Annotated in this window: 46 protein-coding genes and 1 tRNA gene (1 of these 47 running past the window's edge); 19 read left to right on the forward strand and 28 right to left on the reverse strand. The window is 64.0% G+C overall.

Annotation, left to right across the window (positions count from 1 at the left end; all coding sequences use genetic code 11):
* The 6 genes from G7078_RS02750 to G7078_RS02775 all read right to left on the reverse strand — a co-directional run.
* Positions 1-468, reverse strand: the beginning of a protein-coding gene (locus tag G7078_RS02750; RefSeq protein ID WP_166092747.1) for an FAD-dependent oxidoreductase. 669 nt of this gene lie to the left of the window's left edge; only the first 468 of its 1,137 coding nucleotides appear in the window; it begins with the start codon at positions 466-468; the stop codon falls past the left edge of the window.
* The gene (gene hslV, locus G7078_RS02755) at positions 426-971 is read right to left on the reverse strand and encodes an ATP-dependent protease subunit HslV (protein ID WP_166092749.1); all 546 of its coding nucleotides are present in this window, start codon (positions 969-971) and stop codon (positions 426-428) included. The genes G7078_RS02750 and hslV overlap by 43 nt, the downstream gene beginning before the upstream one ends.
* Entirely contained in the window at positions 968-1,912 is a 945-nt protein-coding gene (locus tag G7078_RS02760) for an alpha/beta hydrolase (protein WP_166092752.1), read from the reverse strand. The genes hslV and G7078_RS02760 overlap by 4 nt, the downstream gene beginning before the upstream one ends.
* 40 nt (positions 1,913-1,952) lie before the next feature.
* A complete protein-coding gene (locus G7078_RS02765) occupies positions 1,953-2,366 on the reverse strand; it encodes a holin family protein (RefSeq protein ID WP_166092755.1) in 414 nt (137 codons plus the stop codon).
* A gap of 54 nt (positions 2,367-2,420) precedes the next feature.
* Positions 2,421-2,981 carry a glycoside hydrolase family 108 protein gene (locus G7078_RS02770; protein ID WP_166092757.1) on the reverse strand — a complete coding sequence of 187 codons (561 nt, stop codon included), beginning with the start codon at positions 2,979-2,981 and terminating at the stop codon, positions 2,421-2,423.
* A 76-nt stretch (positions 2,982-3,057) separates the two neighbouring features.
* The gene (locus G7078_RS02775) at positions 3,058-4,344 is read right to left on the reverse strand and encodes a L,D-transpeptidase family protein (RefSeq protein WP_166092759.1); all 1,287 of its coding nucleotides are present in this window, start codon (positions 4,342-4,344) and stop codon (positions 3,058-3,060) included.
* A gap of 294 nt (positions 4,345-4,638) precedes the next feature.
* Between G7078_RS02775 and G7078_RS02780 the strand changes: the two genes are divergently transcribed.
* Positions 4,639-6,480 carry an autotransporter domain-containing protein gene (locus tag G7078_RS02780; protein ID WP_166092761.1) on the forward strand — a complete coding sequence of 614 codons (1,842 nt, stop codon included), beginning with the start codon at positions 4,639-4,641 and terminating at the stop codon, positions 6,478-6,480.
* A 69-nt stretch (positions 6,481-6,549) separates the two neighbouring features.
* Here G7078_RS02780 and G7078_RS02785 read toward each other — a convergent pair whose 3' ends face one another.
* The 3 genes from G7078_RS02785 to G7078_RS02795 all read right to left on the reverse strand — a co-directional run bounded on the left by G7078_RS02785 (position 6,550) and on the right by G7078_RS02795 (position 13,162).
* Positions 6,550-10,005 (reverse strand): FG-GAP-like repeat-containing protein, encoded by a 3,456-nt coding sequence (locus G7078_RS02785; RefSeq protein ID WP_166092763.1) that lies wholly within the window; start codon positions 10,003-10,005, stop codon positions 6,550-6,552.
* 220 nt (positions 10,006-10,225) lie between these two features.
* Positions 10,226-12,274, reverse strand: a complete 2,049-nt coding sequence (locus G7078_RS10975) for an FG-GAP-like repeat-containing protein (protein ID WP_166092766.1) — start codon at positions 12,272-12,274, stop codon at positions 10,226-10,228.
* A 75-nt stretch (positions 12,275-12,349) separates the two neighbouring features.
* Positions 12,350-13,162 (reverse strand): hypothetical protein, encoded by an 813-nt coding sequence (locus tag G7078_RS02795; protein ID WP_166092768.1) that lies wholly within the window; start codon positions 13,160-13,162, stop codon positions 12,350-12,352.
* A 157-nt stretch (positions 13,163-13,319) separates the two neighbouring features.
* Between G7078_RS02795 and G7078_RS02800 the strand changes: the two genes are divergently transcribed.
* On the forward strand, positions 13,320-14,408 hold the full coding sequence (locus G7078_RS02800) for a LuxR C-terminal-related transcriptional regulator (protein WP_166092770.1): 1,089 nt from the start codon (positions 13,320-13,322) through the stop codon (positions 14,406-14,408).
* Between the two features lie 34 nt (positions 14,409-14,442).
* Here G7078_RS02800 and G7078_RS02805 read toward each other — a convergent pair whose 3' ends face one another.
* The 3 genes from G7078_RS02805 to uvrB form a co-directional block, all read right to left on the reverse strand.
* Positions 14,443-16,962: a M10 family metallopeptidase C-terminal domain-containing protein gene (locus G7078_RS02805; protein ID WP_166092771.1), complete on the reverse strand. Its 2,520-nt coding sequence runs from the start codon at positions 16,960-16,962 to the stop codon at positions 14,443-14,445.
* A gap of 107 nt (positions 16,963-17,069) precedes the next feature.
* Positions 17,070-20,066: an FG-GAP-like repeat-containing protein gene (locus G7078_RS10980; protein WP_281346917.1), complete on the reverse strand. Its 2,997-nt coding sequence runs from the start codon at positions 20,064-20,066 to the stop codon at positions 17,070-17,072.
* Between the two features lie 187 nt (positions 20,067-20,253).
* Positions 20,254-22,446, reverse strand: a complete 2,193-nt coding sequence (gene uvrB, locus G7078_RS02825; RefSeq protein ID WP_166092774.1) for an excinuclease ABC subunit UvrB — start codon at positions 22,444-22,446, stop codon at positions 20,254-20,256.
* Between the two features lie 358 nt (positions 22,447-22,804).
* On the opposite strand from uvrB, the gene G7078_RS02830 reads away from it, so the two are divergent.
* Entirely contained in the window at positions 22,805-25,003 is a 2,199-nt protein-coding gene (locus G7078_RS02830; protein WP_166092776.1) for a TonB-dependent receptor domain-containing protein, read from the forward strand.
* Positions 25,004-25,078: 75 nt separating this feature from the next.
* A complete protein-coding gene (locus tag G7078_RS02835; RefSeq protein ID WP_166092784.1) occupies positions 25,079-26,029 on the forward strand; it encodes a diacylglycerol/lipid kinase family protein in 951 nt (316 codons plus the stop codon).
* Here the strand turns inward: G7078_RS02835 and G7078_RS02840 are convergent.
* Complete coding sequence (locus G7078_RS02840; RefSeq protein WP_166092787.1) at positions 26,024-27,520, reverse strand: DUF4932 domain-containing protein; 1,497 nt, start codon at positions 27,518-27,520, stop codon at positions 26,024-26,026. The genes G7078_RS02835 and G7078_RS02840 overlap by 6 nt on opposite strands.
* 156 nt (positions 27,521-27,676) lie before the next feature.
* On the opposite strand from G7078_RS02840, the gene G7078_RS02845 reads away from it, so the two are divergent.
* The 6 genes from G7078_RS02845 (at position 27,677) to lepA (ending at position 33,331) form a co-directional block, all read left to right on the forward strand.
* On the forward strand, positions 27,677-28,438 hold the full coding sequence (locus tag G7078_RS02845; protein ID WP_166092790.1) for a sulfite exporter TauE/SafE family protein: 762 nt from the start codon (positions 27,677-27,679) through the stop codon (positions 28,436-28,438).
* Between the two features lie 91 nt (positions 28,439-28,529).
* A complete protein-coding gene (locus G7078_RS02850) occupies positions 28,530-28,895 on the forward strand; it encodes a DUF6249 domain-containing protein (RefSeq protein ID WP_166092792.1) in 366 nt (121 codons plus the stop codon).
* 40 nt (positions 28,896-28,935) lie between these two features.
* On the forward strand, positions 28,936-30,627 hold the full coding sequence (locus G7078_RS02855) for a M61 family metallopeptidase (protein WP_166092794.1): 1,692 nt from the start codon (positions 28,936-28,938) through the stop codon (positions 30,625-30,627).
* A 41-nt stretch (positions 30,628-30,668) separates the two neighbouring features.
* Entirely contained in the window at positions 30,669-31,166 is a 498-nt protein-coding gene (locus tag G7078_RS02860; RefSeq protein WP_166092797.1) for an RNA polymerase sigma factor, read from the forward strand.
* Positions 31,156-31,482 (forward strand): hypothetical protein, encoded by a 327-nt coding sequence (locus G7078_RS02865; RefSeq protein WP_166092799.1) that lies wholly within the window; start codon positions 31,156-31,158, stop codon positions 31,480-31,482. Before G7078_RS02860 ends, G7078_RS02865 begins: the two co-directional genes overlap by 11 nt.
* A 46-nt stretch (positions 31,483-31,528) precedes the next feature.
* Positions 31,529-33,331: a translation elongation factor 4 gene (lepA, locus tag G7078_RS02870; protein ID WP_166092801.1), complete on the forward strand. Its 1,803-nt coding sequence runs from the start codon at positions 31,529-31,531 to the stop codon at positions 33,329-33,331.
* 167 nt (positions 33,332-33,498) lie between these two features.
* On the opposite strand, the gene G7078_RS02875 is transcribed toward lepA, so the two are convergent.
* The 5 genes from G7078_RS02875 to G7078_RS02895 all read right to left on the reverse strand — a co-directional run bounded on the left by G7078_RS02875 (position 33,499) and on the right by G7078_RS02895 (position 38,023).
* Entirely contained in the window at positions 33,499-35,181 is a 1,683-nt protein-coding gene (locus G7078_RS02875; protein ID WP_166092803.1) for an ATP-binding protein, read from the reverse strand.
* Entirely contained in the window at positions 35,174-36,220 is a 1,047-nt protein-coding gene (locus G7078_RS02880) for a DNA cytosine methyltransferase (RefSeq protein ID WP_166092805.1), read from the reverse strand. Before G7078_RS02880 ends, G7078_RS02875 begins: the two co-directional genes overlap by 8 nt.
* On the reverse strand, positions 36,220-36,630 hold the full coding sequence (locus G7078_RS02885; RefSeq protein ID WP_166092807.1) for a very short patch repair endonuclease: 411 nt from the start codon (positions 36,628-36,630) through the stop codon (positions 36,220-36,222). The genes G7078_RS02880 and G7078_RS02885 overlap by 1 nt, the downstream gene beginning before the upstream one ends.
* Positions 36,631-36,643: 13 nt before the next feature.
* Complete coding sequence (locus tag G7078_RS02890; RefSeq protein WP_166092809.1) at positions 36,644-36,883, reverse strand: hypothetical protein; 240 nt, start codon at positions 36,881-36,883, stop codon at positions 36,644-36,646.
* Positions 36,884-37,189: 306 nt separating this feature from the next.
* Positions 37,190-38,023: a hypothetical protein gene (locus tag G7078_RS02895; RefSeq protein WP_166092812.1), complete on the reverse strand. Its 834-nt coding sequence runs from the start codon at positions 38,021-38,023 to the stop codon at positions 37,190-37,192.
* Positions 38,024-38,148: 125 nt separating this feature from the next.
* Between G7078_RS02895 and G7078_RS02900 the strand changes: the two genes are divergently transcribed.
* Both G7078_RS02900 and G7078_RS02905 read left to right on the forward strand, forming a co-directional pair.
* Positions 38,149-40,527 carry a PAS domain S-box protein gene (locus G7078_RS02900; protein ID WP_166092814.1) on the forward strand — a complete coding sequence of 793 codons (2,379 nt, stop codon included), beginning with the start codon at positions 38,149-38,151 and terminating at the stop codon, positions 40,525-40,527.
* Between the two features lie 4 nt (positions 40,528-40,531).
* Complete coding sequence (locus G7078_RS02905; RefSeq protein WP_166092817.1) at positions 40,532-41,302, forward strand: alpha/beta fold hydrolase; 771 nt, start codon at positions 40,532-40,534, stop codon at positions 41,300-41,302.
* A 21-nt stretch (positions 41,303-41,323) separates the two neighbouring features.
* Here G7078_RS02905 and G7078_RS02910 read toward each other — a convergent pair whose 3' ends face one another.
* On the reverse strand, positions 41,324-41,776 hold the full coding sequence (locus G7078_RS02910) for a hypothetical protein (protein WP_166092820.1): 453 nt from the start codon (positions 41,774-41,776) through the stop codon (positions 41,324-41,326).
* A gap of 172 nt (positions 41,777-41,948) precedes the next feature.
* Between G7078_RS02910 and G7078_RS02915 the strand changes: the two genes are divergently transcribed.
* Positions 41,949-44,243: a bifunctional salicylyl-CoA 5-hydroxylase/oxidoreductase gene (locus tag G7078_RS02915; protein ID WP_166092822.1), complete on the forward strand. Its 2,295-nt coding sequence runs from the start codon at positions 41,949-41,951 to the stop codon at positions 44,241-44,243.
* Here the strand turns inward: G7078_RS02915 and G7078_RS02920 are convergent.
* Positions 44,240-44,845: a phosphatase PAP2 family protein gene (locus G7078_RS02920; protein WP_166092824.1), complete on the reverse strand. Its 606-nt coding sequence runs from the start codon at positions 44,843-44,845 to the stop codon at positions 44,240-44,242. The genes G7078_RS02915 and G7078_RS02920 overlap by 4 nt on opposite strands.
* A gap of 128 nt (positions 44,846-44,973) precedes the next feature.
* Between G7078_RS02920 and G7078_RS02925 the strand changes: the two genes are divergently transcribed.
* The gene (locus G7078_RS02925; RefSeq protein WP_166092827.1) at positions 44,974-45,405 is read left to right on the forward strand and encodes a hypothetical protein; all 432 of its coding nucleotides are present in this window, start codon (positions 44,974-44,976) and stop codon (positions 45,403-45,405) included.
* Positions 45,406-45,559: 154 nt separating this feature from the next.
* Here G7078_RS02925 and G7078_RS02930 read toward each other — a convergent pair.
* Together G7078_RS02930 and G7078_RS02935 are read right to left on the reverse strand one after the other, a co-directional pair.
* Positions 45,560-45,652 (reverse strand) — tRNA-Ser (locus tag G7078_RS02930).
* 57 nt (positions 45,653-45,709) lie between these two features.
* Positions 45,710-46,591 (reverse strand): aldose 1-epimerase, encoded by an 882-nt coding sequence (locus G7078_RS02935; protein WP_166092829.1) that lies wholly within the window; start codon positions 46,589-46,591, stop codon positions 45,710-45,712.
* A gap of 128 nt (positions 46,592-46,719) precedes the next feature.
* Here G7078_RS02935 and G7078_RS02940 point away from each other — a divergent pair, with 128 nt between their 5' ends.
* Positions 46,720-47,043: a hypothetical protein gene (locus G7078_RS02940; RefSeq protein WP_166092831.1), complete on the forward strand. Its 324-nt coding sequence runs from the start codon at positions 46,720-46,722 to the stop codon at positions 47,041-47,043.
* A gap of 25 nt (positions 47,044-47,068) precedes the next feature.
* On the opposite strand, the gene dgoD is transcribed toward G7078_RS02940, so the two are convergent.
* Genes dgoD through G7078_RS02955 form a run of 3 tightly spaced genes read right to left on the reverse strand, consistent with a single transcriptional unit; the run spans position 47,069 to position 50,421 of the window.
* Entirely contained in the window at positions 47,069-48,208 is a 1,140-nt protein-coding gene (gene dgoD / locus G7078_RS02945; protein ID WP_166092833.1) for a galactonate dehydratase, read from the reverse strand.
* Positions 48,205-49,503 (reverse strand): family 1 glycosylhydrolase, encoded by a 1,299-nt coding sequence (locus tag G7078_RS02950; protein ID WP_166092835.1) that lies wholly within the window; start codon positions 49,501-49,503, stop codon positions 48,205-48,207. The genes dgoD and G7078_RS02950 overlap by 4 nt, the downstream gene beginning before the upstream one ends.
* A gap of 42 nt (positions 49,504-49,545) precedes the next feature.
* Positions 49,546-50,421 (reverse strand): SMP-30/gluconolactonase/LRE family protein, encoded by an 876-nt coding sequence (locus tag G7078_RS02955; RefSeq protein WP_166092837.1) that lies wholly within the window; start codon positions 50,419-50,421, stop codon positions 49,546-49,548.
* Positions 50,422-50,496: 75 nt separating this feature from the next.
* On the opposite strand from G7078_RS02955, the gene G7078_RS02960 reads away from it, so the two are divergent.
* From G7078_RS02960 to G7078_RS02970, 3 genes are read left to right on the forward strand one after another with little or no spacing between them, the layout of a single operon-like run.
* On the forward strand, positions 50,497-51,381 hold the full coding sequence (locus G7078_RS02960; RefSeq protein ID WP_166092839.1) for a 2-dehydro-3-deoxygalactonokinase: 885 nt from the start codon (positions 50,497-50,499) through the stop codon (positions 51,379-51,381).
* Entirely contained in the window at positions 51,378-52,016 is a 639-nt protein-coding gene (locus G7078_RS02965) for a 2-dehydro-3-deoxy-6-phosphogalactonate aldolase (protein WP_166092841.1), read from the forward strand. Before G7078_RS02960 ends, G7078_RS02965 begins: the two co-directional genes overlap by 4 nt.
* Positions 52,004-52,939: a Gfo/Idh/MocA family protein gene (locus tag G7078_RS02970; RefSeq protein WP_166092843.1), complete on the forward strand. Its 936-nt coding sequence runs from the start codon at positions 52,004-52,006 to the stop codon at positions 52,937-52,939. Before G7078_RS02965 ends, G7078_RS02970 begins: the two co-directional genes overlap by 13 nt.
* On the opposite strand, the gene pyrC is transcribed toward G7078_RS02970, so the two are convergent.
* Complete coding sequence (gene pyrC, locus G7078_RS02975) at positions 52,926-53,948, reverse strand: dihydroorotase (RefSeq protein ID WP_246166442.1); 1,023 nt, start codon at positions 53,946-53,948, stop codon at positions 52,926-52,928. The genes G7078_RS02970 and pyrC overlap by 14 nt on opposite strands.
* Before the next feature lie 22 nt (positions 53,949-53,970).
* Between pyrC and ygfZ the strand changes: the two genes are divergently transcribed.
* On the forward strand, positions 53,971-54,693 hold the full coding sequence (ygfZ, locus tag G7078_RS02980) for a CAF17-like 4Fe-4S cluster assembly/insertion protein YgfZ (protein ID WP_166092844.1): 723 nt from the start codon (positions 53,971-53,973) through the stop codon (positions 54,691-54,693).
* Here ygfZ and G7078_RS02985 read toward each other — a convergent pair.
* Entirely contained in the window at positions 54,647-54,898 is a 252-nt protein-coding gene (locus tag G7078_RS02985; protein WP_246166444.1) for a CBU_0592 family membrane protein, read from the reverse strand. The genes ygfZ and G7078_RS02985 overlap by 47 nt on opposite strands.
* 17 nt (positions 54,899-54,915) lie before the next feature.
* A complete protein-coding gene (gene acnA, locus G7078_RS02990; protein WP_166092846.1) occupies positions 54,916-57,594 on the reverse strand; it encodes an aconitate hydratase AcnA in 2,679 nt (892 codons plus the stop codon).
* Positions 57,595-57,671 lie beyond the last annotated feature (77 nt).

Here is a 57,671-nt window from a genome sequence, read left to right on the forward strand (position 1 = left end):
GGACGTCGTCTTGGGCGGCGTCTCGGCGGTGTAGATGGTGACTGGAAATCCAGCCTCCTGCACCAGCCGCGCCGTGGTCAGGCCCATGACCCCCGCACCGATCACCGCCACCGGCCCCGTGTGCCCGGCCAGGCCAAGCGCCGCGGCGAGCGTCGACGTGCCCCAGCTCAGCGTGATCCCGGCGCCGCCGTGGCCGTAATTATGGACGAGCGCCTTGTCCCCAAGCGGGTCGCGGCGGACTACGAAACCGGACGCGCGATAGGGCCGAAGCCCGGCCCAGGTACGAATGACATTGGCGGGGTCGAGCTTGACCGGCGGCAAGGGGCTGCAACCCGTCGCCAGGCGGGGCGTCGTCGCGCAGGCGGAAAGCAGCGCGGCCGAGCCACCGGCAAGGAAGAGGCGGCGGTCGAGGGTCAGCGGTCGGTTCAGACCGTCTCCACCGTCAGCCGGTCGTTGGTGAAGACGCACACTTCGGCGGCGATAGCCATTGCCCGCCGGGCCAAGGCCTCGGGGTCCTGCTCATACTCCATCAGCGCCCGCGCCGCCGCCAGCGCGTAATTGCCGCCGGAGCCGATCGCGGCGACTCCGCCTTCGGGTTCAAGCACGTCGCCGTTGCCGGTCAGGATCAGCATCGTCTCGGCATCGGCGACAATCATCATCGCTTCCAAATTGCGGAGATATTTGTCGGTGCGCCAGTCCTTCGCGAGTTCGACCGCGGCGCGCATCAGCTGGCCGCGGTGCTGCTCAAGCTTGCGCTCCAGCCGCTCGAACAAGGTGAAGGCATCGGCGGTGGCGCCGGCGAACCCGCCGATAACTCCGCCGTCGCCAAGCCGGCGCACCTTGCGCGCATTGGGCTTGATGACGGTGTTGCCCATGCTGACCTGGCCGTCGCCGGCGATGACCGTTCGGCCATCCTTCTTCACGCCCAGGATCGTCGTTCCGTGCCAGCTTTCCAAATTCCGCTCCTTCATTGTGCAGGAATTTGGGATGCCGGGCGCGGCCGCGCAACCGCAGACTGTTCGCGGAGGAAGGCGGCGCTTTCCGCAAGTGCGGGCGTCTTCCCGCGGAACGGCCGGGAAAGGGAGGACGCAAGGTCAACGTGATCGGCCCCCTGGTAAAGCCGGAGCGTCACCCGCGCGCCGGCCTGTTGCAGCCGCTCAGCCAGCGCCTTGCTGTTGCGCGGCGACACGACGCGGTCGGCACTGCCATGGGCGAGCAGCATCGGCGGTGCATCCCGGCTGACGAAAGTGATCGGCTGGGTCGCCTGCGGATCCGCCCAAGCCCCGAACGCATTGCGCCCGCGCGGTTCGTTGAACGGCAGAAAATCGTAAGGACCCGAAAGGAGCGCCGCGGCCTTGATCGTCCCGCGCTCGACACCCGCCGCACGCAAATAGCGCTCGTCGAGCGCCAGCATCGCACCGATATAGGCACCGGCGGAATGGCCGGCCAAAGTGATCCGGTCCGGGTCGCCACCGAAGCGGTCGATGTTGTCCCGCACCCATTTCACGGCAAGCGCGCCATCCTGGACGAATGCGGGAAAGCGCACCGACGGCACCAGCCGATAGTCAGGCACCACCGCGATGAAGCCCTGGCTGGCATAGGCCGCACCGGCAAAGCCGTAATCGCCCCGCGCCCCTTCGTTCCAGCCGCCGCCATAGAAGAAGATGACGACCGGGAGCGGTTCGCCCGATGCCCGGCGTGGCGCCCAGATGTCGAGCCTTTGGCGCTCGCCCTGCGCATAGGGCACGCCGTCCGCTGCAAGCCGCGTTTGCGATCCGCTGGCAAGCCGGTCGAAATTGGTGAGCAGCCGGGCCGGGCTGCAGGCGGCGAGCCCAAGCAGCGGTGCTGCCCAGGCCCAGCGCGCCGCCGTTCGCCGACGCTGACGGGGCGGGGATTTTCGTTGATGTTCCATCGGCTTGCATGTGGGGCGCCGGCCTGATGCTGCAAGGCGACTACCGCTCGACCCCCTTCACCTTCCCATAGGTTCGGGCAGCCGTGTAGCCGAGATAGCCGGTGGCGAAGAGCGCGTAGAGGTCCTTGGGGATGCCGCCCAGATAGGCGGTCATCCCAGTGCCGATGTCGGCCGCGAGCTTCGGGTTGACCGAGGAAATCAGCCCCATCGGGATTGCCCACATGATCAGCGCGTACATCACGTAGAGGAAGCTCGGCCTGGCCCGGCTGGTCCACGGATCGTTCGACTGCGCTTCGACGACGATCGCCTGCATTTGCGAAGCGAGTGCCGCAGCCTCCTGGTCGCCTTCGAGCTTGAGCAGTTCAAGCTTTGCTTTGTCGCGGGCCTCGGGGTCGGGAATGATCTTGTCGAGCAGCTTGGAAACGGGGGCGATGATTGCGTCGAGAATTGCCATGATACTGTCCTTAAAGTCACTAAAGTCACGCGGTCGTGCAGCGAAATCGTGACTTTAAGGCGAACCTAAACGGTTCATCAGCCAGCCGTAAAGGAACGCCTCATTGGCTGGGCGGCGTTCTGCCAGTCGGATGTAGCGCTCGCCCTGGAGCGCCTCCAAAGCGCGCATCAGGACCGTCTCCCCGCTGCTCCTGCCGCGGGCGGCCATGAAGCCGTCGAGCGCATTCAGCGTGGCCGGCCCGATCCGGCCGTCCGGAGTAAGGTCGGCATAGTCCCGGCGGTTGCGGTTAAGCGCGGTCAGCGCGCGCTGCAGGAAAGTGACGGCGACGGCCGGCCCCATGTTGACGCCGGTGTCGAACAGTTCGGCGGCGATCCGCGCGGATCGCTGCGCGATGTCGTTGAAGCGCGGGCGCAGCCAGTACAGCCGGCGGTAGATTGCGGCGGCCTCGTCCCGCGGCAGGGCGCGCATCGCGCCTCGGTAGCCGTGGGCGCGAGCAACCGCTTCGGTGATGCCCCAGCAGGTCGCACCGCCGCGGTCGCTCGGATGATTGGCGAAGCCGCCTTCGCGTTCGATCAAGTCGTCGATCAGGCGATCGACGGATACGTTTCCTTCCATATTTCCCTCCACTCAAGCCGAGTCGAGGAAAGCCAACCTAATAGGTTATATGTAGGAAAGTCGTCGTAACCAACCCTTAGATAGACGCCATCCGGTCCGGGCGACTGAACATCTGCTGCACGGCCTGGCGATCGAAGTCGTACGGGTCCTTGCCGAAGCGGACGCCGTCGGCGGTCGGCTGCACGGTCAAATAGGTCATATAGACCGGCACCGGCTGCGGCAGGTCGATCTGCTGTTCCGGCCCGGCGACAGCGGGCACGCCGTCCATGACCCAGGAGGCGAAGCGCTTGGCATCCTGGAGCCGGACGCAGCCGTTGCTGACCCAGCGGTCGGCCTGGGCAAACTTATCCTTGCCCGGCGTGTCGTGCAGGTAAATGCCATAACGGTTCGGCATTTCGAACTTGACCTCGCCCATCGAATTCCACGGCCCCGGCTTTTGCCGGACGAGGATCTTCGACTGGCCCGCGGCGACCGAATTCCAGTCGATCGTGGACGGGTCGATGGGCGCGCCCTTGCCGGTCCAGTCGGGCAGGACTTCGTAATGATAGTTCTTGAGGTAGGAGACGCCCTGGGCGAGCACCTTCTTCGCGGTCATCGTCCGGATCAATTCCGGCGGCACGTTCCAGTACGGATTGACCTTCGCGTTGCGCATGACGACCGCCATCATCGGCGTCTTGTGCTCGGCCGAACCGACGATAGCGCGCATGGAATCGGCAATTCGGTCGCCGCTGACCAAGTGTACTTCGGCCGAGCCGGAGTCGACCAGGACATAGCGGCCGAACTGGCCCGCGGCCGGCAGCCGGCGCGCGCGCTCGACGTTCACCGCCAGCTTTTGCAGATAATGTTCGGCGCCAAGGTTGAGCGAGTCGATGGTGGCCGCGTCGGCCGTGCCGGTGACGGGCAGGCCGTGAACGTCCTGGTAAGCGCGAACACGCTGGCCAAGTGCGGCGTCGAACGCGCCGCCCGGCTGCAGGCCAAGGCGAGTGCGCAGCATATCGACGCGCTCACCGGTCGCGCCGGGGCGAAGGGTTGCACCAGTGGTAATGTAAGCGTCGGGAAGGCTGCCCCAGGTGCGCTGATACTGCTGCATGCCCTGGCTGAGCTGCACGAACAGCGGGTTCGGCGCGCGCTGCTCCTGCATATCGCCCCGGTCGTACGAAACGGTGCGGAGCAGCGAGTTTGCGGGCTGGATGCGCGGCGGCTGGACCGCGGTGCGCAACTGCGGATCGACGTAAACGAAGTCCAGCCCCTGCGCTACGGAGGCGGGGACGGCCAGCGGGTCCGGCAGCTGGGAAGGCGAGGCCGCGGCGAGCGGCGACGACAATGCAGTGGCCGCAAGAGCGGCCAGCAGGCGGTGGTTCATAATATAATTCAACCGCTTGCGCGGTGCCTTCTAACTTCCAAACGACTTGCCGGCACAACGCTGCAGGGTGGGGATAGTTCGAAATTTCTTTTGACATTTGTCCAAGATCGAGAATCGGGGGGTGTCCCGTTCCGATTCGGGCTCTGCTGCTTTTGTTCCGTCCACGCCGCTGTTGCTTGGCTGCCGCACTCTCCCGACGAAGCGCGACACGGTCTTTCGCGGCGCTTGAACTGCCCTGGAAATCCTGCCCAATTCCGGCCTTGCCCGCAGGGATCGCGGGAAGGGGAGGGTTCAATGGTTCGTCGTCATTTCCGCTCGGCCTTGCTTGGCGCCAGCGTCCTTGGACTTGCCGCCACGGCGGCGCCGGCATCGGCACAGCAAATCGACCGTATTGTCGCATTCGGCGACAGCTATGCCGACGACGGCAATCAGTTCGAACTGATCGGCGTTCCCTATCCCAGCTTTTACTCGACCGGGCGCTTCTCCGGCGGCACCAACTATATCGACACGCTGGCCCAGATCCTCGGCGTGCCGGTCGAGAATTTCGCGATCGGCGGCGCGCTAACCGGCAACACCAACACGGTGACCGGCAACTCGCTTGGCTTCACCACTGAAGTGCAGAGCTTCCTCACGCCGGGCGGCCCGGCGGCGTTCCCGGACATCCCCGGTACGTTCGACGCGCATGACCTGGTCACCGTGTCGATCGGCGGCAACGATTCCCGCCGCTACCAGCAGACCGGCGGAACGCTTGCCGGTGCGACTGCCGCCGCGGGCGTTTCGGTCGCCAATGCCACCGCCAACCTCGACCTGCTGGTGGGTGCCGGTGCCCGGAACATCAGCTTCCTCGCCGGCAACACCGCAATCCTGCCGGAAGTCGCTGCGGAGCCGAACCCCGCGCTCGCCGTCCAGGTGCGGCAGGCCTATGCCAACGCCTTCAGCGCCGGGATCCAGCAGACGCTGTCCGGCTATGCCGCCGACGGAGTCATCGTACATTATCTCGACCTGACCCTGGTCGGGCAGCGGATCACCGCCGACCCGGCGGCGTACGGCCTGACCAGCGCCGGCCCGTGCCCGGCCGCCCAGGCGACCCAGTGCGTTACCGACGCGGCCTTTCGGAACCAGTATCTGTTCTACGTCGACGCGCTTCACCTGACGCCCGCGGGCTTTGCCATCGTCGGCCAGTATATCGCCGCGCAACTCGACGCGCCGCTCTCGCTGCAGGCGCCGTCCGACCTTGGCCTCGACACCGCGCGCCAGTTCGGCCGCACCTTGTCGACCCGGGTGGACCTCAACGGGCCGCGCGCCGCACAATCGGCGGGGATGCGGCTGTTCGTGGTCGGCGACACCTTCCAGCGCGATGTGGAGACCAGCGACCAGAACAACGCCTTCGACATCGACGGCACCGGGATCACGGTCGGCGCCGAATTCGGCGTTCCGGGCGGCGTTGGCGGCGTGGCGGTGAATTACACCCGGCCCCGGGTGCGCTTCGGCGACGATTCGGCGCGAGTGAAGGGCCGTAGCGTCCAGCTTGGCGCCTATGCGGGCTTCGGCGTCGCCGGGCTCTTCGCCCAGGGGCACCTTGGTTACGGCCAGGACAAGCACCGGATCACGCGCACCGGCGTGATCGACAATCTGGGCGCGCGCCCGGACGGCCACCACGTCACGGCCGGCGCCAAGGTCGGTTACCTGATGCCGATGACCGGCTTCCGAATCGGCCCGATCGCCGCGCTCGACTACGCCAGCGCGAAAGTGGACGGATACACTGAAGCTGGCGACCCGGCGCTGACGATGAGCGTCAGCGAGCAGAGCCTGAAGAGCCTGACCGGCCAGCTGGGCCTGGAAATGCGCACCGGCGTGAATGTCGGGGCGGCGTCGTTCCGCCCGTTCGTCGCTGCCACCATCGAACATGACTTCACCGGCGACGACCGGGCGATCAAGTTTGCGCAGACCGCTTCGCCGACGATCGTCAACACGTGGAACGTCGACCGCAAGCAGGAAACCTACGGGCGCTTCGCCGGCGGCGCGTCGGCCAACATCCTGGGCAGCGCCAGCATCAACGCCGCCGTCAGCGCCACGGTCGGCCGTGACAGCGGCGACGAAATCGGCGCCCAGCTCGGCCTCCGCCTCGGCTTCTGAATGGTAAGGGGCAGGCCAGCGGAAGCCGCCTGCCCCTAAATTCGTCGGCGCTTGCTGCGCCGGTCCTGCCTAACCCAGGTAGAACAGGTCTCCGTTGGTGCCGGCACCAGCGGCGTGGGCGGCCGCCAGCGTGCCGCTGCTGCCGCCGGTGAACCCACCATTGTCCTGGCCGAACCAGGTTTCGACGCTGTCGGGGCCGGTGCGCCACAGGATGTCGTCGCGGCCGTCGCCGTTGAGGTCGCCGACGCCGACCAGCTCCCAGCCTTGCGGGATGACCTGGCCGGTGTTGACGAAGTTGTCGGTGAAGCTGCCGTCCGGATTGCCGAGCCAGTTGGTCAGCGTGCCGGCGGTGCTCTGCCACAGGATGTCGGCATAGCCGTCGGCGTTGAAGTCGCCGACGCCGACGATCTGCCAGTTGGTCGGGATGGTCTGGCCGGTGCCGGCGAAGTTGTCCTTGAAGCTGCCGTCGTTCTGGCCGAGCCATTCGGTGATGACGCCAGCATCGCTGCGCCAGATCAGATCCTCGAGCCCGTCGCCGTTGAAGTCGCCCATGCCGTCGATGGTCCAGTTCAATGGAATATGCTGGCCGGTGCCGGCGAAGTTGTCGCGGAAGCTGCCGTCGAGGTTGCCGAGCCATTCGGTGATGACGCCGGCATCGCTGCGCCAGATGAGGTCGCCCAACCCGTCGCCGTTGAAGTCGCCGGTGCCGATGACGTTCCAGTCGAGTGGGATCACCTGGCCGGTCTTGGCGAAGTTATCGCGGAAGGTGCCGTCCAACTGACCCAGCCACTGCGTCATCACGCCGGCGTCGCTGCGCCACATGATGTCGCCCAGGCCGTCGCCGTTGTAGTCGCCAGTGCCAACGATGTTCCAGTCGAGCGGGATCGCCTGGCCGGTGTTGGCGCTGTTGTCGATGAACGTGCCGTCGGCCTGGCCGAGCCAGGTCGTGATGACCCCCGTGTCGCTGCGCCAAAGCACGTCCGCAATGCCGTCGCCGTTGAAGTCGGTGAGGTTCTGCGGGTGCATGGTCGAATCGAGATGCGCGGGAACGTGTCCAACCTGCTCGATCACTGTCGTGAATGATCCCGCGACGCCGGTAACGCTGCCGTCGGGTGATATCAGGTAGATCGTCCCACCGATGCTGAGTTCGCCTGGGGAGGTGAAGGTCACGTCGGGCCCGGTCGTGGTGGCGGTACCGATGATGTAACTGGCGACGGTATCGTCTGCATTTGCATAGCCGACGATGCGGAAGGTGCCGCCCACCGGCAACTCAAGCGAAATCGGCTGCCCCGGCGTGACATAAATCGGGTCGGTGCTGCTGAACAAATCGCCCTGGCCCCCGTCCTCACCAAGCCTGAAGATGACGATCTTGGCGAGGTCTAGGCCCTCGCTCAGGATGGAGCTGAGCTCGAGCTTCCACGTCTGGCCGAGATAATCCCTGTCCCAAGTGCCCGGCTCCAAGCCGCGTTCCTGAACGATCTCCTCGTGCGTGTAACCAAGGGCCCAGCGCAGCAGGTGATAGGCATTGTTGTGGGTGTACAGGGTGTTGACCAGGCCCTGATCCGTAACTGCGGCTGGCATATCCCAGAACCAGCGGTAGCCGGTGGGATCCGTGGCCCAGTCATAGTCCATGACCTCGGAGGTGTTGCCGGGGAACGGGTTGATGTGCCGCAATCCGAAGGAATGACCGGCTTCGTGCGCGATCACCTCCGCGATCAGGCGAAGGTTGTTTTGATCGCCGATAAAGACGCCAACTTCGTTCTGGCTGCTCTGGTTGAACTGGTCGACGCCTTCATAGGCCCAGCCCAGCAACGACCCAGTGGTCAGCTGATAGGCATAGGAGTTCGGATCACTGGGGCTCGGCGAAAAAAAGTCGCTGAACCTTACCGTCGTTGAATGAGTCAGCGTGACGGCGTCGGGCTGAATGTTGGTGACCAGTATCGGAATCAAAGAATTGGCAAAAATCTGCTGAGTTTCGGCAACGATCTGCTGCTGGCGAGTCAGCGAGAGATCGACAGACGAGCCGATCCCATCGCCATTCCAGTCGAGACCCTGGACGGTCGGTGTCGGCGCGCGGGCGGCATGGTCGAAATCGAGATAGATCACCTGCGGGTTCGGCGGCGCTTCCAGGCCATAGAACGACCCGGGCTCTCCCGGCACCTCTTTCATGATGAAGAGGCCGTCGATTTCGATCTGGTGATCCTTCTGCCCGTCGCCGTTATAGTCGATGAGGATGTGGGTCACCGCGCCCTGGACGTCCCATTCGAACGCTATCTCAGGGCGGGTTCCGGTAAACTGACTGGAGCCGATGAAAGTCAACGCATTGCCGGCGCTGCCGTCGAGCGGGACGATGCGGATCTTGTCCAGGTTCGGGTTATCGAAGAAGCCTGGGGCTTGGTCGAACCTCAGCGTCTGGTCAAAACCCGCGTTGAAGTCGGTGATCTTGTCGGTGCCGCCGGCACCGTTCGCCAAAATGTCGCGACCGACTTCGAAGTAGAAGGTGTCGCGGCCCGAACCGCCGGTGAGGGTGTCGCTCCCGGCACCGCCTTGAAGCCGGTCGTTATCGGCGCCGCCGTCGATGAGGTCGGCGCCAGTACCACCAGTGATCCTGTCGTTGCCGCTGTTACCGTAGAAGGTCCGCAGAGGATTCCACATAACCGGACCGAGATTGTAACCGGCTTGATCGGGGAGGCGGACGATGTCGTCGCCCGCAAGCGCCTGGTACAGGTTCGCGTTGGAATTGATCAGCCCTAACTGGGCCGTGGACAGCGCATTGAAATTCACTTCGTTAGGGGACGCGGTGAACAGGTTTGCGCCGTTGACATTGTAGATGAACTGGGTTGGCTCCCAACCGGTTTCCACCCAAGTTCCACCGAACGGCGCGTCAGGGTCCCATTCGCTCACCCGATCCGCAGGATCGTTGTCGACGTAGATCGTCACGCGAGAATCGTCGTATCTGCTGACCGACCAAGCGTCTCCGAACAACTCCACCGTTCCACTGGTCAGGTCCAGATGCCAGATCCCAGCACCGAAGTCAGTCTGTACTGAACGGCCACTGACCGGGGCCCAGTAGCCCACATCGCGAGCAAACTCGGTAATTCTCGTAGCGTTATCTTCTCTATTCGAAGCGTCCCAGAAAAAGACGTGTAAAGCAGATCCTAGCTGACCTTGGGTAACATCAAAGTACTCCATGTCCGCGAGCACAACAGTACGCTGTCCATTTGAATCAACCCGAACGATGTCGTAATCCCACCTAGCATAATCGGCGCTATAATCGTAATAACGATCGATACCATCGACGACCGTTTCTGTATGTATCTGGCGACTTGCGTTCAGGGTATTGACGTACCCTAGTTGCCCAATTCCGGACATCCATCCTAAGTTTTCAGTGGCGACAAGATAGTATGATTGGCCATTGACTGTGCCGAGCAGGGTTTCTGTAACTGGAGACTCGGTTGACAGGGGCGCATCGCTACCCAGCGTTCGCGCCGGTTGAGTTGCCGAAACGCTCGATAATTCATTCATTGCTGCCCCCCGACGCGAACCGCGGACTTCGTCTGGCCCGCTCGCTTTCTCATTAGAAAGTAGAAATTAATCTAATGCCTGCAAGCGTTTATCGATCGGCGCCGCTATGCTGCGCGTGTCCGAATATCCGCTCGCCGCGCCTTTCGCTTGAAGTTGCTCTGCTTCCCAAACCGGTTCTTGCGCGTGTCCCGCTCGCTCTAGGTCGAATCGCCTCGCGGCCTTAGCCCAGGTAGAACAGGTCTCCATTGGTGCCGGCGCTTGCGGCGTGCGCGGCCGCCAGCGTGCCGCTGCTGCCGCCGGTGAAGCCGCCATTGTCCTGGCCGAACCAGGTTTCGACGCTGTCGGGTCCGGTTTGCCACAGGATGTCGTCGCGGCCGTCGCCGTTGAGGTCGCCGACGCCGACCAGTTCCCAGCCTTGCGGGATGACCTGGCCGGTGTTGACGAAGTTGTCGGTGAAGCTGCCGTCCGGATTGCCGAGCCAGTTGGTCAGCGTGCCGGCGGTGCTCTGCCACAAGATGTCGGCATAGCCGTCGGCGTTGAAGTCGCCGACGCCGACGATCTGCCAGTTGGTCGGGATGGTCTGGCCGGTGCCGGCGAAGTTGTCCTTGAAGCTGCCGTCGTTCTGGCCGAGCCATTCGGTGATCACACCCTGGTCGCTGCGCCAGATGAGATCCTCGAGCCCGTCACCGTTGAAGTCGCCCATCCCGTCGATGGTCCAGTTCAAGGGGATGTGCTGGCCGGTACCGGCGAAGTTGTCGCGGAAGCTGCCGTCAAGGTTGCCGAGCCATTCGGTGATGACGCCGGCATCGCTGCGCCAGATGAGATCGCCCAACCCGTCGCCGTTGAAATCCCCGGTACCGATCACGTTCCAGTTGAGCGGGATCACCTGGCCCGTCTTGGCGAAATTGTCGCGGAAGGTGCCGTCCAACTGGCCCAGCCACTGCGTCATCACGCCGGCGTCGCTGCGCCACATGATGTCGCCCAACCCGTCGCCATTGTAGTCGCCGGTGCCGACGATGTTCCAGTCGAGCGGGATCGCCTGGCCGGTGTTGGCGCTATTGTCGATGAAGGTGCCGTCGGCCTGGCCCAGCCAGGTCGTGATAACCCCCGTGTCGCTGCGCCACAGCACATCCGCGATGCCGTCGCCGTTGAAGTCGACCAGGCCCTGGCCGTTAAGGTGGACCGGCGGCGTGCCGATCCGAAGCTCGACGCCGCCGCCTTCGATGGCAGTCGCGACAAGAGTGCCCGAAAAGCCTTCGCCCAAGGTGAACGAGCCGCCGGCGTAGGTGACGGTGTTTCCGGTGATTGTGAAAGTGAAGTTGGCGGCATTGACGTCGGTGATGACGATGCGGTCCTCGGCCGTGAGATCGACGATGGCGTCGCCGTTCAGCTCGGCGGCCGTGCCACGGAAGGTATCTGCCCCGGCGCCGCCTGCCAGCGTGTCAGCGCCGGCGCCGCCGATCAGCGTGTCGTTCCCTTCGAGCCCGTACAAAGTGTCGTTGCCGCCGCGGCCTTCCATCACGTTCCCGACGGCGTTGCCGGTGATCACGTTGCCGACCGCGTTGCCATAGCCGGTGACGATGGTGCCGCTCAGCGTCAGGTCCTCGAAGTTGGTGAGGAGCGTGTAGCCTTCGATCGAGGCGAGCACCTTGTCGGTCCCCTGGTTGGCATCTTCGTAGACGAAATCACCAAGGCCGACCGCGTACACGTCGTTGCCAGCGCCGCCGTACATCTCATCCGCGCCGGTGCCGCCGCTGAGGACGTCGTTTCCATTGCCCCCGTAAAGATGGTCGTCGCCCGTCCAGCCAAGAATGGCGTCGTCGCCGTCACCGCCATACAGCCAGTCATTGCCCTGATTGCCGTTCATGGCGTCGTCGCCACCGAAGCCGAACAGCACGTCGTCGCCGTTGCTTCCGGTCACGCCGTCGTTGCCGGCGAGGACCGCCATGAAGAGGCCCTGCAGGTTGTCGCCCTGCACGAACTGGGTGAAGGTCGGAACGCTCATCGCAAGGTTGCTGGCGGTGAACAGAGTCGTCCCCGACAGGCCATAGGAGATGGTCGTGATCGTCCCGGTGGTGGGGATGTTTTCGCCGTTATACCCACCGAACGTGCCATGGAACGTTAGGAACTCGCCGGTTTCCTCGTCCACCACGGTAAGCTGCGTCTCGGTGTGCGTGGTGACGGTCCCGAACTCGAAATACTCGGCCAAAGAGCCGGTTTCGATGAACCACTGCAAATCGAACGCGCTGCCCACCACGAAATTTGCCACGAGACGCCCCTTATTTTCTCAATTGCGCTAAAATGGGGCCCGGAACGCAGTCCCGAGCCCCATATCCAAGCTTAATCAGCCACGTTCACCGGCAGCCGGTGCCGCCGGTGCCACCGGCGGAAGCGGGCAGGTATCGGTGGCGAGGATGACGGACCCGTCCGCGCAGGTCTGCGAGGCCGGAGCTGCCGGAGCGACCGGCTGCGCAACTACAGGCTCAACGTAAGCCGGCGCTGCATTGGAGCCGCCGAAGCGGTAACCGAGACCGAGCTGCAGGATCGGGTAGACCTTGAAGTTATCAATGTCGTCTTCGATCTCGGCGCGTTCCTCAAGGAGGTCGGCAGCAGTCACGGCCGAACCGGTCGTGTACAGTTTGGTCACGCGCGGCGAGCCCTGGAACATCGCGCCAGCGTCAACGCCGAAATAGAAACCCGTTCCGCTCGTCGCCCAACCGACGGTCAGCGTCGGCGCAAGCTTCTTCGCGCGCACTTCGCCGATAATCGACCCGACCTCGGCCGGCGTGTAGATTTCATCGCCGATTTCGACGTCATCGGTTGGCGTCGCCGTCAGCTTGACTCGGTTCCGGCTGATGCGAAGACCAGGCGAAATGCGAAAGCCGCCGCCGAAGACATACAGGTCGACCATGGCGCCGTACGAACGCAGCTTGAGCTTGCCGTCGTAATTGACGTCGTCCGAATCCACATCCCGGCTGAGGCCGAGGAACGTCGCGTTGGCGCGCGCGCCGATGCTGCCAGAACGGTAACCGACTTCCGGCCCGATCCCGAGCGTACCGCCGGTAACGCCGACATTGACCGTGCCCGACTGCGCCGCCGCCGGAGTGGCCGTTGCGACCGCCGCGCACGTGGCCAAGAACACCCCAATCAGTTTCATACTTCCCCCTTTTTTCAACGTGATGACGAACGTAGGTCGCACCGGTGTCGGGCATCGTTCCGTGAGTGTCATATCCCAAATGGGGTATTTCAAAGCGGGCTGTTAAATTCGCGCGAACCTGGGCTAGAAATTGACCAGCCGAGTCGGAGAGTGGCGCGTGAAGCTGACAACGCACTTAATCTATGAAGCAGTGCTGGACGATCAGCTGTTCGCCGAATTGCCCACCATGATCGCTGAGGCGACGGGCGCTCGCAGCTGCGTTCTTCACTGGCGCGACTCCGCAACCGGCGCCGCGGACATCGCCGCCCACTCGGGCTATTTCAGCGACGAGCAAATGGAGAATTACGCGGCGAACTTCGTCGAATATGATCTGTGGACCGAAGCCGGAATGGGGCAGGGGCGGATCAACAAGGCGTGGAACACCACGGACCTGGTCACTCAGGACGAATATGACTCCAGCATATTCTACAACGAGTGGATTCGCGCGATGGGCGACGACACCTATTACTGCTGCGGCTCCGTCATGGAGACGTTTCAGGGGAAGGGCATCATCGGCCTCCACCGCGGGCGCGCTCAGGAGGATTTTTCTGCCAGCTCGCTGAATCTTCTGGACGGGCAAGTCGAACATTTGCGGCGCATGTTCGGCATTCGCAGCCGAATTTCTCACCTCACCAAGCGGCTCGACCTGCTCGAGGCAATTTTCGAAAGCGGAACCGGCGCTTCACTGGTCATCGGCAGTGATGGGCGTGTCCTGGCCGCAAACCCCGCAGGCGATTCCTTTTTGTCGTCCGGGCGTTTCCTGCGCGTACGCAACGGCCGGATAGAACCGAGCGACGCGGGCCAAAGGGAAACGTTCGAACGGTCGCTGGCCATGTCGTTCAGGCCAGACCAACCGGGCGCTGCGGAATGCATCCTCAGCGACAAGGACGGCGCGCTCGTGATTGCGACTTTCACGCCGTTGACGGGGCAAAGCTGGCTGCAGGGATCGTTAGTCACGATCAACCGCACCGGGCAGCGCGTAGGCCGCGAACTGACCGCGCACCATCTGCAGTCCATGTACGGCTTGTCCGCGGCCGAAGCGGACGTCGCGTTGCGGCTTACCGAGGGCCGGTCGCTGCGGCAGATCAGCGACGAGCGCCGTTCGGCCCTCGGGACCGTGCGGACGCAGATGAAGCACATCCTGACCAAGCTTGGCGTGAGCCGCCAAGCCGATGTGGTGCGAACCGTTCTGACGCTCCTCAAGTGAAGCAAAGCCGCGCGGCGGCCTAAGCGATCACACGTCAGCCCAGGTAGAACAGGTCTCCGTTGGTGCCGGCGGTTGCGGCGTGCGCGGCCGCCAGCGTGCCGCTGCTGCCGCCGGTAAAGCCGCCATTGTCCTGGCCGAACCAGGTTTCGACGCTGTCGGGCCCGGTTTGCCACAGGATGTCGTCGCGGCCGTCGCCGTTGAGGTCGCCGACGCCGACCAGTTCCCAGCCTTGCGGGATGACCTGGCCGGTGTTGACGAAGTTGTCGGTGAAGCTGCCGTCCGGATTGCCGAGCCAGTTGGTCAGCGTGCCGGCGGTGCTCTGCCACAGGATGTCGGCATAGCCGTCGGCGTTGAAGTCGCCGACGCCGACGATCTGCCAGTTGGTCGGGATGGTCTGGCCGGTACCGGCGAAGTTGTCCTTGAAGCTGCCGTCGTTCTGGCCGAGCCATTCGGTGATGACGCCAGCATCGCTGCGCCAGATGAGATCCTCGAGCCCGTCGCCGTTGAAGTCGCCCATTCCGTCGATGGTCCAGTTCAAGGGGATGTGCTGGCCGGTGCCGGCGAAGTTGTCGCGGAAGCTGCCGTCGAGGTTGCCGAGCCATTCGGTGATGACCCCGGCGTCGCTGCGCCAGATAAGGTCGCCAAGCCCGTCGCCGTTGAAGTCGCCGGTGCCGATGACGTTCCAGTCGAGCGGGATCACCTGGCCCGTCTTGGCGAAGTTATCGCGGAAGGTGCCGTCCAACTGGCCCAGCCACTGCGTCATCACGCCAGAGTCGCTGCGCCACATGATGTCGCCCAGGCCGTCGCCATTGTAGTCGCCGGTGCCGACGATGTTCCAGTCGAGCGGAATCGCCTGGCCGGTGTTGGCGCTGTTGTCGATAAACGTGCCGTCGGCCTGGCCCAGCCAAGTCGTGATGACCCCCGTGTCGCTGCGCCACAGCACGTCCGCGATGCCGTCGCCGTTGAAGTCGGTGAGACCGAAGCCGGTCCGATCCGCCATCTGCAGTTCTACGCCGCCGCCATCCGCGGCGCGAACGAACAGGTGGCCGGCGAGCGCGTTGGAAAAAGTTAGCGAGCCGCCCGTGTAGGTCAGCGTGTTGCCGACCAGCGAATAGCTGAAGCTGGCAAGACCGACATTGGTAATGACGATCCGGTCCTGCGCCGAGAAGTCGACGATCGTGTCGCCATTGAGGCCGGCGGCAGTGTCGCGGAAAAAATCTCCACCGGTGCCGCCAACAAGGACATCGGCGCCAAGGCCGCCGGTCAGCGTGTCATTGCCGTCAGCGCCGTAGAGTGTGTCGATTCCGCTGTTCCCGGTGAGGACGTTCGCCGCGCCATTGCCCACGAGGGTGTCGTTCCCGCTGCCCCCGATCGCATTCTCGATCACCGTGCCGCGAGCGATCACGACGTTCCCGACGAAAGCGCCAATGTTAGAAAACGCTTCCGGATTCAGGTCGATCAGCTGGTTGCTGATGAACCCGGAATAATCGAGTGTGTCCACGCCGCCGTTATCGAAGATGGTGTACGAGTAGTTCGGGTGCAGGGCGGCGTCGAATGCCGCCCGGCCGCTCGTATTGTTAAATCCGTACGTCGTGTTGCCGGTTCGCGTGGTTGTCGACAGCCCGTACAGATTGCCCATCGCAATGATGTCGGCGACTTGCGGCGTCACGACCGGCAGGTTCGAAAAGCCGCGGCTCGAATAATAGCCGTTTTCGCCGTTGTCGAAGTACGACATGATGCTGATTGCGGAACCGTCGTTGCTCCACAGCGCGTCGTTCGGGTAGATCGCGCCCGCCGTCCCGGCGTTCGAATTGCTGGTGTGCCCGATCCCGAGCGCGTGCCCAATCTCGTGCATGTAGGTGTGAAGGTTCAGTCGATACAGCGCCACATTAACGATCGCCGAGCTGGTTATGTGGTTCGAGCTGACGGTGTCGGCGAAAGCGCCTGTGCCTTGGTCGAGGTCGTCGAACGTGATTTGGGCGGCGCCATTCGTCTCGACGAAATTCACGCCAATGATATCGGTCCACTGTTGCAGCGCCTGCAGCGCAACCGTGCGTCCGGCGTCGGTCAGCCCTTGAAAGTTGACCGTGAGGCTGCCGCCTTGAGTGACGTTGAAGTGGTGATAGTCGCCATCGAAAAAGCCGTGCGTCATCTGGTCGGCAAAGTCGTCCAACGTTCCCTCGGACGGCGCCACATAGTCGCTAACGGACAGCCGGTAGGCGCCGGTCCCGGTATAGCCGGGAACCACCTCCGTCGGGGCCCAGGCCGCGACGTCGATGTAATAGGTTCCGTCAGTCGGGGCCGTAAACACCAGCCTCGACCCGCGGCCGCCACCGCCATCGTCGTTTTCGGCGATGAGCGAGCCGTTTGAATCGCGGAGGTAAAGGTAGGGGTCCTCCAATGTAATGATGTTCAGGGCGATGGTGACTTTCTGGCCCGCCGTCAGTGTGACCGCGTACCAGTCATGATCGCCGACCGTCTCGATCGCATTGTCGACCATCGACCCGACCGAGATTGTGGAAGTCGTGGTGGTATCGCCCGGTATGTCGACCATGTGAGAACTCCCAATGTCGGCAAGAACTGCGCCAGAACAGTGAGATTATGGTAGTCTGCTGTTTTAGATACGCAATCGGCGCTGATGCGCGCAAGCTGGCGTCCTGCCTAACCCAGGTAGAACAGGTCTCCGTTGGTGCCGGCGCTTGCGGCGTGCGCGGCCGCCAGCGTGCCGCTGCTGCCGCCGGTGAACCCACCATTGTCCTGGCCGAACCAGGTTTCGACGCTGTCGGGGCCGGTGCGCCACAGGATGTCGTCGCGGCCGTCGCCGTTGAGGTCGCCGACGCCGACCAGCTCCCAGCCTTGCGGGATGACCTGGCCGGTGTTGACGAAGTTGTCGGTGAAGCTGCCGTCCGGATTGCCGAGCCAGTTGGTCAGCGTGCCGGCGGTGCTCTGCCACAGGATGTCGGCATAGCCGTCGGCGTTGAAGTCGCCGACGCCGACGATCTGCCAATTGGTCGGGATGGTCTGGCCGGTACCGGCGAAGTTGTCCTTGAAGCTGCCGTCGTTCTGGCCGAGCCATTCGGTGATGACGCCAGCATCGCTGCGCCAGATCAGATCCTCGAGCCCGTCGCCGTTGAAGTCGCCCATGCCGTCGATGGTCCAGTTCAATGGAATATGCTGGCCGGTGCCGGCGAAGTTGTCGCGGAAGCTGCCGTCGAGGTTGCCGAGCCATTCGGTGATGACGCCGGCATCGCTGCGCCAGATGAGGTCGCCAAGCCCGTCGCCGTTGAAGTCGCCGGTGCCGATGACGTTCCAGTCGAGCGGGATCACCTGGCCGGTCTTGGCGAAATTGTCGCGGAAGGTGCCGTCCAACTGGCCCAGCCACTGCGTCATCACGCCGGCGTCGCTGCGCCACATGAGGTCGCCCAGACCATCGCCGTTGTAGTCGCCAGTGCCAACGATGTTCCAGTCGAGCGGGATCGCCTGGCCGGTGTTGGCGCTATTGTCGAAAAACGTGCCGTCGGCCTGGCCCAGCCAGGTCGTGATGACCCCCGTGTTGCTGCGCCACAGCACGTCCGCAATGCCGTCGCCGTTGAAGTCGGTGAGGCCATAGCTGGTCAATTTAGTCTCCACAGCACGAAGCTCGATGCCGCCGCCCTGCACAGTGGTTGCGAAAAGATTGCCGGAGAAGCCCGATCCAAGGCTGAACGAGCCGCCCGAATAAGTGACAATCCCGCCGCTAACGCTGAAGGTAAAGTTGGCGTTGGCGTTGGCGTCCGAGATGACTATCCGGTCTTCGGCCGTGAAGTCGGTGATCATATCGCCGTTGAGCTCCGCAGCCGTCCCGCGGAACGTATCAGCGCCCGCTCCGCCGGTCAGCGTGTCCGCGCCAGCCCCGCCGATCAGCGTGTCGTTGCCCCCAAGCCCGTTCAGCGTGTCGTTACCGCCGAGGCCCGAAAGTACGTTGGCCTCGTCCGATCCGGTCAGGTTGTTTGCAGCGAGATTTCCAGTCGCATTGACCGCGCCGCTCTGGATGATCAGCGCCTCGACGCCTGATGCGATCGTCGTACTGAGATTGATGACCCGCATCGTATCGTAACCGCCCGTTGCGGTCTCGATAATGATGTCGCCGGCGTCGTCTATCACATAGGTGTCGTTGCCGTCGCCGCCTTCCAGTCGGTCCGCCCCGGTGCCGCCGTCGAGCCAGTCAGCGCCCGCTTCGCCGAACAGCCAATCAACCCCGGCGCCACCAAATAATTGGTCGTCGCCCTTCTCCCCGTACAGGTCGTCGTCCCCATCGAGCCCGTAGAGGATATCGTTGCCGTCATAGCCGAGGAGGAGGTTGGCGGCGGCGTTGCCGATCAAAGTGTCGTTGAAGACCGAACCGCTAAGCCCCTCGATCCCCACTAACGTATCTGAATCCGCGCCGCCCGTCGCCTGCGGGCCTGCAATCCGCAGATCTACCGTGACCGCGCTCGTGGCGGTTTCGTAGGCAGCCACGTCGAAGCCGTCTCCTCCCTCAAGTCGGTCATCGCCCGAGCCGCCGATCAGCCAATCATTGCCGGCGAGCCCGTAAAGGAGGTCGGCACCGTCGCGCCCGTCGATGATGTCGTTGCCGGCAGTGCCGGAAAGCTGGTCGGCTCCATTAGTCCCGAGACCGGGCAGGTCCACAGCAACATAAGAAATGCCGGTCTGCGTGTTGAAGTAGACGCCCTTGCCGTCTGGCGCGACGACGATTTCTTCGCCCCATTGCAGGGACTGGAAGTCGACACCCGTCAGCGGGACCGTCGCGACCAAGGAGAGGTTGTATGCGTCGATGACGACCAGGGCCTTGTTCGTCGCATCAAGGAAGAACAGCCGCTGGCCCTCTTCACTGAAAGTAACGCCGGCCGCACTTCCCAGATTGGGGTAGAGGCTCGCGAGATTGCCGATGTACGTCATCGTCCCATCGTAAAGATGGGCGCCGCCCCCCGTCACGATGATGATACGATCGTTAACCGTCGTTCCTGAAGCGGCTTCGATCCCGCCAGCGTAACCATAGACATTGTTGGCGTAGACGCCGTTGCTCCTGATCGACGTGCCGTCGGGGCCGATCAGAAAATATTCTGCGGAGGACAGGCCCAGCTGGCCGAGCAGGACAGTATCGGAGCCCGGAATCGTCAGCAGCGAGGCTGAAGTCCCAAGCCCGGAATAGTAGCTCGAATGCTCGGTCATCACACCCGACGACAATTCGACCGTCGCGAGCGGAGCCCAGCCGCTGTAGCCGGGAAGGATGTTCTGGGACAACTGCAGCGTGTCGTTGTCGGTCCAAGTCACGTCGGCAAAGGTGTAGCCCGTGCCGCTACGCTGATAAGTGTGCTTATCGGCGCTGAAGGTGCTCAGATCGACGACGTAGAAGCTGGCAATGGCGGTGTTCGCCGTCCAGTCCTGATATTGTTGCGTGTTATCCGGCACGTCCTCAACCACAGCAAGGCGCGTACCGTCCGGCGATAGAGAGATAGCGCCCAAATCAGTGCCCAAATCGACGGCATAAACCGACTGGCCCGAATGCGCGTCGTACACCGTGAGGTAGCCGTCGTTGCCTGCGACATAAATGAATGCGCCGTCCGGGCTGAGCACCCAGTTCTCATTGCCATGCGTGGCGATCAAATTTCCTGGCATCTCAACCCCCTCTAGCCGGCGTAAGCCGGAGCTATCCTGTAGTGCAGGAGGCAGAGACATCGGCTCGCTCGAAGACGTGTACTCAACAGACCCGCAATGATTTACTCGCGCGCAGCCGAGCACCTGCGCACAAGTAATTGATATCGCCGCATCTGCACCGACGCAACTTCGTTTCTAATTGCCGTTCTTACCGCGCCCGTCGCTTGAAGCTGCTCTGCTTCCCAAACCGGTTCTTCCTCGTCCCCGGCTTGCCTTCGGTCGAATTGCCAAGCGGCCTTGGCGCCACTCGCTGGTCGTGGGGGATGCCGAGGTCGTCTTCCTCGAGCCGGCGGATCTCGTCGCGAAGGCGGCCGGCTTCCTCGAACTCCAGGTCCGCCGCAGCCTTGCGCATCCGCTGCTCGAGGTCGGCGATGTAGGCCTTGAGGTTGTGGCCGACGAGGTGCGGGCGTTCCTCGTCGCCGGTCTCCACCATCACGCCGTCGCGCATGGTGACGTCGCTCATGATGTCGTTGATCTGGCTCTTGATCGAGGCTGGCGTGATGCCGTGTTCAAGGTTGTACGCCACCTGCTTCTCGCGGCGGCGATCGGTCTCGTTGAGCGCGCGCTCCATCGAGCCCGTGACGCGGTCCGCGTAGAGGATAACCCGGCCCTCGATGTTGCGGGCGGCGCGGCCGATGGTCTGGATCAGTGACGTTTCGGAGCGCAGGAAGCCCTCCTTGTCGGCGTCGAGGATGGCAACCAGCCCGCACTCGGGAATGTCGAGCCCCTCGCGCAGCAGGTTGATGCCGACCAGCACGTCGTAAACGCCGAGCCGAAGCTCGCGGATCAGTTCGATGCGCTCCAGCGTCTCGACGTCGGAGTGCATGTAGCGCACGCGGAGGCCCGCTTCATGCAGGAATTCGGTCAGGTCTTCGGCCATGCGCTTGGTCAGCGTCGTGACGAGCGTGCGGTAACCCTTCTGCGCGGTCAGCTTCGCTTCGTGGATCAGGTCGTCGACCTGGTCTTCGACGGGCTTGATTTCGACCGGCGGGTCGATCAGGCCGGTGGGTCGGATCACCTGCTCGCTGAAGACGCCGTCGGTCTCGTTGATTTCCCACGGCCCCGGCGTCGCCGAGACGAACACCGATTGCGGGCGCATCGCTTCCCATTCGTTGAAGCGCAGCGGGCGGTTGTCGATGCAGCTGGGCAGGCGGAAGCCATATTCGGCAAGCGTGATCTTCCGCCGGTGGTCGCCGCGCGCCATCGCGCCGATCTGCGGCACCGTCTGGTGGCTCTCGTCGACGAACAGAAGCGCATTGTCGGGCAGATATTCGAACAGGGTCGGCGGCGGCTCGCCGGGCAGGCGACCGGTGAGGAAGCGGCTGTAATTCTCGATGCCGGCGCAGCTGCCGGTCGCGGCAATCATCTCGAGGTCGAAATTGGTGCGCTGCTCGAGCCGTTGCGCTTCCAGCAGCCGGCCTTCCGCGTGCAGCTCCTTCAGCCGCTCGGACAGTTCGTGGCGGATCGCTTCGCTGGCCTGCTTGAGCGTCGGGCCCGGCGTCACATAGTGGGAATTGGCGTAGACCTTCACGCTGTCGAGCGAAGCGGCCTTCTTTCCGGTCAGCGGATCGAACTCGACGATCTCCTCGATCTCGTCGCCGAAGAAGGACACGCGCCAGGCGGTGTCTTCATAGTGTGACGGGAAGATTTCGAGGTTGTCGCCCTTCACCCGGAAGTTGCCGCGGGCGAACGCCTGGTCGTTGCGCTTGTACTGCAGCGCCACGAGCTTGCGGATGATCTCGCGCTGGTCCTGGGTCGCGCCCTTCTTGAGACTGAAGGTCATCGCCGAATAGGTCTCGACCGAGCCGATGCCGTAGAGGCAGCTGACCGAGGCGACGATGATGACGTCGTCGCGTTCCAGCAGCGACCGCGTCGCCGAGTGGCGCATCCGGTCGATGGCCTCGTTCACCGAGCTTTCCTTCTCGATGTAGGTGTCGCTGCGCGGGACGTAGGCTTCGGGCTGATAGTAATCGTAGTAGCTGACGAAATATTCGACCGCATTGTCGGGGAAGAAGCTCTTGAACTCCCCGTAGAGCTGCGCCGCGAGGATCTTGTTCGGCGCAAGCACCAGCGCCGGGCGCTGCAGGGTCTCGATCACCTTGGCCATGGTAAAGGTCTTGCCGCTGCCGGTGACGCCCAGCAGGACCTGGCTGCGTTCGTCGGCAAGCGCCGCTTCGGTGATTTCCTTGATCGCCGTCGGCTGGTCGCCAGCCGGCTCGTAATCCGACTTGAGCACGAACTTGCGGCCGCCTTCCGCCTTGTCCGGCCGGGCAGGCTTGTGCGGGACAAAGGTGTCGCCGGTGTCCGGCTCGGCCAGGGATGTGCGGATCTGGATCGCCATTGCGAGCCATATGGAGTGCCGACCCGGCCACCGCAATTCGCAGGCGCTGCGCTACGCTTCGTCGGTTCGCCCTACCGCCGGTCGAAAGCACCGAGTCGCATGTCGATTTCAGCGAATGCTCATCGCTTCGTCATGCCAAGCCACCGCCGATGGGCTGGGGTCAGGATATGCGATTGGAACAGCGAACGCGATTCGGGGCGAACGGAGCGCAGCGTTGCGCCGGCGTGTCCGGTCGTTTCGCTTTGTTGCAGCGCGGAAATCGTCGCGCAACGTGGCCCCCGCACAACGGTCCGGTCGCAAAGCGGTCGTCGGCGCAGTCGCCTTCACCGTCCACATCCTTTTCGGGGCAGTAAATTCAATGACTTTTTCCACCCTCACCGCCCGAGTCTCGCTGATCGCGGTCGCCACCGTCCTGGTCGCCGCGAAGGCCGATGCGCAGACCGCGCCGGCGCCGGCGCCGGCGCCGCCCGCGGCCAAGGAAAAGCAGCCGGCGATCGTCGTCACCGGCACGCGGTCGGACGTGATCAGCAAGGCCGACCGGGTCAGTTTCAACGTGTCGAACAACCTGCAGGTGCAGACCGGCACGCTGGCCGATGTGCTCCGCTCCGTCCCCGGCGTCGACGTCGACCTGGAAGGCAAGGTCAGTCTGCGTGGCGACTCCGGCGTGAAGATCCTGGTCGACGGACGGCCGTCGGCGCAGCTTAGCGGGGAGGGCCGCGACAATGCGGTGCTGACCATGCCGGCCGGGCAGATCGAACGGGTCGAAGTGATCACCAACCCCTCCGCGGCGATGAGCCCCGAGGGCTCCGGCGGCGTCATCAACCTGATCATGAAGCATGCGCGGCCGAACTCCCGCACCGCCACGGTGAAGGGCAACATCGGCGCGAAGGGGCGCGGGAGCCTCGGCATCAGCGCGGTCACCTCGGGTTCGAAACTGACCGCGACGGCCGACCTCAACCTGCGCCGCTTCACCACGGATTCGACGCTGAAGCAGCTGCGCACGACGACCGATCCCGACAGCGGCGTGGTGACCGTCCTCAAGCGCCAGAACGCCGCCGACATCGTGTCGACCGGCGGGAATGGGCAGATCGGGGTCGACTATGATCTCGACAAGTCGAACCGGCTCAGCACCCAATTGAACGCGTTTCGCTTCAATACCGACATCGACGGCCTGGAGGAGGTCGAGAACAGCGGCGTCGGAATCCTCGATTCCTATGCGCGCGATTCCGGGACCGACGTTACGGTCCGTGGCGTCGGCGGGACGGTTTCGTGGCGCCGCAGGTTCCCTGGGGACGAGCATGAGCTGGTGAGCGAAGCCGGCGCGGTGCGCGGGCGCTTCCGCCGCAAGGTCGAGGCGGTCACCACGCCCTCCGACGACGAGCCGTCGTTCGAGCGCTTCGGCAACCAGGGCGACTGGAACATGAAAAGCCTGAAGTTCGATTACAAACGGCCGCTTGGAAAGGATTCGCTCAACGTCGGCTACAATGGCGACTTCAACCGCTACGATTTCGATTTTACCGGCGCCCGGGGACCTAGCTTCTCCGACCTGGAAATCCTCCCCGCCTTCACCAACCAGTTTGCGATCGACGAGACGATCCACGCCGGTTTTGCCACCTACAATTTCGCCGTCGGCAAGATTGAAGCGATGGCGGGCTTGCGGCTCGAGCAGGTCGAACTCGACATCAACCAGATCACCGATGGGCAGCGTTTCAAGAACGAGTATTTCCGCGCTTATCCCACCCTTCACCTCAGCACCGACCTCAGCGAAACGCAAAAGGTTCGCGCCAGCTACAGCCGCAGGATCCAGCGCCCGCAATCGCAGGATTTGAACCCTTACACGCTGTACATCGACCCGCTGAACGTGCGCCGCGGCAACCCTTACCTGCGGCCGGAAATCACCGACTCGTTCGAATTGAGCTGGCAGCGCCGCAAGGGGCCGACCTTCTATTCGCTCAACGGTTTCTATCGCGATTCAAAGGATGGCGTGTCCGACCTGTACACCGACCTTGGCGATGGCGTCATTCTCGCCACCCGCGCCAACCTCGCCACCTCCCGCCGGATCGGCGCCGAGGCGCTGCTGAACGGCAAGCTCGGCAAGACGCTGACCTACAACACCTCGGTCATCTACTTCTGGAACCGGATCGACCCGAAGGTGAACAGCATTTCCACCGCGCGGTCGGGCATGGGCGGGGGCGTGAAGGGCAATTTGAGCTGGCAGCCCACCTCGAAGGACTTCTTCCAGCTCAACGGCAATTACTCGGGCCGGCAATTGCTTCCGCAGGGCTATCGCGAAGGCGGCGGAATCCTCAACCTTGGCTACCGCCGCAAGGTCAATGACAAGCTGAGCCTGCTGGTTACGGCGCAGAACGTGCTGGACAGCGTCAAGCAGACGACGTTCTTCGAAACGAACAACAGCGTCGAACGCTCGACCCAGCGCGGGATGGGCCGGATCGTTCTGTTCGGCGCCAGCTACACCTTCGGCAGCGCCAACGGCCGCAAGCCGAAGGAGCCAAGCTTCGACTTCCAGCAGCCTTCAACCAGCGACACCGGGCAGTAAGGTCGTTCAAGGCGTCGGCGCGCGAAGTTCGACGCTTAAAGCGCCCCCGGCCGGCAGCGTGGCCAAGCGCGCGCATTGTTCCTATGCTGGCGCGTCAGGCCGCCAGCGGAAGGAAGATTTCTGAACGACAGCCCTGGGGCCGCATCGGCGGTTATCCTCATCAATCAGGGCGGCGGCAGTGCCGGCGGCGATGACGTCGCCGACAAGGTCCGCGCGGCGCTCGCCGAAGCGGGCATTGATGGCGAGGTCGAGTTGCTCGACGGCGCCAAGTGTGCCGAACGCGCGGCCGAAGCGGTGGCCGGGAAAGTGCCGCTGGTCATCGCCGGCGGTGGCGACGGAACCATCAGTGCCGCGGCCGGCGCGATCGCCGGCAGCGGTACCGTGCTTGGCGTGTTGCCGCTCGGCACCCTCAACCATTTCGCCCGCGACCTTGGCATCCCCTTCGACATTGCCGAAGCCTGCAAGATCATCGCTGCCGGCCGCACGCAAAAGGTCGACGTTGCCGAGCTGAACGGCCGGGTGTTCATCAACAACAGCGCGCTTGGCCTTTACCCGCTGATGGTGGCCGATCGTGAAGTGCAGCAAAAGCGGCTTGGCCGGTCGAAGCGGCTGGCGTTGCTGGTCGCGTCAATCCGAACGTTGATCCGCTTCCGCCACCAGCGGCTGCGCCTGACCGTCAACGACAGCCAGACGGCGACGATCGACACCTCGCTGCTGTTCGTCGGCAATAACGATTACGGCATTTCCCTGCCGGCCGCGGGCAAGCGCGAAAGCCTGAGCGACGGCGAATTGTGCGTGATGGTCCTGCGCAAGAAAGGTCGGCTCGGCCTTGCCGCCGCCTCGCTTCGGGCGCTTGTCGGCCTTCGCCGCCGCGACGACATGATCCGCCTAGATCACGTCAAGACCATCAAGGTCGACAGCCGCCGGTCGCACCTGACGGTCGCGGTCGATGGCGAGACAGTGCAACTGCCAGCGCCGCTCGAGTATCGCATCCGCCCGCGCGCACTGCTGGTGATTGGGTCATAAGGCCGAACCCCGGCTTGCGACGGGCGTCGCTTGCTCCGCCTCAGCCGACGTCGGATTGTTGTTCGTCCCACGGTTTGCCGCGAACCAGGCGATGATCTGGGGATAAAGGTCGGCCACCGTCGTCCCCGCAGGCCGCTCCCGGTAAAGCTTGACGAGGAAATCGCTGAACTCTGGAAAGCGGATGAAGCCGCGCCCCTTGCTTTGGTGCCGATTGTTCTGCGCGATCAGTGCATCGAGATCGGCCGCAGGCGCGCGGTCGACGTAGTAAAGATTGACCAGGCCCCAGTTCATCATCTCGTTGAAAACCGAATAATTATTGGGATAGCCTTTGGTCGTCTGGCCTTCCCGAACCCAATTCTTGCGTTCGCCAAGCGCGGCGTCGATCTCCGCCGGATATCCGTCGGCCGTGGGATTGATGAATCCGTGATTGATCTCCGTGAACAGCAGGTCCCCGCGCATCAGCGCGATCGCCTTGTCGGTCATCGGCAGCTTGTAATGATGCGCGTAGGGAAAGTTGACGTGCGGCTGTAGCTCCTTGAAGCCGTTGCTTTCCATCCACGTCACCGACTGGCTGCCATAGACCAAAGGCGAAAAGACGATCTTGATGTGGTCGTAAGGCTTCACCCGTGGAAACTCGCGTTTCAGCCAGGCGACCATTCCGTCGATGTCCATGTCCTGCTCAATCGCCTGCACCTGCTGGCGGTACAGCGGACGGTGTGCCGCATAGAATTGGCGGAACTTCGACTTCGCCGAAAAATCCCGCATCTGCGCGAGCATCGGCAACAGGCTGTTTCCGCTGGCCCCCGGGAACGCCGTGCGATCGTAGATGGGGCTTCGGACAATGCGCCCGTTGCGATCGTAAACGAAAGAGTAGCCGTCCATCTTGTGGTTGAAATAGAGGCCCATGTCCCGGCGCATCTCGGCGTCCAGCCATTTGACGAACGGGTGGCCGGCGACGCCCGCGAAGTGGCGCTTCAGCGCCGTAAAATAGGGCGTGTCCATGACGACGAGATAGCGGTCAGGCTCCTGCGCGAACGGGGTTAGCGCGATTGCCACGTTCACCAGCTCGTAGACTTCGGGAATGAGCGTGGTCACCTTGCCACGGTGTGCGGACCGGTACTTGGCGTCGAACCTGGCAGCGGGCGGGACGTACACACCCTCGACCCGGGTCGGATAGTCGTACCCGTCGTAGGTGATGATAAAGTCCGACGTTTCACCGACACCGACGGTTCGGCACAGGCTGTTCGACTGGGAAATGAAACAGATTTGCTGCCGCTGACCCTTGGCCAGGTTGACCTTCTTGATATCCGGGTTGACCTCCTTGCTCAGGGTCCAGCTTTGCTTGAACAGCTCGTCGCCTTCGCGAATGTCGATGACATTGCTCTTGGCCTCCAGCCGCTCAAGGGGTTGTGCCGCCGCGGCCGCCGTTCCGAAACCGACGGCGATGGAGCCGACAATGGCCACCCAGACCCGCAAGCACTTCGATCGCATCTTCCACCTCCCCAAGCGTGCGGGCAACAGAATATGGCTCGGCAATTTCGACCATCGGTTTTCGACGAGCGGCCAGGCGAAAGTTCGACCGAACGCGCCGCTTGCGCGGGCTCTGCTTGTTGACCAAGGGGCTGGCTGTCGACGAACGGAGATACGATGGACGCCCTCCTGGCCGATCCGGCCGCCCTTCTCCCGTTCATCGCCATCGGCTTTGCCGCGCAAATGGTCGATGGCGCGCTCGGCATGGCTTACGGGCAGATTTCGAGCACGCTCCTGATCAGCATGGGGGTTCCGCCAAGGCTCGCCTCGGCCGGGGTCCATACCGCGGAGACTTTCACCACCGGTGTTTCGGCGGTCAGCCACATCGCCCATCGCAACGTCGATTGGCGGCTGTTCGCCCGCCTGGTGGTCCCCGGCATCATCGGCGGGATCCTGGGCGCCTACATCCTGACCCAAATCCCGACGGCCACGGCCAAGCCGATCGTGCTCGCCTACCTCGCGATGCTTGGCCTATTCCTCTTCTACCGCGGGATCATGCACCGGCATACGGAGCGGCCGCCCAAAATCGTTGCGCCGCTCGGGCTGGTCGGCGGCTTCCTCGATGCGGCCGGCGGCGGCGGCTGGGGCGCGGTCGTCACGTCCAACCTACTGGTCCAGGGCGGCAACCCGCGCAAGACCATCGGCACCGTCAACACCGCCGAATTCTTCCTGACGCTGACCATCAGCGCGACCTTCATCGCGACGCTTGGGTGGCAGGTTCTGACCGGGCCGACCGTGGGGCTGTTGATCGGCGGCGTCGTCGCCGCGCCGTTCGGGGCGCTGATCGCCAAGCGGATCAAGGCCGATACGTTGCTGACTTTCGTCGGCGCGCTGGTCACGATCACCAGCGTTTACGGGATCGTCCGCGCCCTCGGCTGAGCGTCACAGCCGGGCGACGGCAAAAAAATTTCGGCGTCCTCATCCAATCGGGCGGCCGGCCGCGTCTTGGGTTTGAGACGAGGAGGCCGAGATGAATGAAGATGTGTTGATTGCCATCGCCTTTGCGACGGCAGTGGTCATGATCCTGGGGCATGTTGCGCGGGTGATGCGCACCAACGCCCTGCAAAAGACGATCCGCGAAGCGATCCGCAGCAATAGCGGGCTGACCGCCGGGCTGCTCGACAAGATCGATGAGCAACAGCCGTCGGGGAATGCCGACGACCGCACCGGGCTGATCCTGGTCGCGCTTGGCGCCGCGCTGTTCGGCTACGCCATGATCGTCGGCAACGCCGAGGATTTCCGCGAAATCGCCGGCATTGCGCTGTTTCCCATCTTCGTCGGCGCGGCGCTGCTTGCGCGCTTCGCCTACCTCGCCCGGCGATCCGGCCAGCAGTGACGGACCGGCGGCGCACCGCGCTGCCCGCAAAGGAATCATCATGACCCAACATTTGGGCGCCCCGGCGCGCACCCGCATCTTGTTGCTTGCCGCCGCCTGTCTTGCCGGCACCGCGCTATCCGGCGTTGTCGCCAAGGCCTCGGCGCAGGCGGCGCCGGCCAGCGCCGACGTGGTGAGCATTGTGCTCACGCCGCGGGTGGTCGGGAACCGGCTGCAATCACTTCACCTCGAAACCCGGATTATCGGCGACGCGGATGGCGAGACGAAGCTTTTGATCGCGGAAAGCGACCCGGAAGCGGCGGGCCCGCCAAGCTGGTCGGCGATCGCGGTCGAAAACGCGACGATCAGCGGCAAGGGCGGTGAGCGCGTGCTTCGGCATGCACCCTCAGCGCCGATCACGATCCGGTACGATATCGTCCCCGCGCCCGACGGTGCTTTCAAGAACCTCCTCAAGCCGACCTATTTCTCGGTCCTTGGCGCGGAAACCTTCTTTCAGATCGACGAGAGGGAGCCGGAATACCGCTTCCAATGGGGCCCGATCCCGATCGGGTGGACGGTGGTTTCGGATCTCGACCACAAGGTCGGCGACCCATCGACGCCCTATCCGATCAGCACGCTCTACGGCGGCTCCGACATCATCGTGAAAGACCATAAGGTCGGGGCGGGGCGACTGCGGCTGGCGATGCGCGACGACAGCGCGCTCAAGCCCGAATTCCTTGGCGCTTTGATCGGCCGGATTGGCGATGCTGCGAACGCCCTGTGGCATGATTCGGGGTCGGAATATCTGGTCACGCTGACCACCCTGCCGGATTACAAAGGGCAGGCGGGCACCGGCCTGGGCGACGCGTTCGCGCTTTATCTCGGACCGGACCCGGACCTGCCGGAGCTGCGCAACACGCTCGCGCACGAATATCTGCACACCTGGATCGGGCGGCGTTTCGGCGGTGGGCCGCGCTGGTTCAGGGAAGGGTTCACCCAATATTTTTCGCCGATCCTTAACCTTCGCGCCGGCTCTTATTCGCCCGCGGATTTTGCGGCCCAGTGGAACGCGATGCTGAAAAGCTATGCCGGTTCGCCGATGAAGCTCGCGCCCTCGGCACAGGTCGAGGCCGCGTGGGCCGGCAACCGGGACGCCAAGCAACTTAGCGAGAACCGAAGCGCAATGGTTGCCGCGCTTCTCGATTATCGGCTCACCCGCGCAAGCAAGGGCAAGGTCCGGCTTTCCGACATCATGCTGCAGGTGAAAAAGGATTGGGATGCAAAGCGCGGCAAGGGGGATGGGCCGACCCGGCTGGTTGCCAAGGCGCGCGCGATGACGGGGGTCGATCTCCAACCGACGATCGACAGGTATCTCGTCCGCGGAGAGGAGGTCACGCTTCCGGCAGACGTCTTCGGCAAGTGCCTGGCGGTCAGGACGGCCAGCATTCCCAAATATGATCGCGGCTTCACCGTGAAGGGGATCGGCGACCCGGTGACCGACGTCGATCCCGCTGGCCGCGCTTATGCCGCCGGCATCCGCAAGGGTATGATCATCGTCGCCCGCGAAGCCGGCAAGCCCGGGGATTCGAGCGTCGAGAACGTCTTCAGGGTCAAGGACGACGCCGGCGAGAGGGTGATCCGCTATCTTCCGGCCGGCCAGGAGATGATGTCGATCCAGCAGGTGCAGGTCACTGGACTGGGCGCGAAAGCTGCAACACGCTGCGCCAGGGAAATCAGCGGGCTGCGCCACTGAACCGCGGGGGAGGGACAGCGACCGACGACGGCGATCACGCATTGGCGAATCGCGCCGCGCGTGGCGATTCGGCTGCCTTTACCGTGCTCGTGCGCCGGTACGAGCGCCGGGTGCGCGCGTTCCTCATGCGGCTGTCCCGCGGCGAGGGCGCCGACGACCTGGCGCAGGAGGTGTTTCTGATCGCCTGGCGCAAGGCGGCGGCGTTCCAGGGCATGGGAAGCTATGAAGGATGGCTCCTCAAGATTGCCTGGCGGCAGTTCCTGTCCAGGGTCCGGGCGACCCGGCAGGAGCAAGGGATGGAGTTGGCCGACGGCGGCAGCGGCGCGGCCGACCCAACCGTTGGGCTGGACATCGGTCGTGCGCTGGGCGGGCTGACGGCCGATGAGCGCGCGGCCGCCTTGCTTTGCCTGGGGGAGGGCTATTCGCACAGCGAGGCGGCGCGTATCCTTGACGTCCCGCTTGGCACGCTGAAATCGATCGTCGCTCGCGCGCGGTCGAAACTTGCGGCCAACCTTGGAGGAACCGGCGATGACGGATGATATCGACGCCAGGATCGGCGCCCTGCTGAAGCTTCCCGGCGGGCCCGCGGACGAGCGGTTCGTTGCCGCGACCATGCTGCAGGTCGAAGCCGACGCCAGGCTTCGCGCGATTCGCGCTCGGGCGCGGAGCGACTTCGTGTTCAAAGCTTCGGCTTGCGTCGCGGTCCTGCTGGCCTTTGTGCTGCTGTCGCGCCTCGACCCGCCGCAAGCCGCGCATGGAGAGATTTCCCTGCTCAGCCCGACGATGATCGGCTTCATCCTGCTTGGCCTGTGGGCGGCGATCGACCTGCCGGTGGGGAGTTTGTCGCGCCGCTGACCGCGCCACTCGCGCTGCGCCTTCCCCTCTGCTAGCGGCGCGGCCAATGACCGACACTTCGAAAATCCGCAATTTTTCCATCATCGCGCATATCGATCACGGGAAGAGCACGCTCGCCGACCGGCTGATCCAGCGCACCGGCGGCCTCACCGAGCGCGAAATGAGCGCCCAGGTGCTCGACAATATGGACATCGAGCGCGAGCGCGGAATCACCATCAAGGCGCAGACGGTGCGGCTGCAATGGAAGGGCCACGAGCTCAACCTGATGGACACGCCGGGCCACGTCGACTTCGCCTATGAAGTCTCGCGCAGCCTCGCCGCCTGCGAAGGCGCGCTACTCGTCGTCGACGCCGCCCAGGGCGTCGAAGCGCAGACGCTGGCGAATGTTTATCAGTCGATCGAGCATGACCATGAGATCGTGCCGGTGATCAACAAAGTCGATTTGCCGTCCGCGGATCCGGAAGGGGTGCGGCAGGAGATCGAGGAGATCATCGGGCTCGACGCGTCCGGCGCGGTGCTTGCCAGCGCCAAGACCGGAATCGGCATCGACGAAGTGCTGGACGCGATCGTCGCGCGCATCCCGCCGCCCACCGGCGACGCGCAGGCTCCGCTGAAGGCGATGCTGGTCGACAGCTGGTACGACCCCTACCTTGGCGTCGTCATCCTCGTCCGGGTCATCGACGGGTCCCTGCGCAAGGGCCAGCAGATCAAGTTCATGGCCACCGGCACCACCCACCTGGTCGACCGAGTCGGCTGCTTCACGCCCAAGCGCACCGACCTGCCCGAGCTTGGCGCGGGCGAAATCGGCTTCATCACCGCGCAGATAAAGGAAGTCGCGGAAACCCGGGTCGGCGACACCATCACCGACGCACGGAAGCCAACCGCGGCGCCGCTCCCCGGCTTCAAGGAAGTGCAGCCGGTGGTCTTCTGCGGCCTGTTCCCGGTCGACGCCAACGACTTCGAAAAGCTGCGCGAGAGCATGTACAAGCTGCGGCTCAACGACGCCTCGTTCAGCTTCGAGATGGAAACCAGCGCCGCGCTCGGCTTCGGCTTCCGCTGCGGCTTCCTCGGCCTGCTGCACCTGGAGATCATCCAGGAGCGGCTGATCCGCGAATACGACCTCGACCTCATTACCACCGCGCCCTCGGTCATTTACGAAGTGCGGATGCGCACCGGCGAAACGCTCGAGATCCACAACCCCGCCGACTGGCCCGACCCAAGCACGATCGAAGCGGTCGACGAGCCGTGGATCGAGGCGACCATTTACATGCCCGACGAATATCTCGGCGCGATCCTGAAGCTGTGCCAGGACCGCCGCGGCATCCAGAAGAATTTGACCTACGTCGGTACCGGCGCCCACCAGCGCGCGCAGCTCACTTATGAGCTGCCGCTCAACGAAGTCGTCTTCGACTTCTACGACCGCCTGAAATCGATCAGCCGCGGCTACGCCTCATTCGACTATCACCAGGTCGGCCACCGCGAAGGCGACCTGGTCAAGATGAGCATCCTGGTCAATGCCGAGCCGGTCGACGCGCTGAGCATGATCGTTCACCGCGGCAACGCCGAAGCCCGCGGCCGCGGCATGTGCGAGCGCCTGAAGGATTTGATCCCAAGGCACCTGTTCAAAATCCCAATCCAGGCCGCGATCGGCGGCAAGGTCATCGCCCGCGAAACCATCGCCGCCCTGCGCAAGGACGTCACCGCCAAATGCTACGGCGGCGACGCCAGCCGCAAACGCAAGCTGCTCGACAAGCAGCGGGAAGGCAAGAAGCGCATGCGCGAATACGGTAGTGTCAGCATCCCCCAGGAAGCATTTATCGCCGCCCTTCGCATGGGCGATGAGGGTTGATGCGCGTTTTGGCCGAGGGGACGCGAGCGACGCGAAGCGCCGGGGGCGCTTTGCCAAAGCAAGCGCGGATGCGGGAGTATGGGAGTGTGAGCATCCCGCAGGAGGCGTTTATTGCTGCGTTGCGGATGGGCGACGAAGGCTGGCGCCTCCGCCACCCATCGCTTTACTCATCTTGAGGATGTTTCCTTCGTGGTCATTGACCCGAGCAAATTCCTGACGCGTCCCTTTATGTTTTCAAAGGTGACGTTCAAATGTTTCTTCGCAGCTTCCGTCAGCACTCCAGTGTGGCCGACCGCGTCCCTCGTAGGCTTGAACGCAATCGCAGCCTGCACCATCGGGTTAATCTTTCCATCTTTTGAAGGCGCACCTTCCGCACAGATAGAAAGTTCGTGCATCCCAAGATACGTCAGGTCGCCACCATCGCGACGAACGTCAAAGTTAATGTTCGCCTTCTCTTTGGAAGCAGTCTCGCGATCTCTGAACTTAGTGACCACCGGCTTCACATCGTCCGTGAGAGGCGACCCCGTTTCCGTAAGGTACTGACGGACCAGATTTTCGGAGAGGAAGCAATCGACATAAGCTTCGACGTTGTATTCGGCATCGGGCCGTAGGCCAGCGATCCAACCGTCGACCACATCGCCCTGCTCCTTAGGCAAGCCTTGCGTAAATTCTTCCTCAGCGGCTGACACGAGCCCCGAAGCACGCCTTTGTTTCTTCGTCTTGCGAGGGTTTTCGTCGTCACCTTCTTGCCCGCGCGCAATGCGAAATTCGTCCCACTGATCAATGACGCGTGGGACGGCTTCGCGGCGAAGGTAATCGATCAGTGCCGAGAAGTTCGGATCAGTCTCGACGATTCCTTCCCGACTACTCGTGAACGGACTATCGCCGTTCCCTTCCATCGCGTCAAAGTGAATTTGCCCATAAAGGTAGCTTTCAACAATGCGCTGTGTGGGAATGTGCCGAAGTACATTACGTTCGCGAAGTCTTCCATTAACGAAGAGGTCGACCGTAGCTCTGTTGTCCGCTCCACGTATGTTCAGATCACTGGGTTTACGGACAGTTGCGAGGTAGCCGACCACAGACAGCTTCGTTTCCGGAGCGACTGTCCACCTCAACACGTTTCCGCAGAGATCTAGAAAGTCGTCCGTATACTCGCCGATCTTCCAAACGAATTGCGTTGCTTCCGCCAGCCCCTTCAAGTCGTCAACAGAGATCGGCTTACCATTCACATGTATTTTGAACTCAGGATCAATGAGCGAAAAATGGAATGACAAAGCAAGCAGTTTACGAATCTGTTCTTCAGATGTTCTAAGTACCTCCCTAGCATTTTCGAACGCTAGTATTGTGCCGCGCTCATGGTTAGCCAGCAGGGCTTCGACCAGGTCGGTGTCCGGCGTCTCCAATGGATATTCATCGGGGTTGAGGTTGTCTGTGATGGCTTCGTCGAGTCCGCTGTTGTCGATGACGCCGCCGGTGTAGCTTCCGCCTTCTTGCTTTGTCAGCACCGTGACGCGCTCGGCGCACGATAATAGCGCTAATTTACCGATACCCTTTGCACCTATGAACGGACGACCACGCTCTGTCTTATTTCCGCCGTCCTTTCTTTTCGAATAGCCGATTTTGAGAAACTTCTTTTGGAAGTCCTCAGGGCTCATTCCTAGACCATCATCTTTGATTGTGAGAAACGCTGCATCTTTATCGAAATCAATCCAGACGTTGCGCGCGTCGGCATCCCAAGCGTTAGAAATCGCCTCGCTTAAAACGGTGATGAAATTGCGGTATAAATTCCTGCCAAGATGATTTAGCACGCTCAAGGAAATCGCGAAGGTAAATCCGCTCTCGTCAGCCATCGACCTTCCCCGCGTGTAAAATAATCGACTGGCCAATGGCTTTCGCCAATTCGACTGGAACCGCGTTACCGATCCATCGACCCACCTCCTTCATCGCGGGCTTTTCACCCGGATCAAGGAAGACATATTCTGCCGGGAACGACTGCAAGATTGCCGCCTCTCGGAGGCTTATAGCCCGATCCTGCTCGGGATGACCAAAGCGGCCATTGCCAAACCCGAAGCATTGCGTCGTCATCGTGGGAGCTGGCTTGTCCCATTCCATGCGCGCGTAGACGCCAGGATATGTCTTGCCTGTATGGCGACGGTGGCAGTCAGCGCGAAGCTCAAGCGGCCAATCGCGCCAAGTTCCTCCCGGGCGTGACGCTTTGATACGACGCATATTTTTCGGGGAGAGCGCGGAGCAGGTATGGAGTGCGTCGGAATCCGACGTGCTGCCTGCCTTGAGCTGAGGCAGTTGTTCGATGGCCTGTCGAACAGATGAGTAGCCGGAGCCGCTAGGTCGAAGCTCAGGTGCCGGCCCTAGTCGTGATGCGAGCACCACCAATCTACGGCGTCGCTGAGGAACGCCGAACCTCTCGCACTCAGCGACGGTGTGAGTGACCTTATAACCAACTTCCTCAAGGAGCGACTTGAATTCCTCGAAGACGTATCCTCCCTTGTACCGTAGCAGTGCTGGCACGTTCTCCATCGTGACGAAGTCAGGCCTAACCTCGACTGCAAGCTCCGCGAATTTACGCACCAACCCCCACTGGGGGTCTTCATCATAGCGCTGCTTATACGTGGAGAATGGCTGGCAAGGAGCGCATCCAGCCAGAACGGACGGACCTTTACTGCTGAAGTGCGCCGAAATATTGCCTGCGTTCAGCTGAGAAACGTCTCGGTGATAGAAGGTGCCGCCGTTATTGGTCTCGAACGCGTACTTGCAGCGCTCGTCGACATCGTAGCCCGCAACGATCTCACAACCCGCGAGCTTCAGCCCGTGGCTCAGCGCGCCAACACCACAGAAGAGGTCGACGACCTGTGGCGGATTGAGGGACATCAGCGCTTCAGAAACGTCGAAATGGCATCTCGAAGCGTATCAATGTCGCGGGTTTCGCATTCCCAGACGATCATTGTTTCCCACCCCAGACGCGACAATTCGGCGACAGCTTTGTTATCGCGCTCCACGTTATCTGTAAACTTTTGCTGCCAGTACGCTTCATTGGATTTCGGCGTCGTGGCTTTTCGGCACCCCGCATGGCGATGCCAAAAGCATCCATGTACGAACACCGCTTTTCTAAGCTTAGGAAACACGATGTCGGGGCGGCCTGGGAGATCCTTTCGGTGTAGTCGAAAGCGGTAACCCATCGAGTGAGCTATCCGACGGACTGTGAGCTCGGGCGGTGTGTTGAATTGCCCGACCCTGCCCATGAGCCGCGACCGCTGAGCCCTCGTCAGCCGGTCAGCCACGATCAGTTAGCACTCAGGGGGTCAGGAACCACGTATAGTTTTTGCCCGCCTTCGAGAGCTTTCTTTCCTTCTGCAGCTTCTGCCCTGCCCAACGCATGTCATATTGCCACGTGTAGAAAAGCGGGCCCGCGGCGAGAAGCTCTTTCTCGTGATGCTCCCAGATGTGCTTACTCATTTCCCAGATGCGTCCTTGGCCGCCAAGATCGCGCAGTGCGTCTACGATCCAATCCTTCAAATCTGCCTTTGTCGTCACAAAACCCCCTTACCCGAGCAGCTACAGGCTAGCCGATCAGCGATCCGGGTCAACGTTTGCGGGTTGGTAACCGGGCCGGCTGCACCTCCACCACCACCGGCAAATCCCTACCTCTCGGCGACCTAGGCAGAGCGCCGTTCGGGATCCACGGACGCTCCCTCGGCGTGCAGAGGGCCTGGTGGCCTTCTTCGCTGTTGAGGGTAAAGGTGCGGGTACTGGGTGCGGTGGGCTGGTCTTCGCGCCCCTCGACGTCGCTCGGGACGAACGGGAAGGTGAGTTGCTGGCTGCCCGGTTCGGACGGATCGCTCACAACGGCAAAGGCCGCTGGGCGAACGGCAATTCCTCCTCTCCCTCATCCCAATCGACCGCCTCCAGCCCCTGCTCGGCCCGGTAGGCGTTAATATCCTCCATCAGCTGCCGCTTCTTCTTGTTGCCGCGGGCGGTGGTAAGCTCGTCGATCCAACCGGCCTGCGCCATCAGCACCATGTCGGGCTGGCGCATGTTGGCGCGATGCCAGGGCTCGTCGGGCTGCGGATCCAACCGCTCCGCTTTCTCCCAATCGACGGGGATGTCGGTGAGGATTTCGAACGCCGCGCGGCGGGCGGGGTGGGTGCTGATTTCCTTGAGGTAGAGCCGGCGCGCGCGCAGCAGCTTGCCGGTGATGCTTTCGCGCGCATCCTCCATGCGTTGCTGCATCGAGGCCTCGTCCTCCCACTCGCCTTTCTCGTTCAGCACCTGGCCGGGGAGCGGCATCAGCACCGCCGCGCCGCCCTTGCCGCGGCTCAGCGTGCCCGGAACGTCGACGAAGCCGCGCGGGGCGGCCGCTCGTTCGGCGCGCTTGCGCGAGGCGGCGAGTGCGATTGCCGCTTTCCAGGCCTGGCGAAAGCTGCCGGCGCCGTGCGACCGATACAGGTGCTTGGCGCCCGACAGGTTCTTGTCGATCGCCTTGCAGGCCTCGCCCGGCGAACCGGTCGCGGCGATTCGGGCGATGAGCTCGCGCTGAAGCTCCGGGGTCCAGCCGTCCGGCCGGTCGACCTTGCGCGGTGCGGGATCGAACTCGAGCAGCGGCGCGATCTCGGGATCGGCGGCGAGGGCGGCGAAGGCGGGGATGCCGGGCTGCGGTTCGGATATGATCGTCATCGCCGAGTATGGATCACGCGAAATCCTAATAGGAAAGTTTTATCGCGCGCAGGCCAGGGAGGCATTTGACCGGGCGTTGAGGCTGGGCGCTTGCTCCGCCCGGGCGGCTGGCGCAAGCTGGCGCGATGGCGACGAGCGTGGAGACGGGGGACGGAGCGCAGGCGGGCGCCGAGGCGGCGCTGGCGCTGCCGGTCGACCTGCCCGCGGAAATGTTCACCGGTCCGGGGCTGATGCGGCTGGCCGATGCGTTGCCGGTGATGATCGGATACGTCGACCGCGAATTCCGGCTGGCCTTCATCAACCAGCCGATGGCGGACTGGTTCGACCTGCCGCGCAGCGAAGTGACGGGCGCGCGGATCGTCGACCTGATCGGCGAGCGGCGGCTGGCCCAGCGGATGCCCAATTATCGCCGCGCGCTGGACGGGGAGCGGGTGTTCTTCGTCAACGAATTCGAGCATCCGACCCGGGGCAGCGTCGCGCTGAAAAGCGATTACATGCCGTGGCTGGCCGCCGATGGGTCGGTGAGCGGCTTCGTCGTCATCCAGCAGGACGTGACCGAGCAGCGCACCGCCGAGCGGGCATTGCGCGAAAGCGAGGCGCGGTTCCGGCGGATCGCCAATTCGGCGCCGGTGATGATGTGGGTGACCCGCATCGACCGGGTCCGCGACTTCGTCAACGATGCCTATGCCGACTATGTCTGCGGCCCCGACTGCGCTCCGGACGAGGCGCGGACGATCGACTGGAAGGAGCGGATCCACCCCGACGACGTCGAGCGGGTGGTTGGGGAAAGCCTGGCCGGGGAAGCGTCCGGGCAGCCGTTCACGCTGGAAGCGCGCTACCAGCGGCACGACGGCGAATATCGCTGGCTGCGCTCGGTGTCTTCGCCGCGGCACGGGCCGGACGGGACGCTGGTCGGCTTCATCGGCGTCGCCACCGACATCACGCTTGCCAAGGAAGCGGAACTGGAGCTTCGCCGGCAGGTGCTGGAACGGACCGCGGCGCTGGCCGAAAGCGAGGCGCGCTTCCGGGCGATCTTCGACACGGTGCTGGAAGTGATCGTCCTGCTCGCGCCCGATGGCACGATCGTCGAGATGAACCGGAAGGACGCGATCTGGCGGGCGGGGAATTTCGACGATGCAATCGGCGGCAAGATCTGGGACGCGCCGACGCTGCAGATGTATCCGCAACACAGGGCCTTGCTGAAGCGGGCGGTGAAGGCCGCTGCTGGCGGCGACCTGTTCAGCAGCCAGGTATCCATGGAGCGGCTGGGCGTGCCGACAGCGTATTTGGACGTCTCCATGCAGCCGGTGGAAGACCGCGACGGCGACGTGAAATACCTGCTGTTCGAAGCGCGCGACATCACCGAGCTGAGGAGCGCGCAGGAGCAGCTTCGCCAAAGCCAGAAGATGGAAGCGCTGGGCCAGTTGACCGGCGGCATCGCCCACGACTTCAACAATCTGCTGACGGTGGTGGTCGGCGGGCTCGACCTGGTCGCCAAGCGGGTCGAGGACGCCAAGCTCAAGCGTTATGCGACCAATGCCTTGACCGCCGCCGAACGCGGGGCGCGGCTGACCGGGCAGTTGCTTGCGTTCAGCCGGGTGCAGCGGCTGGAAGTGCGCCCGGTGCACGTCGCGCCGCTGATCGAGAACATGCGGCCGCTGCTCAAGAACGTGCTTGGCCCCGGCATCACTAAGCATTTCGACCTCGACAAGGAGCAGATCCCGGTCATGGCCGATCCAACCCAGCTTGAGGTCGCGGTGCTAAACCTGGCCATCAACGCCCGCGACGCCATGCCGGCCGGCGGCACGCTGAGTTTCGAAAGCCGCGCCTGCCAGGTCAGCGGCGATCCGGAGCTGGAAGACGGCGACTATATCGAATTGTGCATCAGCGACACGGGCACGGGTATGCCGGCGGAAGTGGTGACCCGAGCGTTCGAGCCGTTCTTCACCACCAAGGAAGTGGGCAAGGGCACCGGGCTGGGCCTGTCGATGGTCTACGGCATGGCGCGCCAGTCGGGCGGCACCGCGCGGATCGAAAGCACGCCCGGCGAAGGGACGGCGGTCAAACTCTTTTTCCGTTCGGCCAAGGACGCGGCGCCGGCGATCGCGAGCGACGAGGAGCGCGATACCGACGACGCGCAGGCCAAGACCGCATCGGTGCTCGTGATCGACGACGATACGGACGTGCGCGGCTTCATCGCCGAAGCGCTTGAGGATGAGGATTACAGGGTTCGCGAATGCGCGGACGGACGCTCCGGGCTTACGGAATACGCACGCGCCAGGCCGGATCTCGTGGTGCTCGATTTCGTCATGCCCGAAATGTCGGGCGCCGACGTAGCGCGCGAAATCCTCGCCCAGCAACCGGACCAGAAAATCCTGTTCGTGTCAGGCTATAGCGAAACCGATGCGATCAAGCGGATCGCGCCGGGTGCGCCGCTGCTGAGCAAGCCTTTCCGCGCCGAAGCCTTATCCAAGGCGGTCCGGCGCGCGCTTTCGGAAGGCTGACGCTTTGGCGAGCATCGCCACGGCGCACGGGCGGATCGGCGTGGCGCAGAGCGGCGGCGGCGAAACGCCGATCGTGTTCCTGCACGGGGTTGGGTCCGACAAGTCGGTGTGGCATCCGCAGCTCGACCACTTCGGGCGCGAGCGGCTGGCGATTGCCTTCGACTATCCCGGATATGGCGAAAGCGGCCTCGCCACGCCGGGCACCAGCCGCGACGATTATGCAGCGGCAATCATCGAAGCGCTCCGCCAGCTCGATGTGAAGCGGGCGCATATCTGCGGCTTATCCTTGGGCGGCGTTATCGCGGTCGCGTTGCATTCGGCCGCTCCCCAGCTGTGCGCTTCGCTGATCCTGGCTGATACCTTCGCCGTGCATCCCGACGGTTGCGGTATTTACGAACGTTCGGTCGCGGGCAGCGCCGACATGCGCGCCTTTGCCGAAGCGCGGGTCGATTTCCTGCTCGCGCAACCCGCCGACGACACGGTGCGCCGGGAAGTGATCGAGACGATGGCCGGGATCGACCCGGCGGCCTACGTCATCGGCGCCGAAGCCGTCTGGCTGGCCGACCAGCGCCAACGGGCTCGTGCAATCGCGGTGCCGACGCTGATCCTCTGCGGCGACGATGATAAGCCGACTCCGCCCGACCTGAGCCGCGAACTGGGCGCGCTCATCAGCGGTTCGCAACTGGCCATGATCGCCGGTGCAGGTCACCTGACCAATCTTGAGCGGCCCGTCGAGTTCAACCGCTTGGTCGGCGATTTCATCGCGTCATTGTAAGCGACCCAAGAGGGGGCTGCGTCAGTCCTTGCGTTTTGGCGCCCGCATCCATGAAGCGACCTGGTAGCCGCGTTCGGACAAGCAGCCGGACATCGCCCGCTGGATCGCCCGTTCCTTTTTCTTCTGCTTGGCCTTCGCCATGCCATAGGAGCCGCCAAGCGCGACAAACGGCAGGGCGATGATCGTGGCGCTGGCGACCGCCATGCCGCCGTAAAGGCCAGCGCTGGTCGCGGCGGCGCTGCCGGCGACGCCGATTGCACCGGCCGCCGCAGCGCCCGCGCCGGTCGATGCCAGCCGCCCGTTGCCGTCCAGCTTGCCGGCAACGTAGAGCTCCCGGCAATTGGCGTAGGCCGCGTCGAAGGCGACGGTGTCCGCAGTGGCCTCTGCGAGCGAAGGATTGAACTCGCGCGGCCGCGACGAACAGGCAGCCAACGTCAACGATAGCGCCAACGCGGCCGCGATTTTCTGATTCATCGATTTCCCCCTGTCGCCAGCCCCCGGCCGGCGCGGCGCAACCTCAACTGTCGAATGCATAAAGTCAAACCGTTGAACCGTCGCCATTTTCTTGCTCGGGTAACCCCAAGCGGGCGCAAGGCCGCGCATCCGGCCCTCGACAAGCGGTCGGGGACGGGCTTTGCTTGGCGCCATGAAGATCGCATGCATCGGTGGCGGGCCGGCGGGGCTCTACTTCGCCATTTCGATGAAGCTGCGCGACCATACCCATGCGATCGAGGTGTTCGAGCGCAACCCGCCCGGCGTGACCTGGGGCTGGGGCGTCGTCTTTTCCGACCAAACGGTGGAGAATCTCACCGCCAACGACCCGGTATCGGCCAAGATCATCGCCGACGAATTCGCCCATTGGGACGATATCGACGTCCACATCCACGGGCAGTGTGTGCGCTCGTCGGGGCACGGCTTCATCGGCATCGGGCGCAAGCGCCTGCTCGAAATCCTGCAGCAACGCGCGCGGGAGTTAGGCGTCGTCCTGCATTTCGAAGCGGAGTGCGATCCCGGCGATCCCAAGTGGCAAGGCTATGACCTAGTAATCGCGGGCGACGGCGCCAATTCCCGCTTTCGCGCCGCCGACGAAGCAGCGTTCGGGGTCGATATCGACGAGCGCGCCAACAAGTTCGTGTGGCTGGGCACGTCCAAGGTGTTCGACGCCTTCACTTTCGCGTTCGAGGAAACCGAGCACGGCTGGATCTGGGCGCACGCCTATCGCTTCGCCGACGATTGTTCGACCTTCATCGTCGAATGCTCGCCAAAGGTGTGGCGCGGGCTTGGCTTCGACCGGATGAGCCAGGACGAGAGCATCGCCGAGTGCGAGCGGATCTTTGCCAAATATCTGGACGGCCATCCCCTGATGTCCAACGCCACGCACCTGGTGGGATCGGCGGCGTGGCTCAATTTCCGCCGGATCAAGTGCGAGCGATGGAACGTCGGCAACGTCATCCTGCTGGGCGATGCCGCGCACACGGCGCACTTTTCGATCGGTTCGGGCACCAAGCTTGCGCTCGAGGATGCGATCAAGCTGGCGCAGGTGCTGAACCGGCCGGGCCTGCACCTGGCGGCGGCGATGGAAGAATATGTCGCCCATCGGAACCTGGAGGTGCTCAAGCTGCAGAACAGCGCGCGCAACTCGACCGAATGGTTCGAAACGCTCAATCGCTACCTGCACTTCGAACCGGTGCAATTCGCTTATTCGCTGCTGACCCGGAGCCAGCGGATCAGCCACGAAAACCTTCGGCTCCGGGACAAGGATTGGCTGGAAGGGGTCGAGCGCTGGTTCTGGTCGCGGGCGACCGAAGGACAGGTCGGAAAGGCCGCGCCGCCGATGTTCGCGCCGTTCAAGTTGCGCGCAATGGAGGTAGCGAACCGGATCGCCGTATCGCCGATGGCGATGTATTCGGCGACCGACGGCACGCCGAACGATTTCCATCTGGCGCATTACGGCCAGCGCGCACTGGGCGGTGCGGGGCTGGTGTTCACGGAGATGACCTGCGTGTCGCCGGAAGGGCGGATCAGCCCCGGCTGCACCGGCATGTGGTCGAACGGTCACGTCGATGCGTGGAAGCGCGTTGTCGACTTCGTCCATGGCACCTCCGCGGCCAAGATTTGCCTGCAGCTCGGCCATTCGGGCGGCAAGGGGTCGACGCGGCTCGGTTGGGAAGGAAATGACGTCCCGCTGGAGGACGGCAACTGGCCGCTAATGGCCTGTTCCGACGTGCCCTGGTCCGACTCCAACCAGCGGCCCCGCGCGATGACGCGCGTGGACATGGATTCGGTTCGCGACCAGTTCGTCGCCGCCGTTCGAATGGCGATCGACGCGGATTTCGACATGATCGAACTGCACGCCGCGCACGGTTACCTGCTGTCCGGATTCCTGACGCCGCTGCAGAACAGGCGGACCGACGAATATGGCGGAAGCCTGGACAACCGGTTGCGCTACCCGCTGGAGGTGTTCCGGGCGATGCGCGAAGCGTGGCCGAACGAGCGGCCGATGTCGGTGCGCATTTCGGCGAGCGATTGGGCGGGGGAGGATGGCGTCACCCCGGACGAAGCCGTCCTGATCGGCGAAGCCTTCGCTCGCGAGGGCGCCGACCTTATCGACGTTTCGGCCGGGCAAACCTGGACCGGCGCGCAGCCGGTTTACGGGCGCATGTTCCAGACGCCGTTTTCAGACAAGTTGCGCAACGAGGGCCGGCTGGCGACGATGGCGGTCGGGAACATTTACGAGCCCGACCATGCCAACTCGATCCTCGCCGCCGGCCGCGCCGATTTGGTCGCGCTCGGCCGGCCGCACCTTATTGACCCGATGTGGACGCTGCGCGCGGCGGCGCAGCTCGGCTACCGCGACATCGCCGCGCCGCCGCAATATCTCAACGGCCTGGCCCAGCTTGCGCGTAACTTGCAGCGGGAAGCGGAGGCGCTGAAAGCCTAGGTATCGTTGCCTTCATCGCTGCCCTGAAGCGTCGTGTCCGCCTGCCGCCAAGCCAGCGCGATCAGCGCTTCGGTCGCGGCGCCGATCAGCGCTCCGGCGGCCACATCGGTCGGATAATGCGCGTTCTTCGGGATTTGGCCGACCGCGACCAGGCCGGCCGCGGCAAGGGCCGGCACGCGGTGCTGCGGATAGTCCCGGGCAAAGGCGCTGGCGACCGCAATCGCGCCGGCGCTATGCCCCGACGGGAAGCTGCTTTCGCGCTTGGCCCGGCTATGGCCCTTTTTAGGCCGGGCATCGCGCGCATCGTCAGCGCTGCGCGGCCGGGTTCGATCGACGCGGTGCTTGATGAAGGACTTGGCCGAGGTCGCGGCTTCGTGCGCCAGCAGCATGCGCAATCCCGCGCGGAACAGCTTGCCGCGGCCGAGGAGCACGCCGGCGGCGATCACTGCGCCGCTGATCGCGCGAAGCTCCGGCTGGTCGCCGAGCTTCGCGAAGCGCGACCACAGGCGCACCGGCGGGGTGTCGCGATACTCTGCGGCAGCGTCGGCGATGCGTGCATCCCACGAAACCACGCGTTCGGCTTTGTCCTTGGTCTTTGCCATCGAGCCTGAACCGCCAAGCGGCGGCTTTTGTGCCACCCGCCTGGGCAGGTTGGCTAAGCGCGACCGAGTCATTTGACGGTCCAAGCTCGGCGATGCAGATTCTTAACCGCACTTTGGGGGTTTCCATCATGCTCAAGCTCATTGCATCGATCATCGGCGGATTGGTCGTGGCGTTCGCGCTCGTGTTCTTCAGTGACGCCGTCTTCCACGCGCTTTCGCCGACGTCTGCGCCGTCCGATTTCAATGATACCGATGCAATGCGGCGATATGTGGAAAGCCAACCGGTCAGTCTGCTCGTGGGCGTCGTTTTCGGCTGGGCCGTGGCTGCACTCGCCGGCTCGCTGCTGGCTGCGCGCTATGGTGGCCGGGGCGGATGGCCGGGATGGGTTGTGACGGCGTTGTTTCTGCTGGCGACGTCGACGAACTTCCTGATGGTGCCTCATCCAACCTGGATGATCGCCATCGCCATCCTCCTCATTGCAGCCGCCGGCTGGCTCGGTTCGCGCTTAGGAGCAAAGACAGCGCAGTCAGATGCGATGCCGAGCGATATCGAGGGGTAATGCCCGCAACGTCGCGGGCACTGCATGGCGGAGACTGAGGGATTGGGCTCGCTCTGCTCGCCCATCTCCGCCGCTGGGGCGGCTCCGATTCCGAAAGAGGGTTCTCAGCCTCTCCACATCCGCCATGCTCTGCCCGCCTTGGGCAGGCATCGCATGGCGGAGACGGAGGGATTCGAACCCTCGGTACGGGAATACCCCGTACGGCGGTTTAGCAAACCGCTGGTTTCAGCCACTCACCCACGTCTCCGAGCTGCGGCAGAGCGGCGCTATATAAGCGGCTTGCCCAAGCTTCAACCGACCGCGATCATTTCCGGCGGACGGCGATGCGGGCGTCGAGGCGCATTTCCTCGCCGGGATCGAGGATGCGGATGCCAAGCTCGGGCCACTGCGCTTCCGGCGCGCTGAGCGCGTCGTTGGCGTGAGTCACCGGCTCGGCGACGAAGATGCCGCCTTCCGACGGGGAATAGAGCTGGAAGTAAGTGACGTCGGGCGCGCTGAGCTCGATCTCGAACGGCCAGTCGGGATCGCTGAAGACGGCGCTGCCGCTCCAGCCGTCGAAGCCGTTATCGAGGTCGCGGCCGCAGACCGGCGCGTCAGCGATCGCGTAGCGGCCGACGGCCGGCTCGCGCGCGATCGGCAGCACGTGCTCGTCCACCGTCCAGACGTGGGACACGCCAGTGCGGATCCGAGTCCGGCCCGAGCAATGGAAATAGGGGTGAATGCCAAGGCCGCAGGGCATCGGTTCGTCGGAGGTGTTGCGGCAAGCGATCCAGGTATCGAGCCTATCTTCGGTCAGCGCGAAATGCTGGCGCGCGCGGTAGGTCCACGGCCACTCGCCGCCGGGGTGGTCGTAGCGCAATGTCGCGGAGGCGGGCGCGGTGGCTTCGACCGCCCACGCCGCGAGCCAGCCCTGGCCGTGCAGCGGGCTGGGATCGCCGGGCATGTTGGGGGCCAGCGCGATGCGGCGGCCGCGAAAGTCGAAAGCGCCGCCGCGAATCCGGTTCACATAAGGGACGAGCGGAAACGAGGCGGCGTCGAGCACATTGGTCAGCGGATGCTGTGGCGCGCGGAGCACAGGAATCCGCAAATCCGCATCGACATAAGTGAAGCCGGCGACCGCGCCGCCGACCTTCGGCGCCAGTTCGAGCTCGAGCAATCCGGCGGTCAGAAGGAGGGACTGGGTCATGGCCTCGATAAACCTCAGGCTACGGCGTTGTTCACAGGTGCTAAACTTCGCTGGGGATAAAACAGTCCCTGACCGTTGCGCCGCGATTCCGGGGCACGGTATTTAGCCCCCGCACATCGGGGAGGGAGATGATGGGCCGACGCGTGAAGGATTTTGTCGAGATCAGCGACTACACGTCGCTCGATACGCTGATCAACGTGCTGACCGCGGTCCGCGACAGCCTTCCCGACGAGGCCGAGCCGGAGCTCAAGCTGCGCGGCGACGACCAGTTCGGCCGGCGCCTGACGATCAGCTACCTGCGCGAACTGACGGCGGAAGAAGCCGAGTGCCAGACCCGCTACATCGGCGGCGTGATCGAAGATTCCGATCCCGATCTGGAAGCGCTGCGGGCGCAGCTCGACAAGGTGCCGTTCGACCGCTGCGGCGAACAGCCGAAGCGCCGCGCCGCTTAGGCGCGCTGCTGCCGCTGGGAGCGGCCTACCATTCCGCGAAACTGCCGTCGGCGAGGCGCCAGACGGGATTGCGCCAACGGTGCGCGTCCTTGTGGGATTCGCGGATCGCATCTTCATCGACATTGACGCCAAGGCCCGGGCCTTCGGGGATCGGCAGGAATCCGTCGATTGGCGTCAGCGCGATCTTGTCGCTGCAATAGCTGAACAGGTCGGCGCCGACATTATAGTGGATGCCCAGGCTCATCTCCTGAATGGCGACGTTGGGTGTGCAGGCGGCAAGCTGAAGGCAAGACGCGAGCGCCAGCGGGCCGAGCGGGCAATGGGGCGCGACGGCGACGTCGAACGCCTCGGCCATTGCAGCGATCTTGCGGCATTCGAGCAGGCCCCCGGCGTGGCTGAGGTCCGGCTGGATGATGTCGACCGCGCCGCTGGTGAGGAACGGCTTGAAGTCCCAGCGCGAATACAGCCGTTCGCCAAGCGCGATCGGCGTGCTGGTCATGTCGGCGATCTGCCGAAGCCCTTCCGGGTTTTCGGACAGCAGGGGCTCCTCGATGAACAACAGGCCGAGCGGCTCAAGCGCCTTGGCAAGCTGCTTGGCCATCGGCCGGTGGACGCGCCCGTGGAAGTCGAGCCCGACGTCCATGCCCGCGGCCTGCGCCGCCTCGACCCGCTCGATCACTTCGCCGAACAGCTTGGGCGTGCCGATCCAGTCGAGTTCCGCGGTGGCATTCATCTTGACCGCCGAGAAGCCCTGGCCGCGGCGGGCCTTGGCCGCATCGGCAATCTCGTGCGGCCGGTCGCCGCCGATCCAGGCGTAAGCGCGGATTTTCTCCCGCACCTTGCCGCCAAGCATCTGCCAGGCGGGCAGGTCCAGCGCCTTGCCCTTGAGGTCCCAAAGCGCTTGCTCGAGCCCGGCGAGCGCGCTCATCAGCACCGCGCCGCCGCGATAGAAGCCGCCGCGATAGGCGACCTGCCAGATGTCTTCGATGGCGAAGGGATCGTGGCCGATAAAGCGATCGCGAAGCGCCGCGAACGCGCCGTCGACCGCTTCGGCATGGCCTTCCAGGCTGGCTTCGCCCCAGCCGACCGCGCCGTCGTCGCTCTCGACGCGCACGAACAGCCAGCGCGGGGCGACGTAGAAGGTTTCGATCCGCCCGATCTTCACTGGCCGCTTCCCGCCAGGCCCATGTCGTTTTCCTTGCCGTCCAACGACTCCCGCGCCTTCTCCTCCTGCTCCTTCGCGGCCTGCAGTTCATATTGCGACGGAGTCACGACCGGCACGACCAGGCACAGGCTTGAGGCCGGCAGCACCTCGCGCCAATCCTTGATCAGTTTCTTGTAGGCGCGACCCACGTTGCGGATGTTGCGGTTGAGGTCGAACAGCCCGAGCGGATTCACATGGCCGTTCTGTTCGCGCAGCGCGGTGTCCCAATCGACCTGGTCGATGAGCGAATACCAGGTGAAGCCGACGGTCGGGATGCCGACGTTGCGAAGCCGAAGAACGTTCGCCCATTCCTTCCACAGCCATTGCACGGCTTCGTCGCCGACCGGCCCTTCAACCAGGTTGGTTTCGGTGTGCATCACCGGCAGCTGGTAACGGTTGTAATATTGGCGCGTGATTTCGGTGTAGCCGAACACTTCGCCGGACGAGGTCGTATGGCCGTCTTCGAAGACGCGATGCTCGTTGGTCCGATAGTAATCGTTGCCCAGGATGCAGTGCTGCTTGATGCGGTTGTTGAGGAAGAAGTGGTATTCCTCCTTCGTCATCCCGTTATCCATCAGATATTCGTACATGCCGCTGTCGACGCGGCGGCCGTAGTTGAGGTCGAGGCTCAGGAACCGGCGCGAGTTCATATTCTCGGCGAGATGGATCGCCTTGGGGCTGTCGGCGTGGAAATATTCGGACGATTCCGACTGGATGAAAATGGCGTCGGCCCGGCGCTTGAGGATTTCGAGCATCGCCAGGACGTTGGCTTTGACGATGTGCTTGAGCGCGGTGACGAACGAGGTGTCCGTCCGCATCTGCTCGTTCCACCAGCCGTATTTGGCGGAGAAGACGGCGCAGATGAACATCTCGTTCACCGGTGTGTAGAGCTGCACCCAGGGATAGCGCTCGGCAAAGGCGGCGGCATATTCGGCGAACAGGATCGGAAAGTCGGGATTCTGAAAGTTGCCGATCCAGTCCGGCACCCCGAAGTGACACAGGTCGACGATCGGCGTGATGTCGCGACGCTTGAGCTCCCCAAGCGTCAGGTCGGCGAATTCCCAATCGTACTTTTGCGGGCCGAGGAACGTCTTGTGCAGCGGCGGGCCGAAGCGCAGGAAATGGATGCCGAGTTCCTGGACGGCATCGAAATCTTCCCGCCAATATTTGTAGAAATGCGCCGCCTCCATCTGGTCGACGCGAGTCTTGCCGTCATTGATCGTCGGGATGCTGTTTTCGATCCCCGTCGCGAACATGAAGTTGGCGATGGTTCGTCTCCTGCAGGTCTCGTGTCAGTTTCAGCCGGCGAACGGCACGGTCGGCAGCCCAGTAACGCCGGGGTCCAATAAGAAAAGCCCGCCGGCGAAGGGTTGGTTTGCCAACGCATCGGCATCCAATCCGATGCTTGCCGAAGTCACATAGAGCCGATCCAGCCGCGGTCCACCGAATGCGCAGCTGGTCGGACGCGCCGTTGGCAGTCGAAGTTCCGCCAGCCGTTCGCCCTCCGGCGAAATGCGCCGGACGCACCAGCCGTCCCAGAACGCGATCCACAGGCATCCCTGGGAATCGACGGTCATGCCGTCGGGATAGCCGTCACCTTCAGCGAACTGGATGAAGTCGCGCCGTTCCCCGACATTGCCTTCCTCGTCCAGGTCGAACGCATAGGTTCGCTGCAGTGCTGAATCATTGTGATACATGATCCGCCCGTCCGGGGAGAAAGCCGGCCCATTGGTCACCTTATAGCCTTCGTCAATCAGCGTGCAGGCGCCGTTGGCCTGGAGCCGGTAAAGGCTGCCCAGCGCCTGCTTCTCGCGGTCGTCCATCGTTCCCGCCCAGAAATTCCCAAGCCGGTCGGTCTTGCCGTCGTTGAAGCGATTGCCGGGCAACTGCTCCTCCGGATCGAACAGCACTTCGAACCGCCCTTCCGCCAGGTCGATGTCGGAAAAGCCATGTTCGGTGCCGGCGATGAAGCCGCCGCTTTCCTTCGGCGCGATCGCGCCAACGCGAAATGGGGTCTCCCACTGCGCGCGCTCGCCGGACTCGGACAGCCGGAAGATCATCCGCCCCTTGATATCGAGCCAGTAGAGCGCCGATTCCCCGGCCACCCACACCGGCCCTTCGCCAAGCACTGCTTTGACATCGGCGACGCACCGGGCAGGGGACGGATCGGGCATGGCTTGGCGATAGCTCCGCAAGCTGGAATTGAAACAGGCGGAGCGATGTGGCGCCGCCAATGGTTATGGTGACGCATGCACTGGGCAGATGGTTTCATTGCGGTCGACTGGGGCACGACGAACCGCCGCGCGTATTTGATCGGCGCCGACGGGGCCTGCACGCGCGAGTTTGAGGACGACAAGGGCATCCTGTCGGTCGCGGCCAACGGTTTCGAAGCGGAAGTCGCGGCAATCCGTGACCGGCTGGGCGACGGGCCGATGCTGCTGGCCGGCATGGTCGGATCGAACCGCGGCTGGATCGAAGTGCCTTACGCCCCGTGTCCGGCGGGGCCGGAGGAACTGGCGCGGCGGGTCGTGCGATCGCCAGACGGGTCGGCGGTGCTGATCCCGGGAGTTTCATATTCAAACGGGCGCGCCGACGTGATGCGGGGCGAGGAAGTGCAATTGCTCGGCGCCGTCGCCACCGGCGAAATCGCGCCGGATTGCCTCGTCTGCCATCCCGGCACGCACAATAAATGGGTGTTGATGCGCGATTCCAGGATCCAGTCGTTCAGGACGGTGATGACCGGCGAACTGTTCAACCTGCTGCGCGAAAAGAGCATCCTGTCGGACCTGTTGAAGGCCGAGGCCGAGCCCGGCGCCGCTTTTGCCGCGGGTGTCGATCGCGGGCTGGAAGGGTCTTCGCTGGCGGCGGAGTTGTTCGAGGTTCGCGCCAACGTGCTGCTCGGCCGATCCGAGCGGGAAGATGCCGCCGCGTTCGTCAGCGGCCTGTTGATCGGCCAGGATGTCCGCGTCGGCATCGGGCAGGACAATGCGCTGCCAATCACCGTCATGGGGCGGCCCGAATTGACCCGGCTGTACACGGCCGCGCTGGCGCAGGCCGGGTTCGTCGCCCGGGAATGCGACGGCGAACGGGCGTTCATCGCCGGTGCGCGCAAGATCGTGGAGCTGCTGCAATGAACGCGCGAGCAATCTTCGACCGATATTTCGATGAGTGCCCGCTGGTGGCGATCATCCGCGGTGTAACGCCCGATGAGGCCGACGCGATCGGCGATGCCTTGTTCGAAGCCGGCATCCGGATCGTCGAAGTGCCGATGAACTCGCCCGATCCTTTGCGCAGCATCAAGCGCCTCGCCGCCCGGCTGGGCGAGCGAGCGCTGGTCGGCGCCGGCACCGTGCTTCGCCCCGACGATGTGCAAAGGGTCCGCGATGCCGGCGGGCGGCTGGTCGTGTCGCCCAACACCAACATCGCGGTGATCAAGGCGACCGTTGCCGCCGGCGTGGTCGCATCGCCCGGTTTCTTCACCCCAAGCGAGGCTTTCGCAGCGCTCGAAAATGGCGCGCACGCGCTCAAGCTGTTTCCAGCCGAAGCCGCCTCGCCGGCCGTGGTGAAGGCGATGCGTGCCGTGCTGCCCAAGGATGTCCCGCTGCTGATCGTCGGCGGCGTTACGCCCGATACGGTGGGCGGATGGATGGCGGCGGGGGCCGACGGCTTCGGCCTCGGCGGCGCTCTCTACCAGGCCGGGCAGACGCCGGCAGCGACCCTAAAAAAGGGCCGTGCCTTCGTCGCGGCGGTGCAACGATGCGCCCGCTGAAGATCGCGATCATCGGCTTCGGCAAGATCGCCGCCGACCAGCATGTCCCGGCGATTGCCGGCAATGCGCGCTTCGACCTGGTGGCGACGGTCAGCCGGTCGAGCAGCGGCGCGCACCTTGGGCAGTCGTTCACCAGCCACACCGACCTGCTTGAGGCGGTCACGGATCTGGATGCGGTGGCGATCACCACGCCGCCGGGGGTTCGCTACGAGATCGCTCGTCCCTGCATCGAACGCGGGCTGCACGTTCTGCTGGAAAAGCCGCCGAGCGTGACGCTGTCGGACATTCACGACCTCGCCTGCCTCGCCGATGCCGAGGAACGGACGCTGTTCGCCACTTGGCACGCGCGCCACAATCCCGCCGTCGAGGCGGCGGCCAAGGCGCTCGCCGGGAAACGCATCGCGGACATGCAGGTCGTCTGGCATGAAGACGTGCGCAAATGGCATCCGGGCCAACAGTGGATCTGGGAGCCGGGCGGCTTCGGGGTCTTCGACCCGGGCATCAATGCGCTGTCGATCGTGACGAAGATCTTTCCTGGGCCGCTGTTCGTGAAGGCCGCGGCGCTATCCTATCCGGACGATGCGCAGACGCCGGTCGCGGCGGAGATTGGTTTCGCCAGCCCGGTCGCCGACGGGGCAATGCACTGCAGCCTCGATTGGCGGCGCCCGGACGGGGAGGAGTGGACGATCACCATTCGAACGGCCGACGGACTGACCGTGCGGCTCGAGGATGGCGGCGGCAGGCTGCTGATCGATGGCGTCGAGCAGGCGGCGGAGGGGATCGGCGAATATCCCGACGTCTATCGCGCGTTCGTGCAGTTGATCGACGAGCGCCGGAGCCTGGTGGACGTGACGCCGCTTCGGCTGGTCGCGGATTGCCTGTTGATCGGCACTCGCCAAAATGTCGGGCCTACGCCGCGCTGAGCTTCCAGCCGAGAGTCTGACCGGCAAGGAACGGAACAATGGAGCCGATGCGTTCCGGCACCGGGCAGTCGCCGCGTTCCAGCGTCACCGAGCCTTCGTTCAACGGCAGCCCGTAGAAGCGCGGCCCGTTTTCCGAAGCGAAGGCTTCGAAATGCGCGAGGGCGCCGTCCTCATCGAACACCGTGGCATAAGCCTCGAGCGCGAAGGGCGCGTTGAAGATGCCGGCGCATCCGCAGCCGGATTCCTTGGCATCGACGGTGTGTGGAGCGCTGTCGGTGCCGAGAAAGAATTTGGCGGACCCGGACGTCGCCGCCTTGCGCACCGCAAGGCGATGCTTCTCGCGCTTGGCCACCGGCAGGCAGTAAGCGTGCGGACGAAGCCCGCCGGCGAATAGGGCGTTGCGGTTGATCATCAAATGCTGGGGCGTGACCGTTGCGGCAACCGTTGCCGGCGCGTCGCTGACGAACTGCGCCGCCTCGGCGGTGGTGATATGCTCCAGCACGATCTTCAGCGCCGGGAAGTCACGGACCAGCGGCGCGAGGATGCGGTCGATGAACACGGCTTCGCGGTCGAACACGTCAACGTCCGGGTCGGTGACCTCGCCGTGGATAAGCAGCGGCATCCCTATCGCCTGCATCCGCTCCAGCGCCGGGAAAAGGTTGCGGATGTCGGTGACGCCGGACGCGGAATTGGTGGTGGCGTTGGCGGGATAAAGCTTGGCGGCGACCCACAGCTGCTGATCGAAGCCGCGCGCAATCTCATCCGCGTCGGCCTGGTCGGTCAGGTAACAGGTCATCAGCGGCTGGAAGCCCGGAGCGGCGGCGGCGATCCGATCGCGATAGGCAGCGGCGGCATCGACCGAAGTGACCGGCGGCGTCAGGTTCGGCATGATGATCGCGCGGGCGAACTGGCGCGCGGTGAAGGGCGCGACCTGGCGCAGCATGTCGCCGTCGCGAAGGTGCACGTGCCAATCGTCGGGGCGGCGGATGGTCAGCGTTTGCAATGCCACGCCGGCTCCTTAGCTAAGGGACATGGCTGCTACCACCCGCCCGACGACTTTGGCCGACCGCGTACTCGTCCGCCTGTCCGGCGAGGGGGTGCGCGACTTCGTGCAGGGCCTGGTCACCAGCGACATCACTGCCGCGCTGCCGGTGTGGGCCGGATTGCTGAATCCGCAGGGCAAGTGCCTGTTCGACTTCCTGGTCTGGGACGACGGCGACGATGTGCTGCTCGATTGCGAGCGCGAAGCGGCGGACGAGCTGATCAAGCGACTTTCGATCTACCGGCTGCGGCGGCCGATCACGATCGCTCGGGACGAAAGCCTGGCGGTGCACTGGTCGCCCGATGGCGGCGAGGGGGTCGCCGATCCCCGCTTGCCGGAACTTGGCCGGCGCTGGCTCGGCCCGGCAGGCGAAGCCGCCGACGGTTGGCTCGACCATCGTCTCGGCCTCGGCGTGTGCGAAGGGCGGGCGGAAGTGGGCGACCTGCTCTGGCTGGAATCCAATGCGGCCGAGCTGAACGGCGTCAGCTTCACCAAGGGGTGCTTCGTCGGCCAGGAAAATACCGCGCGAATGAACTGGCGGAGCAAGATCAACCGCCGGCTGGTCGTGGTGCGCGACTACGATGGTGACCGGGTGCGGATGGCTTATCCCGCGCTCGACCTGACCGTGGTGCACGCCCGGATCGAAGCGATCCCGGCGCAGGCGATTATCCCGGCGTGGCTCCGGCCCGCGCTTTGCCCGTCACCCGAATGAGCGCGTAGATGGCGATCCCGGCCCAGACGACGTTCATCGCCGCGGCGGGAATCGCGCCGTGCCACCAGCCGTTCACCACGAAGCCCAGCGCACCGAACAGGTTCATCCAATGAAACAACGGCGATTCGCCGGTTAGCCGCCGCGTCGAGAGCAGGGTGTAGCCGCCTAGGATCAACGCTGCCCCGCCCCAGCCGGCGACCTCCACCGCAAGTTCGGTGACGCTCAGGACGCCAGCCTTCGCAGCACGTACTGCAGGATGCCGCCGGCCTTGAAATATTCCAGCTCGTTGTAGGTGTCGATGCGGCAGCGGGCGGTGAAGGTGAACTCGTCCCCTTCGTCCGGAGTGACGCGCACTTCGATATCCTGCCGTGGCTGAAGCTCGGCGATGCCGCCGATCGAATATTTCTCATGGCCGGTGAGACCAAGCGTCTCAGCACTTTCGCCGTCGCGGAACTGGAGCGGAAGGACGCCCATTCCGACCAGGTTCGAACGGTGGATGCGCTCGAAGCTTTCCGCGATGACCGCGCGGACGCCGAGCAGAACGGTGCCCTTGGCTGCCCAGTCGCGCGACGAGCCGGTGCCATATTCCTTGCCAGCGATGACCACCAGCGGACGGTTGTCCTGCTTGTAATGCATTGCCGCGTCATAGATCGGCATCGTCTCGCAGGTCGGGGCGTAGCGGGTGAACCCGCCTTCGACGTCGTCGAGCATCCGGTTGCGGATGCGGATGTTGGCGAACGTCCCGCGCATCATCACCTGGTGATTGCCGCGCCGCGACCCGTAGCTGTTGAACTGGCCGCGGCTGACCTGGTGGTCGAGCAGGTAGCGCCCGGCCGGGCTGTCTGGCTTGATCGCGCCGGCCGGCGAAATGTGGTCGGTGGTGATGGAATCGCCGAACACCGCCAGCGGGCGGGCGCGGTCGATGTCGCCGGGGGCGACTGCCTCCATCGTCATGCCGGTGAAGTAAGGCGGGTTCTGGATGTAGGTGGAGCCAGCCGGCCAGGCGTAGGTCTCGCCGCCCGTGACCTCGATCGCCTGCCAGCGCTCGTCGCCACGATAGACGTCGGCGTAGCGGCTGCGGAACATCTGCGAGTGGACGTGGGCGTCGATCAGCGCGCGGATCTCCGCGTTCGACGGCCAGATGTCCTTGAGGAACACCGGCTCGCCGTTGGTCGCGGTGCCGATCGGCTCGTTGACCATGTCGGAACGCACCGTGCCCTTGAGCGCGTAGGCGACCACCAGCGGCGGCGAGGCGAGGTAATTGGCGCGGCAATCGGGCGACACCCGCCCTTCGAAGTTGCGGTTGCCCGAAAGCACGCTGACGGCGACCAGGTCGTTCTCGTTGACTGCCTTGGAGATCGGCTCCGGCAGCGGACCGCTGTTGCCGATGCACGTGGTGCAGCCGTAACCGACAAGGTCGAAGCCAAGGGCGTTGAGGTCTTCGCTAAGCCCGCTTTCGGTCAGGTAATCGGTGACGACCTGGCTTCCAGGCGCAAGGCTCGTCTTCACCCACGGCTTGACCTGCAAGCCCTTCTCCCGCGCCTTGCGCGCAATGAGGCCCGCGCCGATCAGCACCGATGGGTTCGACGTGTTGGTGCAGCTGGTGATGGCGGCGATGACGACGTCGCCATTGCCCAGGTCGTGATCCATCCCCTCGACCGGAACGCGCGGATCGGCAGACTTGTGGTAGGTCGTTTCCAGCTCGGCATTGAACTGGTCGTCGAGGTCGCTCAGCAACACGCGGTCCTGCGGCCGCTTCGGGCCGGCAAGCGACGGCTCGATCGTGGCCATGTCGAGCTCGAGCGTGTCGGTGAACACCGGCTCCGGGGCCGACGCATCGCGCCACATTCCCTGCGCCTGCGCATAAGCGCGGACGAGTTCGATCCGCTCGTCCTCGCGGCCGGTGAGCTTGAGATAGTCGATGGTCCGCTCGTCGATCGGGAAGAACCCGCACGTCGCCCCATATTCCGGCGCCATGTTGGCGATGGTCGCGCGGTCGGCGAGCGGCAAATTGTCGAGGCCAGGTCCGTAGAATTCAACGAAGCGGCCGACGACGCCCTTGGCGCGAAGCATCTGCGTCACGGTCAGCACCAGGTCCGTGGCCGTAATGCCTTCCTTGAGCTCGCCGGACAGGCGGAAGCCGACGACTTCGGGCACCAGCATGGACACTGGCTGGCCGAGCATTGCCGCCTCGGCCTCGATCCCGCCAACGCCCCAGCCAAGCACGCCCAGGCCGTTGACCATGGTCGTGTGGCTGTCGGTGCCCACCAGGGTGTCGGGATAAGCGACGGTCTCTCCGTTCTGGTCCGCGGAGGTCCAGACGCACTGCGCGATATATTCGAGGTTCACCTGGTGGCAGATGCCGGTGCCGGGCGGGACGACCTTGAAGTTGTCGAACGCTTCCGCGCCCCATTTGAGGAACTCGTAGCGCTCGGCGTTGCGCTCATATTCGTATTCGACGTTGCGCTCGAAAGCCTTGGGCGTGCCGAACTCGTCGACCATGACGCTGTGATCGATCACCAAGTGGACCGGGACGAGCGGATTGATCTTCTGCGGATCGCCGCCAAGCTGCTTCATCGCGTCGCGCATCGCGGCGAGGTCCACGACCGCGGGAACCCCGGTAAAGTCCTGCATCAGCACGCGGGCAGGTCGGTATTGAATTTCGCGATTGATCCGGCGCTCTTTGATCCATTCTGCAAGCGCTTCGAGGTCGGTCTTCGTGACCGTATCGCCGTCTTCAAAGCGGAGCAGGTTTTCGAGCAGCACCTTCATCGAAAACGGCAGGCGCGAAATGTCGCCGAGCGACTGCGCCGCTTTCTCAAGCGAATAATAAGCGTAGCTCTTTGCGCCGACGGTCAGCGTTGAACGCGTGCTGAGGCTGTCCTGGCCGGTAGGGATCATCGATTGTCCTTGGTGTGGGCGTGCCGAAATCGGCGTCCCGGCCCCCTTAGCAAGCGGGCAGGCTCGCCGCAAAGCGC

The organism is Sphingomonas sinipercae (genome assembly GCF_011302055.1).
In the GTDB taxonomy this organism is placed as follows: domain Bacteria; phylum Pseudomonadota; class Alphaproteobacteria; order Sphingomonadales; family Sphingomonadaceae; genus Sphingomicrobium; species Sphingomicrobium sinipercae.

What these genes read in the sequence shown, in the direction of transcription:
- G7078_RS02900 (WP_166092814.1), top strand. Translation starts at nt 38,149, where the DNA reads ATGGCGACGAGCGTGGAGACGGGGGACGGAGCGCAGGCGGGCGCCGAG.
- G7078_RS10980 (WP_281346917.1), bottom strand. Translation starts at nt 20,066, where the DNA reads ATGCCAGGAAATTTGATCGCCACGCATGGCAATGAGAACTGGGTGCTC.
- G7078_RS02940 (WP_166092831.1), top strand. Translation starts at nt 46,720, where the DNA reads ATGATGGGCCGACGCGTGAAGGATTTTGTCGAGATCAGCGACTACACG.
- G7078_RS02770 (WP_166092757.1), bottom strand. Translation starts at nt 2,981, where the DNA reads ATGGAAGGAAACGTATCCGTCGATCGCCTGATCGACGACTTGATCGAA.
- G7078_RS02960 (WP_166092839.1), top strand. Translation starts at nt 50,497, where the DNA reads ATGCACTGGGCAGATGGTTTCATTGCGGTCGACTGGGGCACGACGAAC.
- G7078_RS02805 (WP_166092771.1), bottom strand. Translation starts at nt 16,962, where the DNA reads ATGGTCGACATACCGGGCGATACCACCACGACTTCCACAATCTCGGTC.
- G7078_RS02840 (WP_166092787.1), bottom strand. Translation starts at nt 27,520, where the DNA reads ATGCGATCGAAGTGCTTGCGGGTCTGGGTGGCCATTGTCGGCTCCATC.
- G7078_RS02865 (WP_166092799.1), top strand. Translation starts at nt 31,156, where the DNA reads ATGACGGATGATATCGACGCCAGGATCGGCGCCCTGCTGAAGCTTCCC.
- G7078_RS02915 (WP_166092822.1), top strand. Translation starts at nt 41,949, where the DNA reads ATGAAGATCGCATGCATCGGTGGCGGGCCGGCGGGGCTCTACTTCGCC.
- G7078_RS02925 (WP_166092827.1), top strand. Translation starts at nt 44,974, where the DNA reads ATGCTCAAGCTCATTGCATCGATCATCGGCGGATTGGTCGTGGCGTTC.
- G7078_RS02760 (WP_166092752.1), bottom strand. Translation starts at nt 1,912, where the DNA reads ATGGAACATCAACGAAAATCCCCGCCCCGTCAGCGTCGGCGAACGGCG.
- G7078_RS02910 (WP_166092820.1), bottom strand. Translation starts at nt 41,776, where the DNA reads ATGAATCAGAAAATCGCGGCCGCGTTGGCGCTATCGTTGACGTTGGCT.
- lepA (WP_166092801.1), top strand. Translation starts at nt 31,529, where the DNA reads ATGACCGACACTTCGAAAATCCGCAATTTTTCCATCATCGCGCATATC.
- G7078_RS02830 (WP_166092776.1), top strand. Translation starts at nt 22,805, where the DNA reads ATGACTTTTTCCACCCTCACCGCCCGAGTCTCGCTGATCGCGGTCGCC.
- G7078_RS02895 (WP_166092812.1), bottom strand. Translation starts at nt 38,023, where the DNA reads ATGACGATCATATCCGAACCGCAGCCCGGCATCCCCGCCTTCGCCGCC.
- hslV (WP_166092749.1), bottom strand. Translation starts at nt 971, where the DNA reads ATGAAGGAGCGGAATTTGGAAAGCTGGCACGGAACGACGATCCTGGGC.
- G7078_RS02845 (WP_166092790.1), top strand. Translation starts at nt 27,677, where the DNA reads ATGGACGCCCTCCTGGCCGATCCGGCCGCCCTTCTCCCGTTCATCGCC.
- G7078_RS02955 (WP_166092837.1), bottom strand. Translation starts at nt 50,421, where the DNA reads ATGCCCGATCCGTCCCCTGCCCGGTGCGTCGCCGATGTCAAAGCAGTG.
- G7078_RS02965 (WP_166092841.1), top strand. Translation starts at nt 51,378, where the DNA reads ATGAACGCGCGAGCAATCTTCGACCGATATTTCGATGAGTGCCCGCTG.
- G7078_RS02935 (WP_166092829.1), bottom strand. Translation starts at nt 46,591, where the DNA reads ATGACCCAGTCCCTCCTTCTGACCGCCGGATTGCTCGAGCTCGAACTG.
- G7078_RS02950 (WP_166092835.1), bottom strand. Translation starts at nt 49,503, where the DNA reads ATGTTCGCGACGGGGATCGAAAACAGCATCCCGACGATCAATGACGGC.
- G7078_RS02920 (WP_166092824.1), bottom strand. Translation starts at nt 44,845, where the DNA reads ATGGCAAAGACCAAGGACAAAGCCGAACGCGTGGTTTCGTGGGATGCA.
- acnA (WP_166092846.1), bottom strand. Translation starts at nt 57,594, where the DNA reads ATGATCCCTACCGGCCAGGACAGCCTCAGCACGCGTTCAACGCTGACC.
- uvrB (WP_166092774.1), bottom strand. Translation starts at nt 22,446, where the DNA reads ATGGCGATCCAGATCCGCACATCCCTGGCCGAGCCGGACACCGGCGAC.
- G7078_RS02795 (WP_166092768.1), bottom strand. Translation starts at nt 13,162, where the DNA reads ATGAAACTGATTGGGGTGTTCTTGGCCACGTGCGCGGCGGTCGCAACG.
- G7078_RS02765 (WP_166092755.1), bottom strand. Translation starts at nt 2,366, where the DNA reads ATGGCAATTCTCGACGCAATCATCGCCCCCGTTTCCAAGCTGCTCGAC.
- G7078_RS02785 (WP_166092763.1), bottom strand. Translation starts at nt 10,005, where the DNA reads ATGAATGAATTATCGAGCGTTTCGGCAACTCAACCGGCGCGAACGCTG.
- G7078_RS02970 (WP_166092843.1), top strand. Translation starts at nt 52,004, where the DNA reads ATGCGCCCGCTGAAGATCGCGATCATCGGCTTCGGCAAGATCGCCGCC.
- G7078_RS02855 (WP_166092794.1), top strand. Translation starts at nt 28,936, where the DNA reads ATGACCCAACATTTGGGCGCCCCGGCGCGCACCCGCATCTTGTTGCTT.
- G7078_RS02780 (WP_166092761.1), top strand. Translation starts at nt 4,639, where the DNA reads ATGGTTCGTCGTCATTTCCGCTCGGCCTTGCTTGGCGCCAGCGTCCTT.
- G7078_RS02775 (WP_166092759.1), bottom strand. Translation starts at nt 4,344, where the DNA reads ATGAACCACCGCCTGCTGGCCGCTCTTGCGGCCACTGCATTGTCGTCG.
- G7078_RS02875 (WP_166092803.1), bottom strand. Translation starts at nt 35,181, where the DNA reads ATGGCTGACGAGAGCGGATTTACCTTCGCGATTTCCTTGAGCGTGCTA.
- ygfZ (WP_166092844.1), top strand. Translation starts at nt 53,971, where the DNA reads ATGGCTGCTACCACCCGCCCGACGACTTTGGCCGACCGCGTACTCGTC.
- G7078_RS02850 (WP_166092792.1), top strand. Translation starts at nt 28,530, where the DNA reads ATGAATGAAGATGTGTTGATTGCCATCGCCTTTGCGACGGCAGTGGTC.
- G7078_RS02880 (WP_166092805.1), bottom strand. Translation starts at nt 36,220, where the DNA reads ATGTCCCTCAATCCGCCACAGGTCGTCGACCTCTTCTGTGGTGTTGGC.